This is a genomic window from Croceibacter sp., assembly GCF_002716225.1.
GTDB classification, from domain to species: Bacteria; Bacteroidota; Bacteroidia; order Flavobacteriales; family Flavobacteriaceae; genus Croceibacter; species Croceibacter atlanticus.
Map to the genome: position 1 here is coordinate 115,344 of NZ_PAZX01000005.1, position 57,671 is coordinate 173,014.

Here is a 57,671-nt window from a genome sequence, read left to right on the forward strand (position 1 = left end):
TTGTCGTCTAATTCTCCTTCAAGCTTAATTTCTCTTTTAAAAGTATCTATCTTCATATCGTCGGCTTCACAGGTTTCACAATCTATAGCGTGATCTCGACTGTAACTTGTATGAACCTCTACGTTGCTTACATGCCATTTCTTTCTCTTGGCATACATTTGAATAGTCATAGCTGTGCAAGCAGAAAGTCCGCCAGAAACTAAATCATATGGTGTTGGTCCTAAATCTTTACCGCCTACAGTCTTTGGTTCGTCTGCTTGAGAGTAATGATTGCCTAGTTTTAATTGTGTTGTAAATCCAGACTCTGCATCTAATGAAGCTACTACTTGGTGTGTAGAGTTAACTACAAAGGTTTCCTGTTTAATATCTAAATACCTGCTAGACCAACCTGCAATAACTTTCCCAATGTAAGTAGATTCTTCTTTCTCCATTAACAAATGGTTGGCACCATCTAAAGTGATAAAACTTTTTGGGTGTTTGGCAGATTTGTATATTTCTTCAGCATTAATAATACCTACAGTAGTATCTTGAGGAGAATGTAATACTAATAGTGCCGCGTTTAATTTACTAACTATTTGTGGTAAAGACTTAGTTTCTAAATCATCTAAAAACTGTTTTTTTATTTTAAAATCTCGTCCTGCAAGATTTACTGTTGCTTCACCTTGTTCTTCAATTTCTTCAATATTACTTTTTAAAAGATTTTTTACGTGAGTTGGGTTAGAAGGTGCTGCAATTGTAACAACTGCTTTTACATTTGGCAATTGCTCTTTTGCAAAAATTACAGCTGCGCCACCTAAGCTATGACCAACCAATAGAGTAGGTGCTTGTTTATGGTCTCTTAACCAATTGGCTGCGCATACTAAATCTTCTACATACCCTGAGAAATTTGTGTTTTCAAAATCTCCTTCACTATCTCCTAAGCCTGTGAAATCGAATCGTAAAACTCCAAAACCTTCATTAGTTAATGCTCTGGAGATATTCTTGGTTGCAGAAAAATTCTTTGTACACGTAAAACAGTGCGCAAATAAAACGTAGTTATGAGGCTGTTTGTTTACAGGTAACTCTAACCTTCCTGATAACTCTTGACCATCTGCGTTTATAAACGTAATCTTTTCGAAATCCATAGTTGGGTAGTTTAAAGATGAGTCGATTTTATGGTGTAGTAATTACACTACCATAGGTATTAGGATATAGTTTCTATTTTTACTTCGTAATGTGTTATTCTATAACAACTAATTCTTTAATTATATAAATGTTTCTGTAAGTTTCTATCCTAGGATCATAAAATTGAGATGTCGTATAAGAAACCTCCACAGTTTTAGATTTTAAACTATTATAGTCTGCCTCTAAATCGTAATTTGAATTTATATAAGACATCCAATAAAAACGATTTGTTTTAGCTGAGTCGTCTTTTAAAGAAAATGTGATAAAATCTGAGGTGTTTATTTCAGTAATTTCACCCACAATGTATCTCATTTCTGGCTCATCAACTTCATCAGACATTAGGTTTGTTATTTTTAAAAGTGCGTCTGGGCATTGAGTTGCCATTCTTAAACCAACAACTTCACCTAATTTTTCGCCAGCCGAATCAAGATTATCAAAATCGATATCAAAATCTCTTTTTAGCTTTTTCATGTAAGGGTTAGATGCCTTAAGCATACACACACCAAGCTCTAGAGTTATTGCGTCTTCGCTCTTATCATCTGTATCTAGAGAGGTCATACAATTACAAGTTTCTAATGCAATGGTATCTAAATAATCTTGAGCTTTACTTTGCATAGAAAAGCAAACGAACAGACTTAGGAAAGCAAAGGTTTTAATTGAGTTCTTGAGCATTAATTTACTGTTTTAAAGGTGGTTGTGGTTTTAAAAGGATTTAGTTCTAAAGTTTCTAATTTAGATTTAAAATCACTCCATTCTTCAGAGAAAAACTTATTAGTCTCTATTAAAGCATCATTTAACTGTGCTTTTGCTTGAGAAATTAATTGCTCTTCTGTAGCCGTTAATCCTTGTTGGCTACCACTAACATATTGATTGGCTAAGCCTATGCGTTGCATAACTGTAACTTCAGGATTTCTGGTAATTCCTTGTCTTTTATCAACCTTACCTAAATAGAGCGCGATAAGACTGTCTATCTTTTTATTAATATCAGAAATCTCCTTAAGTGTTTCTTTGTACTTGTCCTTATCTAAATCTTTAAGTCGTTTCTGAAAGTCTTTTGCTGTATTCTTACTTTCAACCAATTGTCTTACAGCATTTGCTGCAGTTTCTGTATAACCTTCTAATTTTTTTGAAGCATTGTACACCTCATTTATATTAGCTTCTGAAACTTTTAATCTAGGATCTGACTTTACTGATATAGTTTGAGTTGATTTAGAATCACCATAAACCATCTCTAAAGTATAATTCCCAGGTTTCACAGTGGTGCCACTAGGTTCTCTTTTGGACTCTCTTATAGAACGAGAAGGTCTATCTACACCTTTTTCATCCATAAACCAGCGCATTTTATGTAACCCAGTTGAGTCTGGAGTTTTTTGCTTTAATGTTCTTATAAGCTTGTCTCCGTTATAAACATTTAAAATGATAGAATCCCAAACTACTTCTGGTTGTTCTTCTATATCTGAAGTTTCTTCCTGTTCTTCATCACCTTCAGAGTCATTGTCTTTGTCATCTTCTTTAGACGCTTTATCTTCTTCTTTTTTAGTAATGTAGTAAGACAAACGTGCTCCAAATGCTCTGTTGTCTCCGCTAAACATAGCATCTGCACCAAAGCGGCTTCCTGTAGCTTGTTGGTAAGCAGATTGGTAGGCTGTAGGTGGCTCAAATAATACCACACGCTCTTTAGTGAGATTGTTGTTTCTTGCCATTGCTCTTAATGGTCTAATATCATCTAAAATCCAGAAAGAACGTCCAAAGGTTCCTAATACCAAATCGTGTTCTCTAGGATGAATTACCATATCTTTTACAGGAACTGTAGGGAAACCATTTGTATATTTTGTCCAGTTGTTTCCAGCATCTATGCTTATATAAAGACCGTCATCTGTTCCTAAAAACAATAGGTTCCTTTCAATAGGATCTTCAACTATACTTAGAGTGTAGCTTTGTACATCTTCTGCATCTACAATACGTTTCCAAGTTTTACCATAGTTTGTTGTTCTAAACGCGTATGGTTCATAGTTAAATCTTCTGTAGTCATTAACAACCAATAAAGCTTCTCCTTTATTTTTATTACTTGCTTTAATTTGAACTATCCAAGAGTTTTCTGGAACGCCAGGAAGATTAGAAACTTCTGTCCAGTTATTACCTCCATCTTTGGTATAATGAATCCTACCATCATCTGTACCAGCCCAAAGCATATTTTTTTCGATAGGCGATGGCTCTATTACTAAAATTGTAGTATGATTTTCTGCACCAGTGGCATCTAAAGTTAAACCACCACTTTCGCTTTGTTTTTGTTTTTCTGGATTGTTAGTAGTTAGATCTGGTGATATAACTTTCCACGTTTCACCTTTGTCTGTAGATTTGTGTACAAATTGGCTACCAAAATACACCACATTACTATCAAAAGGATCTATGTTTATTGCAGAATTCCAATTAAAACGAAGTTGTACATTTGGATCTGGATGTGTTGGTCTTACACCATAATTATTTCCTGTTTTCCAGTCGTAACGGCTTACATAACCTTGTTGGCTCATTGTCCAGCCGTATTGGCTATTGTCTGGGTCTGGAATAACATCAAAACCATCTCCAAAAGAAATTTCTTGCCAGTATGAGTTACGTATACCTTGAGAACGCCACGTGTATGCAGGACCTCTCCAACTGCCATTGTCTTGCATACCTCCATATACGTTGTAAGGAAACTCATTATCTACATTTACGTGATAAAATTGTCCTACAGGAATATTATCTACAAATCGCCAAGTTTTACCGCCATCTTTGGTAATATTTAAGCCACCATCGTTACCATCTATCATGAAATTCCCATCTTCTGGATGAATCCACCAAGCGTGATGATCTGGATGCACACCATTACTCACACCATAAGCAGGCATGAGTTGCTCAAAATTTCTTCCGCCATCTTCAGATACATTTACATAAGTAAATACAGAATAAACACGATTTTCATTTTGAGGATCTACATAAATTTCTGAATAGTAAAATGGACGATTTCCTATGTCACTCTTATCATTAATTTTTCTCCATTTAAAACCACCGTCTTCAGATTTATAAAGGGCATTCTTTTTAGCTTCAACTAAAGCATATACAATATTTGGTTTATTTGGTGCAATTGCTACACCAATACGACCTAAGTCGCCTTTTGGAAAGCCATCTTCTTCGGTTACCTTTTTCCAGTTGTCTCCACCGTCATATGTTATATAAAGCCCAGAGCCTTCACCACCAGATTTAAAAAACCAAGGATCGCGTTTGTGTTCCCACATTGCAGCCATAAGTTTATTTGGATTGCTAGGATCCATAATTAAATCTGCAGCTCCAGTTTTATTATTTACAAAAAGAACTTTTTTCCAAGTCTTACCGCCATCTGTAGTTTTAAATACACCACGTTCAGGATGTTCTCCCCAAGGTGAACCTATAGCTCCAGCATAAACTATATTAGGGTTTGTAGGGTCTATAACCACACGATGAATGTGACGTGTGTTTTCTAATCCCATAGACAGCCAAGACTTTCCGCCATCTAAAGATTTATAGATGCCATAACCGCCATTTAGACTATTACGTGGATTACCTTCTCCAGTACCAACCCATATAACACTAGGATTAGACTGTTGTATTGCAACTGCACCTATTGAAGCTGTTGGCTGGTCTTCGAAAATTGGTTCCCATTTAACGCCTCCAGAAGTTGATTTCCAAAGACCTCCAGATGCAGAACCTGCATACATAATATCTGGATTGCTAGTAACAACATCTATAGCTGTAATACGACCAGACATACCACTTGGGCCAATTTCTCGAGGTTCTAAGTTTTTAACTAGTGATAAGTCTAGTTTTTGGGCGTTAATTTGAATTGTTAGTAATAGTATAAAACTGGTGATAAGGTATTTCATGAGGTAGAAATAGTTTTTTAATTTTAATTACTTCTTCGCTTTGTTAGCATCAACTTTATTTTGATAGCGTCTCCAAAGTTCAGTTTGATGGGTCTCTAAACTAATATCACGACCATTTATAAAAGCTTTAGTAAGAATGTTAGTTCTCATATCTAGAGCGTCACCTTCAGAAATAAATAGGGTAGCGCTTTTGCCAACTTCTAGAGTACCATAAGTGTCATCTATTCCTAAAATTTTAGCAGCATTTAGCGTAATTAGTTTAAGAGCATCTTCTTTATCTAAGCCAAATTGTGCCACTTGTCCTGCTTGAAACGGTAAGTTTCTTGCATTGGCACGCTCCATAGATCCTGCATTCTGTATCGCTACTAATACACCAGCATCCATTAATAATTTAGGTAGTTTGTATGGCATATCATAATCATCATCTGCGGCATCTGGTAGACTATGTGTGCGTCCTGTTAACACAGCGATGTTATTTGTTTTTAACTCTTTAGCAAGGTTATGACTTTGGTAGCCTCCAACCAATACCATTTTTTCGATATTGAATTTATTCTTGAATGAAATTGCATCTATAATTTGTTTTTCATCATTTGCATGAACATATAATGTTTGGCTACCATCAAAAAGACCACGCATAGCTTTAAAAGGTAAATTTACTTGCGTATCCTTACCGTTATAGGCTTTGGCATTTGAAACAAATGTCTCTAACGTTGTAATATCGCTTTCGTAATTTTTATTGGGTTTTGCTGCTGGATCTTCACCTAACCACCAACGGCCAGTAGAAAATGGGTTTGGCCAATTTAAATGAATACCATCATCTGTCTTTACACTGGCATCTTCCCAGTTCCAAGCATCAAATTGTACAATAGACGATGTTCCTGAAATACGACCTCCACGAGGTGTGATTTGTCCTAAAAGTACACCGTTAGGTCTCATACTTTCGACAATTTTACTTTCTGCATTATAAGCTATAAGGCTTCTTATGTGAGGCAACATTGTACCAATGTCATCTTCATCATCTGTAGCTCTTACAGCATCTATCTCTACAAGACCTAATGAAGTATTTGGTGCAATAAAACCTGGATAGATATGTTTTCCGGAAGCATCTATAACAGTACCTTCTTGTGCTAGTTTTACAACCTTAGCATCTGCCACAACAGATAGTTTACCATCTTTAATAACAATAGCACTATTTTTAATAACCTCGCCATTTCCTAAATGGGCTGTACCATTCATAATCATTATGGTTTCAGTTTGTTTAGGTGCTGGTGTTTGTTGTGCAAAACTTGCAACACTTATACAGGTGGCAAGTATTAAATTTATATATGTTTTCATGTAATTAGTTTTAACTGTAATAAAAGATTTAGACATTAGATTACATTAATCTTCAAATACTTCAAGAGTATCACAATGCATATGTTGTTCTTCTTTTTTCTTTACAGGTTGTGTTTTAAGGCCCTTGTTTTTAGCTTGAAGCATTTGTGTGGTAATGACATTGCGCAAACGTTGGTTTTCTTTACGTAAGGCTTTATCTTCTTCAATATCAAAGTAAACTTTACCTTCTATAATTGTTTTTTCAGCTTTAGAATAAATAGACATTGGGTGTCCAGACCAAAGTACAACGTCTGCATCTTTACCCACTTTAATACTTCCGACGCGATCATCTATATGAAGCATTTTAGCAGGATTTAAAGTCACAAATTTCCACGCTTCTTCTTCACTCATGCCACCATATTTTACAGTTTTGGCAGCCTCTTGATTTAAACGACGGCTCATTTCGCCATCATCACTATTAATAGCTACAAGCACACCAGCATTATGCATAATAGATGCATTGTAAGGTATAGCATCATTTACTTCATATTTATATGCCCACCAATCACTAAATGTAGAACCAGCAACACCATGTTCTGCCATTTTATCTGCTACTTTATAACCTTCTAGAATGTGTGTGAACGTATTAATGTTAAAGTCAAACTGCTCTGCTACTTTCATAAGCATATTTATTTCACTCTGAACATAAGAGTGACAGCTAATAAAACGCTCTCCATTTAAGATCTCTAAAATGGTTTCCATCTCTAAATCTTTTCTGTAATTTCCAGATGCTTTATCTTTTTCGTATTGTTTAGCTCTTGTAAAATAATCTACAAACACTTGCTCAACACCCATACGTGTTTGTGGAAAACGAGAACGGCTACCCCAATTACTTTGCTTAACATTTTCTCCTAAAGCAAATTTTATGAATTTTGGAGAATTGTCATAAATCATAGCATCTGGAGTTTCTCCCCATTTTAATTTTAAAATTGCAGAACGCCCACCAATTGGGTTTGCAGAACCGTGTAGTAACTGTATAGAAGTTACACCACCAGCAAGATTTCTGTAAATATCTATATCGCTTGGGTCTACAACATCTTCCATGTTAACCTCTGCTGTAGAGTTATGTCCAGCTTCATTTATAGCAGTTCCTGCAATATGTGAGTGCTCATCTATAATCCCAGATGTAAGGTGTTTACCAGTACCATCTACCTCAATAGCTCTACCTGCTGATAGGTTATTTCCTATTTTGGCAATTTTTCCATCTTTAATTAAAACATCGGTTTGTTCTAGAATACCTTGATCTTCATTTGTCCAAACAGTGACATTCTTAAATAATATATCCTGTTGCTTTGGTTGTTCACTAAACCCATATGCAGTGTTAGGATAGGTAAGTGGCATAACTGAAAACTCTTCTTCTTTAGAGTCTTCCTCATCATCTTTGTCATCTTCCTTTTCATCTTGAGATGTAGTAGCTGTTTTAGTAGCTGTAAATCGTGCTTCGCTACCGTCATACAATATTGCTTTACCACTAATTGAATTCGGGTTTCTTGGAACAGATGCAATTAGGCGCGTGTATTCTTTTTTGTTTTCATCTGGAGATGTTAATACAAGTGTCATCCAATCATTTGCAAATGTAAGTTTGGCACCTAGTTTTTTGTTTCCTGTTGTTACTTTAGCTTTTGGTTTTTCTGAAGTTCCACTAACAGTAAGTTTATAAGAAGTATTATCAATAGTTAAATTATAATCGCCATTAATATCATTAACCTGCATCTTGTTAACTACGTGTTTTTGTCCTTGCACCCAGTTTTCAAATATTTTTGTGTCTTCTTCAAATAATTCACCAGATGTTATTATAAAATTAGCGTGTGCACCTTGTTTAAGCTCACCTAATTTCCCTGATTGTCCCAACATTTGAGCTGGTATTGTCGTTAAAGCTTCTAGAGCTTTTTCTTTAGAAAGGCCTCTTTTAATAGCCATCATTAAGTTTTTATGAAACTCTTTAGGCGATTTTAAATCGTGCGTTGTGAAGGCAAACATCACGTTATTTTCTGCCAACCATTTTGGATTGCTTGGTTGTTGGTTCCATTCTTTCATAGACTCCAAATCTACCATTCCAGCTAAATAAGGATCTTCTACATCGTAAGCATCTTTAAAGTTAATAGGTAAGATATATTTAGCATTGGTGTTTTTAATAGCTTCAATACTTTTATATTCATCGCCGCCACCAACTATAATGTAGTTAACGCCAGATTCGTCACCAACTTTATCTGCTCTTAAATCATTTAAATAACCTTCTGCCAAGAAAATTTGTGGAAGATTTTTGTTTTTATTTAATGCTTCTAAAGCTAAATCTTTAGTAGTTGCATTTCCATTTTGATACCATTGAGCATCTAAATATACTTGGCGTAGTAGTGCCATAGCTCCCATAATAGATGTTGGGTAAGATTGTCTTGAGGTTACGCTTTTGTCAAAAGATAAGAACTGAGCAGATTTATCTACTAGCAATCTATCGTTTTGAGTGCCTTCGTCATTTAAAGCAACCAGCATACCAGTTCCTCTAATAATTGCATCTGGTACGTGAGTATTTACAACTCCAAATCCTGCATCCTGCAATTCTTTAGCGTCTTTAGTATTATACTTAAAATGCTCTACTGCATTAGTTTCAGGTCTAATATGATCATTCCAATAGTAACCTTCTCTAGAGGCATCATATTGAGGTTGGCTAGAGTTATTGCTTCCTCTTTTTGGCTTGTCTATACCAAAACTAGAATATGCATCTATAAATGACGCATAGATATGGTTACCTTCTGCATCAACCTGCACAGCATTTTGAGGAATGTTTACAGATTTGCCAACAGAAACAATTTTGCCATCTTTAACGAGTAGCATTCCGTTTTTTAGTGTTGTTGAAGGATTTGTGTGAATTACTGCATTTTTAATAACAGTATAATTGGTGTTCTTGTCAGATTTTACACCGTCATTTTTTGGGAAATAATCTTGTGCTGAGATGGTTACAGATACTAACAGCATAAGACTACAAAGGAAAGGTAGCTTCATTAGGTAATTTAATTTAGTTGAATTGCAATAAAGATAGAAGATACACTTTCGATTATCGAAACGTTAAGATTTTTTTAACAAGCGTTAAGAAGTTCTATAAAAGATATTTTTCGTCAGAATAATAGTTCACCAATAATGCAACAACGTAGCTATAGCTAGCCATACCTCTTGGTTGGTTATTTGCTTTTAGATATCCGTCATAAAATAGAGCAAAAAGTGGCTCTAATTGATTTTCGTAGGAGAGCCAAAAATTTCTAACCTCATTATAATTAGCCATAATCCCACAATTTACTTTAAATAGCAAGTCTACACCAACAGCAGGATCTCTCCTAAAAATTTCATTTAAACAATATCTTAGAGCAAATGTATACCCAGAATATCGCATATAAATATCATTGTGGTTTAAAGTATTTAGACAGGCAATGAAATTGGCTTCATTTTCTTTAGCGTACCCTAATTGGTGTCCTATTTCATGGCTTATTGTAGTAGGTAGTTTATAGGGTAAAACATTGCTGTTTATTTGAGACTCATTTGTAAGTGGATTTAAATATCCATTAAAGCCCATGTAACTTAACGGTACACTAAATAGTGAAGTTTTTACACTTGGCGCATTATACTTAAGCTCTGGATAACTCTCTTTTAAGTCTGAATATCCAGAAATTGCCAAATCGTATATTGTATCTTTTGAATAGTTAAAAGCTACGGCTGTCGAATCGTTTTTAGCAAGTTTTAGCTGAAGCTCATTAGAGCGTTCAATTAAAATATTGGTAAGCGTAATAAGCTGTTCGTCTGTATAATTATCCTCAATACCTAAGCTAATATGTAAGGGTTCTCTGTAGTAATTAAATCCCCAAAACAATTGAAACATAAAGTAAATAACAGAAAGTGTAGCTACAGCATCTATAAACCACACTTTTATATGTTTAAACTTTGTCTTAATTCTCAGATAAAACCAGCGTAGTAATAGTATTATAAAAAGAGCATAAATAAGATCTCCAAAAGAAAACGGAAGAAGACCAAAAACACTACGCTCTAAATACGACAAGTACTGATAAAGACCTAAACTATACCATTGCTCTACTCTGTTAGGAAACTTACTAAGTATAAATATACCTAGTATTTGTATAGGTAAAAATAGGGCTAATATTAATTTGGGATGACGTTTCATAACTTTTCAAAGTAACGTAATATTAACCGAATTCTTATAAAGTAACTTGTACTTTAAAAGACCAAACTACCCTTAATTTTAAAGTGAGTATGATCTCTTTTATCTTATAACCTATACCTTTGCAAAAAATTAAGACAGAAAACCATGAGTGATATTATAAGAAACTTAGATCCTAAGCCAGTTTGGAAAAACTTTGCATTCCTAAATGCTGTTCCAAGACCTTCTAAAAAGGAGGAACGCGTTATTAAATTTATGAAGGATTTTGGAGAACGCTTAGGCTTAGAAACCTTAGAAGATGAAGTGGGAAATGTAATAATTAGAAAGCCAGCTTCTAAAGGAATGGAAGATCGTAAAATGGTAGTGATGCAAAGCCACTTGGATATGGTGCATCAAAAAAATAATGATACAGACTTTAATTTCGATACTCAAGGTATCGAAATGTATGTAGATGGAGATTGGGTAAGAGCAAAGGGCACAACATTAGGCGCGGATAATGGTTTAGGAGTTGCTACAATTATGGCGATCTTAGAAAGTGAAACAATTGCACATCCACCAATTGAAGCACTGTTTACTATAGATGAAGAAACAGGAATGACAGGTGCACAAGGATTAAAGCCAGGTGTATTGCAAGGTGAAATACTGTTAAACTTAGATACTGAAGAAGATGATGAAATAGGCGTAGGTTGTGCTGGCGGTGTAGATGTTACAGCAACACGCACTTATAGTGAAGAACAAACTCCAGAGCATATGTCTGGATTTAAGATTACCGTAAAAGGATTACAAGGTGGCCATAGCGGTATGGATATTATAAAAGGGCTTGGAAATGCTAATAAGTTTATGAACAGACTCTTGTTTGATGCTTATGAAAATGTAGGCTTGAGAATACATAGTATTAATGGCGGTAGTCTTAGAAATGCTATACCAAGAGAAAGCGTTGCAGAAGTAGCTGTTGAGAATATACATAAAGATGCGTTTGAACATGAACTAAATGTATTAGCAACCACCATAAAAACTGAGTATAAAACTCTTGAGCCAGAATTAGAAGTTGTTATCGAAGCTATTGAAACTCCTGAGACAATTATGGATCTAGGTGTGCAAGAAGGATTTTTAAGAAGTATCTACACCGCACATAATGGTGTTTATAGAATGAGTCCAGATATTGAAAACCTTGTTGAAACTTCTAATAATATAGCAAGGATAACCTTAGGAAACGGTGAAGTAGAAGTGCTTTGCCTTACAAGATCTTCTGTGGAGTCATCAAAAACAGATTTGGCTAATGCACTAAGAGCGTCATTCGAGCTATCAGGATTTGTAGTTGAGTTTTCTGGAGAATATCCAGGATGGCAACCAAATATGGATTCAGATATCTTAAAAGTGCTTGATAAAACATACAAGTCTTTAAATAATGGAGAGCAAGCACATATTGCAGCTTGTCATGCTGGATTAGAATGTGGTATTTTAGGACAGCACTACCCAGAGATGGAAATGATTTCTTTTGGGCCTACCATTAGAGGTGCACACAGCCCAGATGAACGCGCTAGTATTTCTTCAACAAAGAAATATTGGGAATTGGTATTACAAGTTTTAAAAGAAATACCTGTAAAATAAGTTCTTGAGACATTATAGGTTAAGCCCGATACTAAGTTTATAAATATAGTATCGGGCTTTTTTCTGCCATAATTTCAGCTAAATATGGCACTTAATTAATTATGTGCCATTATAGCAATTCTGCAATATAATTTAACACTTCTTTATCATTTGTCCTTAGCAGTAGCTATATATAGTCTAAGCGTGAGTCATAATTTGATAACCTCCTATTAATGGTGGTTTTGGCATCCTCGCACAGTCATTGCACCCTATATACTGAACTTTTAAAAATAGATATGAAAGTATTAGTAATAGGCGCAGGAAATATGGGATTAACCTACGCAGAGGGCATGGCAAAATCGCCATACCTTAACCGAAGAAATTTAATGATTCATGATGTTTCAACAGAAAAAATGTTAGAGCTAAGTGAATTTCCACATTTTGACACCTATAACAACCTAGAAGATTGCCTACCACAAGCAGATGCAGTATTTATTGCTGTAAAGCCTTACCATAGTGAAGAGCTTTTTGAAAAAATGAAAGACAAGGTGAATAATGACCAAATCTTTATCTCTCTAATGGCAGGTATTACTATTGATAGTATACAAGAAAACTTAGGTATAAAGAAAGTAGTAAGAGCTATGCCTAACCTGCCAGCTAAAGTTGGTTTGGGTATGACCTCTTTTACAGAAGCCAAAGAGGTAAGTAGAATTGAGTTGCTAATGGTAAGAAACCTTTTAGATACAACTGGTGAAGCTATACATGTAGAAAATGAACGTTTCATAAATGCTTCAACAGGTATTTCTGGTAGTGGTCCAGCATATGTATTTTATTTTATGCAATCTATGATGGAAGCTGCTTTAAAAATGGGCTTTACCACAAACGATTCTAAAGTATTAGTAGCACAAACTTTTGAAGGCGCTGTAAAATTATTTAATGAATCAGATCTTTCTCCAAATTCTTGGATGGAACGCGTAGCATCTAAAGGCGGTACAACACGTGCAGCTTTAGACTCAATGGAAGATAATAACGTAAAAGAATTAATTAAGGAAGCTGCTTATGCAGCATTCGATCGAGCAACAGAACTCGGAAAATAAACATGAAAACTCAAAAAAACACCATGGATAATAAGAGAGTAGTTATAAAAGTAGGAACCAACGTGATGACCAATAAAGACAATCGCATATTAGGTCCTGTATTAAACGAACTCGTAAGACAAATAGCAGAATTATATGAGAATAATATTTCACCAATATTAGTGTCATCTGGATCTGCCATTGCAGGAATGGAAGTGTTAGGAGATTGTAAAGCAACAGACCCATCAACAAGAAGACAAATATTTTCTTCTGTTGGTCAACCTCGTATGATGCGCCATTACTATAGTTTATTTCATGATTACGGTATGCGCTGTGCACAAGTATTAGCTACCAAGCGAGATTTTGCACCAGGTAAGCATAGAGAAAATATGATAAACTGTTACGAAGGATTAATTAATGAAGGTATTGTTCCTATTGCAAATGAAGATGACGCAGTATCACTTAAAATGTCAATGTTTAGTGATAATGATGAATTGGCAAGTTTAGTAGCAGAGCTTACAAATGCAGATGCCTTAATCTTATTAACAGATACAGACGGACTTTATACAGGTCATCCAGATGATGATGATTCTGAAAAGTTAGATAAAGTAAATGTGGAAGAAAATGTAGAACAATATGTGCAAGCTTCAGAAAAATCTGAAGGCGAAGGACGTGGCGGAATGAAGTCTAAGCTAAAGATTGCAAAGGCTACTGCTAAGAAAAACATTCCAACATTTATAGCAAACGGAAAGCGTAAAAATGTAATAGTAGAGCTGTTGGAAGGAAAAGATATCGGAACCAAGTTTTACGCATAAACAAGGAAAATTTAATTAGAAAGAACGACTATGAAATTGATAAACACAGAATTAAAGAATAACGTTTTAGGATCTATGATGAGAATCTTAGATGAAAGACGCGAGGATATACTAACTGCAAATAAGAAAGACCTTGATGCTTTTAATAAAGACGATCAAGCCTTATATGACAGGCTAGTTGTTAATGACAAAAAGATTGATGGGATGATACAGGCAATAGCCGAAGTAAAGTCTCAAGATGATCCTGTGAGTAATGAAATCTCTAATACAACGTTAGACAATGGTTTAAACATTGTAAATAAAACAGCACCATTTGGTACCATCATGATCATTTATGAATCTAGGCCAGATGTAACTATAGAGGCTGCAGTACTTGCATTTAAAGCCAATAATAAGATATTACTTAAAGGTGGTAAAGAAGCACATGAAAGTAATGTTGTCTTGGTTGAGTGCTGGCACCAAGCATTACAAGAAAACAAATTACCAAAAGATTGGATTAAAATGTTGGTAATGAATCGCACAGAAACTCAGGAGTTCTTGAAAAATCCAACAGAACCATTAGACCTTATAGTACCAAGAGGTGGTGAACGCCTAATTGCATTTGTAAAAGAACATGCTAAATGTGCTGTATTGGTAAGTGGTAGAGGTAACAACTTCTTATATGTAGATAAAGATGCAGACTGGAAAAAAACTCTGGAAGTTATTATTAATGCTAAGACAGATAAAATTTCAGGATGTAATGCTTTAGATAAAGTTTTAGTAGATAAGAATATTGAAGACTACGAGTCTAAATTAAAAGATTTAGATAAAACATTATCTAGCTTAGGTGTTGAGATAATTGTAGATAAAAATGTAAACACTATCTTATCTGAGCGCGATTTAATCTCTAAAGATGAGGTGTGGTTTGAAGAGTTTTTAGCTATGAAAATTGCTATAGGAGAAGCTGATGGAATTGAAGATGCAATTTCAAAAATAAACACCTATAGTGGTGGACACTCAAGTGCAATACTAACTGAAGATAAAGCCGTTGCTACGCACTTTATGGAAAATATTGATACCGCTGCAGTATACCATAACGCGTCAACCAGATTTACAGATGGCGGCCAAATGGGTGTAGGAGCAGAGCTCGCAATAAGTACAGACAAGTTGCACCACAGAGGACCACTAGGTCTTAAACAATTGGTAACCAATAAATACTATGTATTTGGAGATGGACAAGTAAGAGTTTAATCTCATTTAAAATTATGTATAAAAAGGCATCAAGATATTCTTGATGCCTTTTATTCTTTACAGTTATATTAAATCAGTTTTTTCTCGAAAAATGAATTAATCATTTACATTTGTTAAAAAAATTGTAAATTGAATTTATTAATGTTAAAAATTTCACATTATTTATTTTAATGTGCTGATTTTCAAATTGTTATAATTTAGTTTATTTTAACTGATAATCAAAGTCTTCCATTGAATAATATTCCAGATAATCATATACTTGTTGCTGTAGGTGCAAGTGCAGGTGGCTTAGAAGCTTTAAACAGCTTTTTTTATAATGTCCCAGAAGATAGTGACTATACGTACTTAATAGTGCAACATTTGTCTCCAGACCATAAAAGTCTTATGGCAGAGTTGTTAGCTAAAAAGACTAAAATACCAATTACAGAAATAAAGCATGATGCAGAGATAGAGCGAAATCATATTTATGTAATTCCGCCATCTAAGAATCTTGTAATTGAAAATAAACACCTTAAATTATTAGACAAACCAAAAGGGCAACAGCTTAACTTACCTATTGATATACTTTTTGAATCTTTAGCTAAAGAATACAGGCAAAATGCTGTAGGTGTAATATTAAGTGGTACTGGTAGTGATGGCTCTAGAGGAATTCGTTATATAAAAGAAGAAGGTGGCTTAGTCTTGGTACAACAGCCAGAACAAGCAAAATTTGATGGTATGCCTCAAAGTGCTATAAATACTGGATTTCCAGACTTTGTAGTGCCTGTGGAGGATATGAGTAATGAAATTATAAGCTATTTTGACAGTAGTAACATCTTAAGCATCACACAAGATTTCACTAATATAGATGACTCTGCACTAAGAGATATATTAAACTTACTTAAAAGCAAGACAGCGCTAGACTTCAATCTTTACAAAAGGCCAACATTATTACGCCGTATTATTAGGCGAATGAGAATGCTACAAATAGGATCATTAAGAGATTACTACAAGTATTTAAAGGACAGTAAAGATGAGGTAGATATTATTTATAAAGAATTTTTAATTGGAGTTACAAAGTTTTTCAGAGATGAAGAAATGTGGCGTCTTCTTGAAAATAATGTGATACCTAAATTAGTAGCAGATAAACAAGATAATGATATTCTCAAAATTTGGGATGTAGCATGTAGTACTGGAGAAGAAACTTATTCTTTGGCAATCTTGTTTTTAGAAGAAATTGCTAAACAGAAAAAACGCATAGAGCTTAAAATATTTGCAACAGATATTTCTCAATTTCATTTAGATATTGCCAGTAAAGGCGAATATAGCAAAAGCACTCTGGTAGATGTAGATCCAGAATATCTAGCCAGATATTTTAAAAAGGATGATGATACCTTTAAAATAGCAGAATCTGTAAGGCGCACCGCAATATTTTCAAATCATAACATTCTAAAAGATCCACCTTTTAATAAGGTAGATATGGTAATGTGCAGAAACCTATTAATTTATTTTCAGAATGATGTACAGCAAAAAGTGTTTAAAGTATTGCACTTTAGCTTAAAACTAGAAGGTTATTTAGTTTTAGGATCTAGCGAAAGTTTAGGTAATGAAGGCGATAACTTTGACACTATTAGTAGAAAGTGGAAAATTTTCAAAAACCTAAAAGTTTCCAGAGGCTTAAGAACAGAAACTTTACATTCTTCTAGTGACAGAAAGTTTAGAAACAAAAGAAGAACAAACCCAGATATCGTTGCTAATTCTAATATGAAGCAACGAAAAATAGAAGAACTATTAAGCTCATCTATTTTAGAACAGTTTAATGCTACGAGTATTTATATAGATGAAGATTATAACATCTTAGAAGCACGTGGTAACTTTAGGAAATTTGCAAATCTACCTAACTCAGGTTTTACAACTAACCTGCTTAAAATGCTTCCTGAAGAATTTAAAATACCACTAACAACTAGTGTAAAACGATCTAAACGCCTTAAGGATAAGCATGTCATTTCAGAGCGAATCATTTTTGTAAATGATGATGGTCAAACAGCTGTAGATCTAAGAGTACTTCCAATATCAGATGATAATTCAAATAGAGTAACAGAGTTTGTGGTATCACTAATGGATCAAAACATTGAGAGTGTTAATGAAACTGTTATTGAGCGCACAAGTATTAGTGAAAGTGCCTCATTACGAATAAAAGATCTCGAGGAAGAAATAGATCATGTTCAAGATGAATTAAATAAAGCTATAGAGGAAACAGAGACGAGTAACGAGGAGTTACAAGCTACTAATGAAGAGTTATTGGCTAGTAATGAAGAGTTGCAAAGTACAAATGAAGAGCTACAAAGTGTAAATGAAGAATTGCATACCGTAAATGCAGAGCATATTCAAAAACTTGACGAATTAGGTGCTCTAAACGAGGATATTAATAACTTACTAACAAGTACCAATTTAGGCGTAATTTTCTTAGACTCTAAGTTAAGAATACGAAAGTTTACGCCAGCTATTAAAGAACATTTTGATTTATACCAAGCAGATGTAGGAAGGCACATAGATAATTTTGTTGTAAGTTTTGGAGAGAACAACACAAACAATATTGTAACTAATGCAGAACGTGTTATTAATACAGGAAAAGTATTTGAAAAGAAAATAATAAGCAAAGGCAAACGTCACTTTTTACAACGCATATCTCCATTTATTACAACCGCTGGAGAAGCTAATGGTGCAGTAATCACATTTATAGATATAGAGAGTATTCATAAATCTCAAGAAGAACTAAGAAGAAGTCAATCTAAGTTTAAAGATTTTTATGAAAATGATCCTGTAATGCATGCTAGCATAAGTCCAGATAGCGGAAACATTGTGGATTGCAATAAAATATTTTATAAAACTTTAGGGTTTAAAAACAAAAAAGAGATTTTAAACAAATCTATCTTTCAATTTTATAATGATCAATCTAAAATAAAGGCAAGCGATTTAATTACTGAAATAAAAAACACAGGTGAGGTTCAAAATGAAGACATGACCTTGGTTTCTATGGATGGCAGAGAAATACACGTGTTACTAAACTCCAAGCTTACAAAAAATATTCACGGAGAAACAATAACTATGGGAACACTCTTAGATATTACAGCTCTTAAAGAAACAGCAGATAAGTTAGCCAAGAGACAATTAGATTTAGAGATGGCTAACAATGAGTTAGAGCAATTTGTGTCTATTTGTTCTCACGATTTAAAAGAACCACTAGCAACTATTCGATTTGGAAGTGAAATGCTGGACAAAAACTTTAGCCACCAACTCGAATCAAAAGGTAAAGAATACATAAGGTATATTCATGAAGCTGCCGGACGTTTGGCAAATCAAATAAATGCTCTACTTGAGCATAGTAGAATAGGGCAAAACAGTGAAAAGCAAGATGTAGATTTAAAACAAGTGTTAGATACTGTTGTTATGGATCTTGCTAAAAGTATAAATGACTGTAAAGCAAAAATTTCTATCGGTAAACTCCCAACTATTAAAGGGTATGAGGTAGAGTTGAGGTTACTATTCCAAAACTTACTTTCTAATGCTTTAAAGTATTNCAANAAAGGTGTTACTCCAGATATTAGAATATCNTATTTTAAAGATAATGATCATTATATCTTTTCTGTGAATGATAATGGTATTGGTATTGAAGAAATAGATCTAGAAAACATATTTAAAATNTTCAATAAAATACATAGAAANGATAATATTGAAGGTACAGGAATAGGCTTAGCCCATTGTGACAAGATTGTAAAACTGCACGATGGTAAAATTTGGGTAGATTCTCAACCTGGCGTAGGAAGNACTTTCCATTTTAAGCTTAAGGCTTAATAAATAATCTTAGTTTTGCGTAAAACTTAAGCAATGATCAAGGCAATTTTATTTGATATGGATGGTGTTATTGTAGATACNGAACCTCTACATAAAAAAGCCTATTNCAAGATGTTTGAAGATTTTAGCCTACCCGTTTCTAAANCACTTTATGAGTCGTTTACAGGGCAATCTACCCTAAATATCTGTAAGCGATTGGTAGATGAATTTAAAGTAGATCACGCTCCAGAAGAATTAGTTGCTAAAAAACGCCTTCATTTTAAGTATNTATTTGANAATGATGAGAGCCTTCANCTTATTTCTGGTGTNGAAGACTTAATTAAAGATTATTANGCTAACGGTCTNACNTTAGTATTAGCTTCTTCAGCATCTATGCCTAATATTAACAGGATTTTCGAAAGGTTNAATTTAAATCAATATTTTGTAGCCAAGTTAAGTGGTGCAGACCTTAAAGAGTCTAAACCCAATCCTGAGATATTTGTAAAGGCAGCCGAGGCATCTGGACAACCCAAAGAAAATTGCTTAGTAATCGAAGACTCAACTAACGGTATTAAAGCAGCAAAAGGTGCTGGTATTTATTGCGTAGGTTACGATAGCAAACACTCTACAAACCAAGACTACAGTTTAGCAGACAAAGTGATTTCAGATTNTAANGAAATTTCTTTTGCNAACTTAATGAGGTAACTTAGTCCTTAATACACCATAAAGAAGAGTTCCCAATAACGCCCCAACAATTACAATTAGAATAGGCCAATATCCTGCGCCTATAAGAACATACATTGGTCCTGGACACGCGCCAACCAAAGCCCAACCTAAACCAAAAAAGATACCACCAACCAAATATCTTGTAACGCTAAATTCTTTAGGCGTTGGGTTTATTGCTGCTCCATTAAGAGCTTTAATTTCTTTCTTCTTTATTAAATAAAGGCCAGCAACACCAAGTATAACTGCAGATGCAATTATGCCATACATATGAAATGATCCTAATTGAAACATTTCATAGATTCTAAACCAAGACGCAGCTTCAGACTTGTAAAGAACTATTCCAAAAAGAATACCTATACCTAAAAATGAAATAAATCTCATAACTTAAAATATTAATGGAAATAGTAAATGAATCATAAGTAAACCACCAATAAAAAACCCTATTACAGCTATTAGAGATGGTGTTTGTAAGTTACTTAACCCAGAGATAGCATGTCCAGANGTACAACCACCAGCATACCTTGCNCCAAACCCAACNAATAAACCACCAATTAATAAAATTAGGATGTTAAATGGATTGTCTAAAGCTTCAGCAGAAAAAATCTCTTTTGGTAAGTAAGAACTGTTTACACTATTAAAGTTGTAATCTTCTTGCAGTTGNGTAGCAATTACAGGGTTTATGGTAACTACATTATTCGAGAAAAATGTTGACGCCAAAAANCCACCAATTACAACTCCTAGGACGACAGTAAGATTCCAAATATTTGCTTTCCAATTAAACTTAAAAAAGTCTGCAAATTTTTCGGCACCCATAGCAGAACACATTGTTCTTAAATTAGAAGACATCCCAAAAGATTTACCNGCAAATAGTAATAAAAACATCACCAATGCTATAAGAGGCCCAGAAACATACCAAGGCCAAGTGTCATATATAAAATCCATATTAACTAAAATCTTTTACTGCATCACTAAGATCATACACAGCTATTTCATCTGTATCTAACTCAGCTAAAATNATGCTACTTCCTGCAGCGCTACGATAACCACCAGCACAATGAACTATAATTGGACTTATAGTTGGAATAGCCTTAATATTCTCTCTTAATTCATGTAATGGAATATTAATAGCCTGAGGAAATAATTTTTGATTTGCGACTTCGCTTTTATTTCTGATATCAACAATAGTATACGTGTCTGGATANTTTTTAAAATGCTTTAAATCTAATTTTTTAGACGTAGAGAAGTCTTCTTTAGCTAGGGTTATAAAGCCTTTAATTTGCTTTTCATATCCAATTTTGGTTACACGTTCGTAAATTGAAGCTGCTTGATTAGAATTTTCTAAAACAATATAAAACTCTTCATCAGGATTAACTATNGAGCCTAACCAAGTTTCAAATTTAGAAGTNGGTGACATAGCCATGATGTTATAACTTCCCTTTAAATGNTTGTCTTTAAAGTTTTTCTCATCGCGTATATCTATTATTAGAGCATCTGTTGGAGCAACTTTAGTTTTATAATACTCTATAACACCCTTAAAGTTTTCATCATAATTTGATGCACCATCTTTATTAATAGAAACCGCCTTATTAAAATACTTTGGTATAAATGGTTGATCGTCTAATAATTCAGACATAAANTCACCTTCGTTTTTTACATTAAAGGCCCAGTTGCTTAACCTTTCNTTTCCTAATGTAGAAGAAGTAGAGTTGGAGCTCATCCCTTTTCCGCAAAGTGAACCTGCACCATGAGCAGGATATACTAAGGCGTGNTCTGGCAGTTCTGCATATACCTTGTTAATAGTCTTGTACATGCTTTTAGCCATTGCNTTTCGTGTAGCTTTTAAATGGCCAGAACCTTCTCGAAGATCTGGTCTCCCAACATCGCCTACAAAAAGTGTGTCTCCTGTAAATAAAGCAACATCTTCACCTTGTGTAGCAATTACTGTAATACTATCTGGAGAATGGCCAGGAGAGTTTACTGCAGAAAATTCAATATCACCAATTGTAACGGTATCTCCAGAATCAAAAGTCTTATGTGGGTAATCTGCGTTTACCTTTTCACTGGTATAAATTGTAGCNCCAGTTTCTTTATGAATTTGCAAATGAGAGCTCACAAAATCTGCATGTGGATGAGTTTCAAAAACAGCCACAATTTTAGCATTATGCTTTTTTGCTAAGGCGTAATATTGGTATGGGTTTCTTTCTGGATCTANAATGGCAATTTCATCATTGCTTATAATTGCGTAGGAAAAATGAGAAAGCGGTTTGTATGTAAATTGTATAATATTCATGCAAGAGATTTTATGCAAAAATACAGTTCATATCTTGACATTTTTGTAACTTTTGTTACAGAGAACTTAGATTTATTTGAATATAGATTCTTTTAGAATTATATATATTCCCATAACTAGAACAAACCAACCAAATCCCTTTTTTAATTTTTTGCCATCTATAAAATTATTTAGCCAAATGCCTATAAAAATACCAGCGACAGATAAGCTNGAAAATAGGATAAGGAAACTCCATTCGATATCTAAATTTTGAATGTCTCCAATAAATCCTATTAAAGACTTTATGGCTATTATGAGTAATGANGTAGCTACGGCCTTCTTCATTGGCAATTTAGCAAACAACACTAATGCTGGAATAATTAAAAAACCGCCACCAGCACCAACTATTCCTGTAAGCACTCCAACTACAGCACCTTCAATTAAAATAAGAGGATAATTAAATTTAATTTTTTCGTCTTGTGCTGTTGTTTTCTTTTTATCCCTAATCATAGTTATTGCCGCAATGAGCATGATTAGAGCAAAGAATATCATTATAGCTATATTCTTAGTCACTATAAAATCACCTAAACTAAATAATGTGTCTGGAATNGCTGGTACTAAATACTTTCTAGTTAAATACACTGCTATAAAAGCAGGAATAGAAAANACAATAGCTGTTTTAATATCTATTAACCCTTTTTTNAAGTTTTTAATAGCGCCAACTAATGCTGTNGTNCCNACNACAAATAAAGAGTAAGCAGTAGCTGTTACNGGNTTAATATAAAGTAAATAAACAAGTATAGGAACAGTTAAAATTGAGCCACCACCACCAATAAGACCTAANACAATNCCTATAAGCAATGCACTTAAGTAACCTAATATNTGTAANACATCCATAGTAGCAATTTAAAGTTGCAAAACTAAAGGTTTAATTTAAAGATGTAAGTAACATTAGTTACTTAGGTGAATTATTTACTTAAAATATAAATTTTATTGCGTTCTAACTTAATTTCACCTTCTTGCTCTAGAGTTTTTAAAAGTCTAGAAATTACAACTCTAGAGGTATTAAGATCAAAAGCAATTTCTTGATGAGTAATTTTAATGGTGTTAGATTTATTTACTTCCGCCTTGTTGCTCAAGTAATGTAACAATCTTTCGCTTGTATTAGAAAATGCAATAGTGTCAATGGTATCTAATAGTTCAATAAATCTTTCGTGATAGTTTTCAAATACAAACTTTCGCCAAGATTTATACTTTGAGATCCAAATTTCAATTTGATCTACTGGTAATAATACCATTGAGGTTTCGGTTTCTGAAACCGCCTTAATTTCACTCTTATGATGCCCAATAAAATAAGACAATGTCATAGCGCAACTTTGTCCTCGTTTTAAAAAATAAAGAAACAACTCATCATTATTTTTATCTATACGTGAGATTTTTATTGCACCATCAATTATTAAAGGCATATGGCGCATATATTCGCCAAAGTCCATAAGTAACGTATCTTTAGGATAGGTTTTAATTTCACCTATTTTTATAATTTCCTCCAGAAGGTCGGCTTCAAATATAGTTTGATAATGTTTGGTAATTATGTCTCTCATATACTGTAAAGATACTCCTACAAATGCACAAATGTTAAATTTTTATTTAAAAGATATCAAGAGAATTGAAAATTTAAAGTCTATGCTTTGTGCTCAAAACGTTTCAATAGCTATTTAATTTATATTTGCAGTAATTATGAGCAGACTCGTACAAATTCAATTAGCTCCAGAAAAGCAAGACGATCATAACTATATTTTAGAATTAGCTTTAGAAAAAGCTAAGCTACAAATGAGTAAAGTTTGTGATTGGCGTATAAGAAAACGATCTATAGATGCAAGAAGAGCACCTGTAAAGTTAAATCTTCAGATAGAATTCTGGCTAAAAGGTGAAGTTAAAGAAAAGATTACTTCATTTACTCCTAAAGCAGTTTCAGATGCTGTTGAGGTTATTATAATAGGCGCTGGCCCTGCAGGATTGTATGCTGGTCTTAGAGCTGTTGAAGCAGGTTTAAAACCAATTATCTTCGAACGAGGAAAAGATGTAAGAGAGCGCAGACGTGATCTAGCTAAAATCAACAAAGAGCACCTTGTAAATCCAGAAAGTAATTACTGCTTTGGAGAAGGTGGTGCAGGAACCTATTCAGATGGTAAATTGTACACGCGCTCAAAAAAACGAGGTAATGTTCTTAAAGCATTAGAGTGGTTTGTACATTTTGGAGCAGATGAAGATATTTTGGTAGATGCGCACCCACATATAGGAACCAATAAGCTTCCAAAGATTATCACAGCTATGCGAGAAGCTATTGTAGATGCTGGAGGTGAAGTTCATTTTAACTCTAAACTAACCGATGTTTTAATTGAAGATAAAGCAATAAAATCTGTCGAGATTAATAATGATACTTGGTTTAATGCAGCTCATGTTATACTTGCAACTGGACATTCAGCCAGAGACATTTTCTACTTACTACACGATAAACAAATAACTATTGAAGCAAAACCATTTGCTATTGGAGTACGTGTAGAGCATCAACAGGAATTAATAGATACGATACAATATCATGGAGATCAAGATAACCCGTATTTACCACCAGCATCTTACGCCTTAGTAGAGCAAATAGACGGTATGGGCGTTTACTCTTTTTGTATGTGTCCTGGTGGCATTATAGCGCCTTGCGCAACAGAACCTGGTGAAGTTGTGACTAATGGTTGGAGTCCTAGCAAGCGTAATAATCCCTATGCAAATTCTGGTATCGTTGTAAGTGTTACGCCTAAAGATCTTCCAAACTATTCCAAAGACAACCCGTTTGTATGTTTGGAGTTTCAACAAGAGGTTGAAAAAGCTTGTTGGGAAGCTGCAGGAAAAACACAGCAAGTACCTGCACAACGTATGGTAGATTTTGTTGAAGGTAGAGTGTCTAAAGATTTGCCTAAAACGTCTTACCAACCTGGATTAACATCTTTAGATCTTAATACAGTATTGCCAGATTTATTATCTGTACGACTACAAAAAGCGTTTAAGGCATTTGGCAAAAAGATGAAAGGATATTATACAAATACAGCTGTATTACACGCACCAGAAAGTAGAACATCTTCACCGGTTTCAATTCCTCGAGATACGGAAACGTTGGAGCATATTGAAATAAGCGGTTTATATCCTTGTGGCGAAGGAGCAGGATATGCAGGTGGCATTATTTCTGCAGCTATTGATGGAATTAATTGTGTTGATGCAATTGCAAAACTCTATAAACTATAATATTGTTTAGTCTTTTTAGTTAATGACTAAACAAAACTGTATCTTTACTAAAAGATACGTTATGTTTGGATTATTTAAGAAATCGACTGAGAAAGAGAAGCTTCAAGCTAAATATGCAAAGCTAATGGAGCAAGCACACAAGCTATCTAAATCTAATAGAAGGGCAAGTGATGCAAAAGTTGCTGAAGCTGAAGAACTTTTACATAAAATGGAAAATTTAGAATAAGCTAAAGGATGTCTAAAAAAAAGAAACCAGATAACGTTGTATTTAATGAAGCAGATCAAAAATATGATGCCAGCTTAAAAACCTATGCAACAAATCTTGGTGCTCCGCAAATAACTTCACTCGATACCACAGCTTGGAAAAACAGGAGCATAAATAAAGTTAACCATAAGATTAAGACAAAATTCTCTGAGTTGCAGAATGCTTACGAAGCTATGCTTAAGGAATATGAGTACAATCAATTAATTTACCAATCTAAGTTTTCTTTTGAACCTGTAGTTGGCGAAACGTACCACTTATACAGACGTAAAAACTCAGAAACTTTTTTATCTATCATTGCGCCACACCAATGTAATTTTGATTTTGTGGGAAGTTTTAAATTAAATGCAGACTCTATTTGGGAACGTGTTGAAAATAAAGATGATAAATAGTTGTAATATATAAAATGTTAAGTTAGCTTTACGTAAAGTAAACTTTACAAAATATTACTATGTTCAAATTGTTATCACACCGCTATAAAAAGATTGGTTTAATAATAGCGCCTATTGGTTTATGCCTTTGGATTTTTATGCAATTGGGGTTTGTTTCAAAACTTTCACAGTTATTAGGAATAACAGACGCCACTATTTTAAATATGAGTGTTGCTATTCTTGGTTTTTTTACCTTCTTATTTGGAACTTATGCTTTAGCATTTTCAAAAGAAAAAGTAGAAGATGAAATGATTAAGAATGTAAGGTTAGAGTCTTTTCAGTTTGCTGCCTTACTACAAATGATAGCTTTAGTATTGGGTATTATGGTTATTGGTTTTATGAACAACCCACCAAAAGATGCTGGTGTAATGCTATTTCTTAGTATTGCAATCCTCTTTTTTTGGATTACTTATATACTTCGTTTTAACTACATTATTCATTTTAGAATCTTTAGGTATGAAAAATAATGTAAAGGAGGTAAGAAAAACAAAAAAGGTAACTCAAGTAGATTTGGCTGAGTATCTTAATGTTTCACGACAAACTATTATTTCAATAGAGTCTGGTCGTTATGTGCCTTCAACTGTTTTATCACTTAAAATTGCCAAGTGTTTTGAGACTACGGTCGAATCGTTATTTGTATTAGAAGACAGTGATTTTTAAATGAAGTTTGGTACTATTATTATGTTGTGCTATTCTTCTTTAGCGCTTTTAATTATTGCTTTTAAACGTGCTTTACGAGCATCTTCCTTCTCACGTTTCTTATCCTTTTTCTGCTTTAGGAGTTTGGTGTGAAGAGCTTTATTTTTCCCGTTCTTAATTTTACCTTTTTTAGACATGTTGTAAAATTAACTATTTTAATGTTGAGATTATATTTAAACTAAAAAAGCCCAGATAAAATACCTGAGCTTTCTAATATAATTGTAAAGGTAAATTACTTAATCTCTACTAATTCAAGATCAAATACTAAATCTTTACCAGCAAGTGGGTGATTTGCATCTACAACAATATGATCATCGTTTACCTCTGCAACTCTTAGTTGTCTTTCAGAACCATCAGGGTTCTTAGAAACTAATCCCATTCCTACTTCTGGCTTAATTTCCTGTGGAAGTTGGTCTTTAGGAACTGCCTGAAATAATTCTTTCTGAATATCTCCATAAGCTTCATCTTTAGGAATATTTATTGTCTTTTTTTCTTCAACCTTCATGTCAATGATTCCTTTTTCAAAACCAGGAATAAGCATACCTTGACCTAAAGTGAATTCTAAAGGCTCTCTGTCTACAGAGCTATCAAAAACTTGTCCGTCTTGAAGCTTTCCTGTGTAATGTACTTTTACAGTATCATTTTCTTTTACTTGACTCATGTCGTTTGTTTTATCGTTTATAAGTTGTGCAAAGCTAAGGGCTTAATTTCTAATAGAAAGTATTTAGCCAATAATCTTGAGGAATTGGGTAAAACTTAACTAATTAAAGTCCTTTTTTTAACAAGTAAGTAATAAATGAAGGTAAAAACTATCTTTTATACAATAATAGCCTACTTTCCGATGCAGAAATTTGCAAATATATTACCTAGCAATTCGTCATTGGTAACTTGTCCTGTAATTTCTCCAAAGTGAAATAATGCTTGACGAATATCAATAGCCATAAGATCACTTGGTAAATTAGCATTTAAGCCATCTTGAACCTTGTTTATTTCTTCTAAAGCTTTTAATAAAGCGTCGTAATGGCGTGAATTGGTTATTATGGTATCATTGTTTTTTAATGCTCCAGTATTCACAAAATCTAACAGTGTTGTTTGTAACTCTTCAATACCTTGTCCTGTTTTAGCAGATATAGGAAGTAGGTGCGTAGTATGCGGTTTTAAATTGTCTATTAAATTTTGAATTTCGCTATCTTGTAAAGCATCAATTTTATTGGCAATGACTAAAAGTGGTTTCTGCGGAAATCTATTTTTTATCTTTTCAACTTCAACTTTAAGATTTTTAATCCTTATAGCGTCATTTTTAATTAAACTCGCATCGAACAAATAGACGGTTACTTGACTTTTTTCAATTTTCTCGAAGGTTTTTTTAATACCTAAACCTTCAATCACATCTTTTGTTTCACGTATACCAGCAGTATCAATAAACCTGAAACCAATACCACCAATGCTTATTTCATCTTCAATAGTATCTCTGGTCGTTCCAGCGATATCACTAACAATAGCGCGTTCTTCATTTAAAAGTGCATTAAGTAATGTAGATTTTCCTACGTTTGGTTCTCCAACAATTGCGATAGGAATCCCGTTTTTTATAACGTTTCCAGTTGCAAAAGAGTCTATAAGACGTTTTAAAACGGTCTGTATTCTTGTTACCAAATTTTGAAATTCGTCTCGATTAGCAAACTCTACATCTTCTTCAGCAAAATCTAATTCAAGTTCTATTAATGAGGCGAAATTTAATAATTCTTCTCTTAGCTTAGCAATTTCGGTTGAAAAGCCACCTCGCATTTGTTGTAATGCCAATTGGTGAGACGCTTCATTATCACTTGCAATAAGATCTGCTACAGCTTCTGCTTGGCTAAGGTCCATCTTGCCATTAATAAATGCACGCAAGGTAAACTCACCAGGATTAGCTGCACGACAACCTTTTCTTAATAACAGTTGAATAATTTCCTGTTGAATATAATGACTACCATGACAAGAAATTTCAACAGTAGGTTCTCCAGTATAAGATTTGGTTCCTTTAAAGACAGAAACCAAGGCCTCATCAATAATTTTTGCGTTGTCTTTAACATCACCTAAATGTATTGTATGAGAGTTTACATCTTTTAGTTGCTTCCCACTTTTAGCAGAAAATAACGGGTTTACAATTTCTATGGCATCTTTACCTGAAACTCTTATAATGGCAATTGCACCTGCGCCAGATGCTGTTGCTAATGCTACAATGGTGTCATTAATTTTCATCTAGCAAAAGTACTAAATTAGAAGTCAAGATAAAGTGTAACAAAATAGAGATTAGTACGTCATATAAGTACATCAATCAATTAAAATCAACTATCATGAGAGAAGACAAATCATTACTCGTTATTACGCATTTAAGTCAATTATTAACCTATATTACTGGTATTGGCGGTTTAATTGTACCACTTATTATCTGGGCTTTTAAGAAAGATGAAGTATTTGCTTTAGACCAACAGGGAAAAGACATAGTAAACTTTCAAATAAGTATTATTATTTACAGTATTATATGTATTCCACTTATTCTGTTATTTGGTTTAGGTATTTTAGGTCTTATAGGAATAGGTTTAATCGCCCTAATTTTTCCTATACTTAATGCAATTAGGGTTAGTAATGGCGAAGAGGTAAAGTACCCATTAACTATACAAATTCTTAAATAAGTTAAAAATTATAGTTTAAAGATAAACTAGCAAAATAATGGCGAGGCAAACCTGGATAGTAGTATCTAGGTAGGCTATTTCCAAAAGAAGAGGCGTTAATTAATATTGAAGATGCATAAGCTGTATCTGTCACGTTATTAACGCCTCCTTTTACTTCTAGACTTAATTTTTCATTAAAAGACTGTTTGTAACCACCACTTAATCTTAGTGTTGTATAATCTTCGGCATAAAGTGTATTAGCATCTGTTATTGGTTGTTCTCCAATATATTGTAACTGTGAAGAGAAGAAAAAACCACTTGTATGTTGTAAAGAAATACCAGCATTTATTTTTTCTGATGGTACTCCTGTTAAATCGTTTCCAGAAAAGTCTGAGTCTCCATCTACAAAGTCTATAAATTTATGGGCGTTAAACTCCGCATTTACAAAGGTTTTAAATTGAAGCTGTTCAACTATATTTTGCTTGTAGTCTATTGATATTTCTATGCCTTTATGGTCTGTTTGTCCTGCATTTCTGCCAATAAATTGATCGTTACCCACACGTTCTGCAACCAGTAAGTCGTTTACTGATAGGAGGTAAGCAGCAGCATTAATGTGTAAGCGTTGTTTAAGTAAAGACAATGTTGTGCCTACTTCATAATTCCAGCCAATTTCCGGACCTATATCTGTATTTATAATACCATCTGGTGTAAGAGTTTCCTCCAAACTTGGGTAATTAAATCCTCTACTAATGTTTAAATACGTAGTTACAGTATTATTAAGCTTGTAAAGCAAACTAAGATTTGGAGCAACAATAATATCAAATTCTCTGTCTGCACTTGTGTTAGCTTCAGCTTCATTAAAATTGTCATCTAAGTTGTAAGAAGCTTTATTTAAATGCAAACCTATTTCTGCCGTTAGTTTTTCTGTAATTGGTAAAGTACTTGTTCCAAACAGTTGAAGCTGTGATCTAATCTCTGTATTATCACTTAATAAACTACCTTCTAAGCTTCCATTACCATTATTGTCTTCATATAAATTTTCAGTTGTAGTCACTACATAGTGGTCTTGGTTAAACTCTGCTCCAAAACTTAAATTTGCACTTTTCTTGTTAAGGTTAAATGTATTTGCAAAAACTGTTCGAACGCCATAAGTATTTGTAATTTCTGCAAGTATATTAAAAGGTCTAGGCTCATAATGATCTAAATAACTATAATATACATTAGTGGCATTACTCCAAGAATCTGAAATATTAGAGGAAAGGCCGAGTCCTACTAATGTTTGCCTATTGTCTTCAAAACCTTGAGATTGTGCCCATGTAAATGCAGCTTGCGTCGGGGCTTCATTAAAATCTGTAAGATTTAGAGAACTAGGAATTTGGGCAAAGTTATTTATATGTTGCACCAAACCATTTATGGTAAATGTTTTATTTAAAGTGTATGACGTGTTTATAAATAATGCATTCCTATTATAACGATTGTTTTCTCTATAGCCTTCATGTTCTTGGTGATCTGCATTTAAATGTAATGAAAGTTTGTCTTCCTTCAAGTTTAAGGATAAACTCTCTTTAAACAACTCGAATGAGCCAATGGTTACCGTATTTTTTAAAGCTAAACCTTCCTTTTTGGGGTCTTTAGAGTTTAACAATAATGTACCTCCAAGATTAGCACCATATTGGGTAGCTTTTGGCCCTTTAATAATTTCTATACTAGCAATATCTTGCGTGTTAAAAATATCGATAGCTGTTTCGCCTACACCATTAGTAATGGGAAACCCATTAAAGTAGGCTCTAATCTTATTGGTGCCAAATAATGTTCTGGAACCAATACCACGAATAGTGATTCTATTTGTGTTAATTGCTCCGCGCTGAATATAAACACCACTTGTTTCGTTTATGGCATCTACTAAATCTATTGGTGAGCCTTGGGCAATACTTTCTGTGGTAACAGATGTTGTAGGTATTAAAACCTTACTTTCTTTTTGATAGGTAGATGCGAGAATTACTGTATTAAGCTCCTCTTCAGCTTTTGAAAGAACTACAGTATATTTAAATGTATTGGGTGAAATTTTAAGGCTTACAGGTTTAAAGTCTTTTAAAGTTAATCTTAAAATAAACTCTTCAGTAGACGGATTTTTAAAAGAAAGAATGCCTTTATCGTTGGAGGTGGCTATTACATTAGAAGATTTATAGGCTATTACATCTTCGAGAGCTATGTTATCTTCAGAAACTATAAGAATTTCAGTATTGTTGATTTGGGCGTAAGTGGTAGCTATTGCAAAAAAGCTAAGCACTACTAAAAGGTGGCGCATCATTAAGCAGTTTTTTTAATAAAGATAAGGTCTTAAACCAAAAGAATCTGCTAAAAGCAGATTCTTTATACTATGATAATGTGAGTTAGGTTAGCTGTTAAGCATAACAGGCATAACAAGCATTGTAACTAATTCGCCTTCATCTAATCCATCAACTGGAGTTAGGATACCTGCGCGATTAGGTAAGCTCATTTCTAACTGAACTTCGTTAGCATTAAGATTGTTTAGCATTTCACTTAAGAAACGGCTATTAAAACCAATTTGCATATCATCTCCTTGATAAGCACAAGTTAAACGCTCTTCTGCTTTATTAGAGTAATCTATATCTTCTGCAGAAATATTTAACTCGCTACCAGCAATTTTTAAACGTACTTGGTGAGTGGTCTTGTTAGAGAAAATAGACACACGTTTTACAGAGTTTAAAAATTGAGATCGGTCTATAGTTAATTTGTTTGGGTTCTCTTTTGGTATTACAGCTTCGTAATTTGGATACTTACCGTCTATTAAACGACAGATAAGCTCTACATTATCAAAAGTGAAGCGTGCATTACTTTCATTATACTCAACAGTAACATCACTATCACTTCCTGCTAAAATTCCTTTTAATAAAGTTAAAGGTTTTTTAGGCATAATGAATTCAGCTTCATTTGTAGCAGAAACATCTGTGCGAGAATATTTAACAAGCTTGTGAGCATCTGTAGCTACAAACGTTAAGCCGTCTTTAGCAAATTGAAAAAAGACACCGCTCATTACTGGTCTTAAATCGTCATTACCAGATGCAAAGATAGTTTTGCTTATTGCTGTTGCTAGTACATCTCCATTTAGTACTGTTTGGCTAGGGTCTTCTAGAGCAACTGCATTAGGAAACTCTTCACCATCTGCATAGGCAACCGCGTATTTACCGTGGTTAGAGCTTATTTCAATAGTATTATTATCTTCTTTAACGAAGGTAAGTGGCTGTTCTGGAAACGTTTTTAATGTATCTAAAAGTAAACGAGCAGGAACGGCAATACTTCCTTGGCTATCACTTTCTACATCTATAGTAGAAACCATAGTGGTTTCAAGGTCTGATGCAGATATCTTTAATGAGTTGTTGTCTAACTCAAAAAGAAAGTTATCTAGGATAGGTAAAGTATTACTAGTATTAATAACGCCGCCTAAAACTTGAAGTTGTTTCAATAAATAGGTACTGGAAACGATAAATTTCATGTGCTTAATGTAGAAAATTAAATGTTAACAAATATATCTTTTCTGTATGTAAAACAGAATGTAATCAACATAGAGTTATTAACACAAAATAACAGCATTTGTTACTAAATACCATAGGTAATTATAAGGCTTTTAAGTAATAGGAATTGCAGTAGAATCTTTTACAGTGTTCATAACAAAACTACTTTTAGTGCTCCCTAAATATTTAAGAGATGTTAATTTCTTAACCATGAACTGTCTAAAGGCTTTCATATTGGGAACTAAAACCTTAATTAAGTAATCATTATCACCACTAACGTGAAAGCAAGATACCACTTCAGGAAATTTAAGGATGTCTGTTTCAAAAGCTTTTACAATATCTTCTGTATGTTGCACTAAACTCACTTGGCAAAATACTGTAAGCTTTGCATTTAATAATTCTGGATCTACTAATGCTACATAGTCTGTAATAATTCCTTCTCTTTCCAGTTTTTTAATTCGCTCATAAATTGCAGTTACCGAGAGATTTAGTTTAAGAGACAACGCTTTTGTAGTTTGTTTACTATCCTCTTGTAAAAGTTGTAGTATTTTTTTGTCTGTAGCATCTAGCGTCATAATGAAATTTTTATTGAAAAGTAATCGTATTTAGTAGTAAAATTAGATTAAAAGTTTGATTATTATTATATATGTAGAAAAAACATCTATAATTAATTGATATGATTGATTTATATTCATAAGCCATTTAGATTTGAAGCTTATTTTTTAATTTATTATAGTTATGGATTTCAACCCAGCAGACCGCATACAAGATTTACAATATTTTGGAGAATTTGGAGGAGTTAACCCATCAATTTCAGATTCATCTACTTACACCTTTCTATCAGCAAAGACGATGTTCGATACTTTTGAAGGCAATGCAGAAGGCTGTTATTTATATTCTCGACACTCAACACCATCTAATTTATATTTAGGTGAAGCTCTTGCGGCTATGGAAGGAACAGAGACTGCTAATGTTGCTGCTACTGGAATGGGAGCAATAACACCTGTGTTACTTCAGCTTTGTAAACAAGGTGATCACGTGGTTTCAAGTAGAACTATATATGGAGGAACATATGCATTTTTAAAAAACTTTACACCTAGGTTGGGTATTGAAACGTCTTTTGTAGACATTACAAAACTAGATCTTGTAGAAGCTGCAATTACAGAAGACACCAAAGTGTTGTATTGCGAATCTGTAAGTAATCCTTTACTTGAAGTGGCAGACATAAAAGGATTGGCAGCATTAGCTAAAAAATACAATTTAAAACTTGTGGTGGATAATACATTTTCACCTTTAAATATTTCTCCAGCAAAACTAGGTGCAGATTATGTTATACATAGTCTTACTAAATTTATAAATGGAAGTAGCGATACTATGGGTGGCGTAGTTTGCGGAGACCTTGAGTTTATAAATACACTAAGAAATGTAAATGATGGCGCGAGTATGCTTTTAGGAGCGGCTATGGACAGTTTAAGAGCGTCTTCTATTTTAAAGAATTTAAGAACACTTCATATTAGAGTGAAACAACACAGTAAAAATGCATTGTATCTAGCTCAAAAGTTTGAAAACGATGGCCTAAAAACTGTATATCCAGGATTGCAATCTCATCCTAGTCATGATTTGTTTAAAAGTATGATGAATGAAGAGTATGGTTACGGAGGAATGCTAACCGTTGATGCTGGAACCTTAGATAAAGCAAATACGTTGATGGAGCTTATGCAGGAGAAAAATTTAGGCTATCTAGCGGTATCATTGGGGTTTTATAAAACATTATTTAGCGCACCAGGAAGTTCAACCTCTTCTGAGATTCCAGAAGAAGAGCAAAAGGAAATGGGACTAAGTGATGGTTTAATTCGTTTTTCAATAGGTTTGGATAATAATATTGAAAGAACTTATGAGATGATGGTGAGCTGTATGAAGCAAGTAGGCGTTTTGTAAATCTACCTTGCATACCTCTTAACAAAATCGTAACATTGGTTGCTTAAAAATCTAACGCTATGGACAGCCAATCTAAAGACGCAAATAATCAAAATATTGTAGATAATAATCAATTAAATATATGGGAAGCTTTAATACCTGTATTTGCATTAGTTGGAATGTTATTTTATAATGTATTATTTGCTTTTGGAGATGATGCTTTAAGTGGTTCTAATCAATTTATTCTTTTATTAGGTGCTGCTGTTGCTGCAATTGTAGGATATTTTAATAAAGTTGGCTACGAGACTATGGTCGAGGAAGTGGCACAGAATATTAAATCTACAACAGGAGCTTTGCTTATTTTACTAATGGTAGGTTCCTTGGCTGGTACTTGGATGATTAGTGGTATTATACCCACTATGATTTATTATGGTATGCAGATTTTAAATCCTACAATTTTCTTGGCAGCTTGTGTAATAATCTGTGCAATTATATCAATAGCTACGGGAAGTAGTTGGACAACGTCTGCAACAGTTGGTATAGCGTTAATTGGTATTGCAGAAGCACTAGGAATATCTTTAGGAATGACAGCTGGTGCAGTATTATCTGGAGCCTATTTTGGTGATAAACTGTCGCCTTTAAGTGATACCACAAATTTAGCACCTGCTATGGCTGGGACAGATTTGTTCACGCATATTCGATATATGACGCTTACTACAGTGCCAACGATTATTGTAACACTTATTGTATTTATAATTATAGGATTAAATTTAGAGACTACAGGTACAACAGATACAGAAGGCATATTAACTTCTATTGATGCCGCCTTCAACATTTCACCTTGGTTATTTGCAGTGCCAATTATAGTTATTGCGTTAATTATAAAGAAAACCTCTCCGTTAATTGCATTGCTGTTGGGAACACTTTTAGGAGGTGCAGCAGCGTTAATCTTCCAGCCAGAAATTGTAACAGCTGTTGGTGGTGGCGATAGTCTAACTTTTGAAACCGCTTATAAAGGCGTTATGAATGCTATAACAGTAGATACTGCTGTTGCTACAGATAATGAAGCTTTAAATGAGTTATTCTCTGCTGGAGGTATGAGTGGAATGCTAGGTACTATTTGGTTAATAATTTGTGCAATGGTATTTGGAGGTGTTATGGATGCAATTGGAGCACTTGCAACAATTAGTAAGGCATTATTAAAATTATTCCACACAACTTTTGGTTTGTTTGCTAGTACTGTAGCAAGTTGTCTAGCTATAAATGTAACAGCGAGTGACCAATACTTAGCTATAGTTGTTCCAGGAAAAATGTATAGTAAAGCCTTTGCAGATAAAGGTTTAGCTCCAGAAAATTTATCAAGAACATTGGAGGATAGTGGTACTGTAACGTCTGTTTTAATTCCTTGGAATACTTGTGGAGCCTATCAAAGTGGTGTTTTAGGGGTTTCTGTGGCAGACTATTTTGTATATGCAATATTTAACTGGTTAAGTCCATTTATGACATTGTTATTTGCAGCTTTTAATATTAAGATTAGACAATTAACAGGAAAAGATAAAACAGGAAAGAAGACTGTAAGTATCTAATAATTTTTTCTAAATAAAGAATACAAAAAAAGGGATCTAATTAAAGATCCCTTTTTGTCTTAAGACTAGCCTAAAGCCCCAATTTTCGACTAACTTAATTATATGTAAACTTAAAAGTTATGTTTATGCCAAAACATACCCATTAACGGGTATATTTTAAAAATCATACTTTTTTTCCAATGCATATCTCAACAATTCTCCTTTTCCACTTAAGTTAAGTTTTCTAATCATATTCTTTCTGTGTTTCTCAACAGTAGAAACAGATGTGAACCTAAGCTGTGCAATCTCTAAAGATGACTTTCCTTGACCTACCATTTTAAGAATTTGTCGTTCACTTTTAGAGAGTAATAGTTTTTTGTTTGAAGATTCTGCATCTTTTATGCTTTCTAAGTTAATAGAGTTATCGTAAAAATCCTTACCGCTAGCTACAGTTCTAATTGCATTTAAAATTTCTTCTAAAGGAGAATGTTTTAAGATGTATCCAGAAGCTCCAGCGTTTATCATTTGTTTTACAGCATCTTCTTGGTCAAACATGGTAAATGCAATTACCTTTATATGCGGAAACTCTTTTTTAATTACTCTTGTAGCTTCTATGCCATCTAGTTTTGGCATCCTAATATCCATAATGATAACTTTAGGTTGTTTTAAGCGTACAATCTTTAAAAGCTCTTCACCATTATTGGCCGAGCCTACAAGTGAAATATCTTCTTCTGCCTTAATTAACAACTCAATACCGTCAATTAAAGATTGGTGATCTTCTGCTATTGCTATTGTTATCATGATGCATTAGTTTTTAGTGGAATATCTATAATTATAGTGGTTCCTTTTCCTACTGTGGAATCTATGTTAATGTCTCCGTGAAGAAAATTAACACGTTTCTCAATGCTAGATAAACCTAAGCCTTGCTTGTCTATAGCACTAAGGTTAAACCCTTTTCCATTGTCTTCAACTATAATATTTAAATCATCATCATGTTGCGTTAATGTAATTGATGCTTCAGATGCATTGGCGTGTTTGATAATATTAGTGACTAGTTCTTGTATGATTCTAAAAATACTTATCTCTAAGTTATTGTCTAAACGATCTTCTAACCCATAATGGTTTACTTCAACTTGTAAACTCGTAGAAACAGATGCGTTTTTTGCTAAGTTTTCAATAGCTGGCACAAGACTTTTCTTAGCTAAGACACCACTGTTTTTAAGATGAGACATATTTCTTATCTCGTGGTAGGCTTGTGATAGTAACTCTTCTGTGTTACTAAATATATCATCTAAATTATCAAGATTATTTTTATGCTTTTTAAGATGGCTAAATTGTAGCCTAGCAGTAGCAAGTGTTGCACCAACACTATCGTGAAGATCTCCCGCAAGCTTTTGTCGTTCTTTTTCCTGACCTTCTATTATAGCATCAATTGTTGTTAGTTCCTGCTCTTTTAAGAAAGTTTGTAATTTTTGCTTCTCCAGTTCACTTTGTTGTTCTGCAATTTTTTTCTTTCTATTAGTGTTTTTGTAAACTAATAATCCAATAATAGAAACGGCAATTAAAAATCCACCAAATATTATGGCTAAGTTTTTATTTTTTGTTTTTTGCTGTTGCTCTAAAAGAATTTGTTTGTCTTTCTGTACAGTTTGGTATTTGGTAAGGTTTACAAATTGATCTGCTATATTAACACTGTCTCTATAATTAATGTGTTTTTTAAGGTACTCTAAAGACGTTTTATAGTTTTCTTGATCTTCATAATCATTAGCTAATAAGCTGTACAAAAACTTTAAGTTACTCTTTTTGTATAGGTTATGTTTTAGGGTTTCTGCTTGCTTTAAAAGGTTTATAGTTTCCTTATAGTCACCTCTTAACCGTGTAATTGCTGCCTTATTAATTAATGTGTAATAAGTTTTATAAGGAATATTAAAGCGCTTCTCTATAACATCTGCTTTCTCTATATAATAATCTGCAGAATCTAATTCCTGAGTTATTTGTGCATAATACACACTCTTTATTGCAAAAATTCTTGCACGTTCTAGTGCATAGTTATCGTCTTTTAAATACTCGAGAGCAAGGTCAAGATTTTGCATGACCTCTTTTTTATTGTCGTAATTAAAGTTGAGTAATGCAATTTGAATATAATAATCTGCAACTTGATCATTCCATTCATTCTCTATTGCTTGTTCTCCAAAAAGTTCAAGAAGTTGATCTGGTTCATAGTTATAGTATTCCTGATCTGCAAAGAGATTATAAAGTGTAAGGTTAAAAGCATTTGCATCATAAAGCTCTTTTACTTTTAAATACTGTTCTTTTGCTCTTATACTATATAGGTAACCTTTATCTATATCATCATCTGCTATATGTGTTTTACCCAAGTAATCTAAATACCTAGCCTTATTAATTGGTGATAGTGAGAGTGTATCTACATTAAATAAATTAATGAAAGCAGAATCTAATTGATTGGTAAACACATAATATTGTGCATTATCTAATAATTTCTCAGAAGAATCTTTATAAGATGTTTTTGAAATTATAGCTCTTGCTCCGTCTATGTTATAGTCGTTTAACAAACTATCTATAACCTTATACTGTTGTGCTTTAATAGTAAAGCACAACAGTAATCCTAGTAGTAATGGTAATTTTTTAATCAATGGAATTAGCAGCTTACTTTTGGAGGAATTACACCAGTTCCAACTGTTCTTGGTTGTGTTAAAGATGATTTAGAGCTTAAATGCTGATCTAAAATTTCTTCAACCTCTACAATAGTTAAGGGTTGGCTATTGCTTAATTCTGTTATAATACTTTGAATGGTAGCAGGACTTAAACTTAAAAAATCTTCATCGTGAACCGTAAAAACTGTAACGTCATTTTCGTCACTAGGCTTAAAGTTTGAAATAACCTGATTTAGATCATTGTTTGGCGGATTTATTAAATTGTAATCATTACTAATAACAGGTCCAACATAATCCTCATTATGTGTTACTATTTGTAACATTGAAGATACATTGTTTCCAGAGATATCATAACTGGCAGCAACTTTAAAAGTTAATTCCACTGGCTTGCCATTAATGGTAACAGTTTTTTTAGGTACAGCTATATCTTGTTTAAATAATCCCGTTGAAGGACTATAACACGTATTATACGAATTAAAGGGAGCATATTGAGTTGTAGAGTTTTCTTGCATGAGTTGTGTTTTGAGTTAATTAGAGTTGAGTTAGTTTATTATTAGGAGCAAACAACTGTAAATGCATAGAAAACACATAACAGTAGTAGGTTTGTTTTATAGATCATTAAGTAGATTTGGTTTTAATTTAATCAAAATAAGAGGATTTTACCTTACTAAGATATACCCATTAGTGGGTATTTTAAAACTATTCAATTATTTATTTGCAATTGTGTTGATGTATTGTTGATTATCTTTGAAAAAAATAAAAAATGAAGTTAGACATATTAGCAATAGGAGCACACCCAGATGATGTAGAATTAAGTTGTTCTGGAACTCTTGCTAAGGAAATAGCTAAAGGAAAAATTGTAGGCATCTTAGACCTTACACGAGGTGAATTAGGTACTAGAGGATCAGCTGAAATTAGAGATGTTGAAGCTGCAAATGCTGCTCGTATTTTAGGAGTTGCAGTAAGAAAGAACCTAAAGTTTAAAGATGGATTCTTTAAAAATGACGAAGCACACCAAAAAGCGATAATAAAAATCATAAGAAAATATAAACCAGAAGTTGTGCTTTGCAATGCTGTTGATGATAGGCATATTGATCATGGTAAAGGTAGCAAGCTAGCTAGTGACGCTTGTTTTCTTAGTGGTTTAAGGCGAATAGAAACTAAATTAGATGATGAGCCTCAAGAAGCTTGGAGACCTAAACACGTGTATCATTACATACAATGGAAAAATCTAACACCAGATGTCGTGGTAGATATCTCAGGGTATTTAGATAAAAAGATAGCTTCTGTAAAGGCGTATGAAAGTCAGTTTTTTAATTTAAAAAGTGATGAGCCACAAACACCAATTTCTTCAAATAATTTTCTTCAAAGTATTACGTACAGAGCTCAAGATTTAGGAAGATTAATAAATGTAGAGCACGCAGAAGGTTTTACTTCAGAACGTTATGTAGCTGTAGATTCAATTTTTGATTTAATTTAAAAATTATCTTGCTCAAAATAAGACAATATCTTATCTTTGCCGTCCGATTACAAATGGTGGTTGTAGCTCAGCTGGTTAGAGCGCTGGTTTGTGGTACCAGAAGTCGCCGGTTCGAACCCGGTCTTCCACCCAAAATAAAAGCCTTATCTTATGATGAGGCTTTTTTTGTGGATTAAATTCAACGGAACAATACTTTTCAAATAAACTATATTTATAAAAAAACCTCCAAAGTTAATTTGGAGGTTTTTTTTATATGAATTGGATGGAACTGTTAGTCTTCACTCTCATCCATAGTATGATATACATTTTGTACATCATCATCGTCGTCTAATTTCTCTAAAAGCTTCTCAACATCTTCTTGTTGTTCTGGAGTTAGCTTTTTAGTAACTTGTGGTATACGCTCAAAGCCAGAAGAAATAATCCCAATATTATTAGCTTCTAAATATCCTTGAATGTTTCCGAAACTTTCAAAAGGGGCATAAATCATTATCACTTTTTGAGTTTCGCCTTGCTCATTTTCATCTGTGTCTTCAAAAATTTCTTCAACACCAAAATCAATTAATTCTAATTCAAGTTCTTCAAGGTCTAAGTTATCGCCTTTAATTTTAAAGTTGCAGGTATGATCAAACATAAAGACAACAGAGCCAGAAGTACCTAGATTTCCGTCTGTTTTATTAAAAGCAGCTCTTACATTGGCAACAGTTCTTGTATTGTTATCTGTAGCAGTTTCAATTAAAACAGCGATACCATGTTGAGCATAGCCTTCAAAGATTACTTCTTTATAATCACCTTGAGACTTATCACTCGCACGTTTAATAGCACGTTCTACATTGTCTTTAGGCATATTTACAGACTTGGCATTCTGTATAACTGCACGTAGCCTAGAGTTTGAGTCTGGATCTGGTCCACCTTCTTTAACAGCCATTACAATATCTTTACCAATACGCGTAAAGGCTTTAGACATTGCAGACCATCGCTTCATCTTACGCGCTTTCCTAAATTCAAATGCTCTTCCCATAAATTATTTTTGTTAAAGCGTAAAAATAGGAATTTCACCTATAATTATCAATGTGTAAAATTATGAAGTTTAATTGTTTTGTTTGCTAAAACATGAGTTTACGTTTACGCACCAATAGCCAAATTACAACAGGTGCTCCTACTAAAGAGGTGATAGCATTAATTGGTAATGTAAATTCACTATTTGGTAATTGTGCAATAGCATCGCAGATAAGCATTAAAATGGCACCAAAGCAAAGTACCGCAGGCATTAATATGAGATGATTAGTTGTTTTTATTACCAATCTTACCAAATGAGGTACGGCTAAACCTATAAACGCTATTGGTCCTGCAAAAGCTGTAATACTTCCAGCTAATAAACTAGTTGCTACAATTATTAAAAACCTATTTTTTTTAATATTTACACCAAGGCTTTTAGCATAATGTTCACCCAAAAGCAAGGCATTTAAATTTTTTAAACAGAAAATGCTAACTATAACTCCTATACCAACTGTGACACCTAAAATACTAAGCTCTTGCCACCCTAAATTACCTAGACTACCAAAAGACCAAAACATATATTGTTGCAATTGTGCAGCAGAACTAAAGTAAGCTAACACACTAACAACAGAAGCTGTTAAACTAGCAAACATTAACCCTATAATGAGAATTGCCATGGTGTCTCTTAATCTTGCCGAAGCTACTACTACAGCTAATAATACTAAAAAACTACCCAAGCTTGAAGCAACGGCTATGCTGTAACCAGAATTTAAATAGCTTGCAAATACACCACCAAACATACTTGCTCCCATAATAATTATAGCAACACCTAAACTGGCTCCGCTACTAATACCTAAGACGTATGGACCAGCTAACGGATTCCTGAATAATGTTTGCATTAATAAACCACTTAACGCTAATCCACTACCAACAAAAATGGCAGTTAATGCTTTAGGTAACCTGTAATCTGTTATTATATAGCGCCAAGATTCTTTATCTACATCTCCACCAAAAAGTGCGGCAAGCACATCGTCTAAAGGAATGCTTACAGAACCTAAACTAATATTAGTTAGAAAAGCTATTAATAGCAATACTATTCCTAGTAGAAGATATGTGCTTTGCTTAGGCATTTAATTTAGTGGTTTAAAGAATGTAGGCGTATAGTCTTTAAGTAATTCTGGATGTAAAATAGATACCATATCTTTTAGTACTAAGTCTGGTCTGTTAGGACCAAGTTCATAGTATAATACACCACCAGTTTCTCCAGTAGTACTTGCAAAACTAAATATGGTCTTGTCTTGAAAAGCTTTAAATTGATTGTAGTGAGAAGAGGCTTTTAACATAGCATCGTAAGAAGAAAAACTTCCAGGTGCCAACCAATATTCTGAGTTTTCAGCTTTATCTAATACTTTTTCAAAAGCTAAAGAAATACTGCCTTTTCCGTTGGTGTATCCGTACACATATTTCGCATTAGCATCACTTATAAACTTTGCCTGCCAACTATTGCCATAAGGAAGATACCATACATCTTTATACATAGCACCACACAAAACGGTAGGCTTTTTATTTACAGATTTGGCAAGTTTTTTGGTCTCTTCATATGAGGTTGCTATCTCGTTAAATAATTGAGTTGCTTCATCGGTTTTATTAAAAAGTACACCAAAGAATTTTAACCATTCTGCTTTTCCTAATGGATGTGTTTCAAGCCAATCTGCATTAAAAATAACTGGAGTACCATTCTTTTGAATGGTATTAAAAGTTTTGTTTTCGTTATCTATAGCAAAACCTATTACAACATCAGGCTGTAGCTCTAATAGGATTTCTGTATTTATAGATTCGTTGGCTCCTAACTCTTTAACTTTATTGTTGTTAATGAGTTGTCGGGTTTTTTTAGAAGAGATATAATCTAAATTTGGAAACCCAACCAATGCATGCTCTTCACCTAGTGCTTCTAAAGATGGTATGTGAGTGGTAGAAGTTACGACAAGTTGCTCTATAGGTAAATTTACTTTTTGATCGTACTCTAGTCCTTCAGGAAGTGTATTGCCCTCATTAACTAAGGCATAAATAAAATCTTTTTCTGCATTTGGCCAAGGACTTTTAACAGTCATTAGTTTAAAACCGTCATAAGAAACCACTTCAAAACCTTTGGCATATTCAATCTTAAGCGTATCACCTTTGCTTAATAAAGATTTTAGCTCTTTGTCATGATTCTTGCAAGACGTAAATAGTATAGATAAGAGTAAAAGTGAAGCTAAATATTTCAAAAGATAGTTATGTATTAGTAGGTTAATTAAAAAGCGTAAGAATATTCAAAACTAAGTATTTTTTAAAACTCATTGTGCGGTTATTTAAAAAAGCTACTTTTGCACTGAATTTTGGTGGAAATACGTATTACAAACGTATGACCTTAAAATGGGAATGCCGTTAAAATCGGCAACTGTACCCGCAACTGTAAGTCACTCATTTATTTGAGCTTGTACAATCTTAAAACCACTGTAGCAATATGGGAAGGTATGTACATTAAAGACAAGTCAGGAGACCTGCCAAGTTCTTAATCATCTTAATGATGCTCGGGAAAAGCATCTCAAGACTTATGAGATATATCGTTTTCATCTTATTGATGTGGATTTTTTCTACAACTGCACACTCGCAATTGGATAGCCTCCAACAATTGCCTGAGGTTATCATTAGTGATGTAAGCTTGACAGATTTTTCTACTGGTACTACAACCACAACATTAAGAGATAGTGTTTTTTACAATCAAGCAACACCTTTACAGCAAACTTTACTATATAACAGTTTAATATATTTTAAGGAAAATGGTCCTGGTGGTGTGTCTTCTCCATCATTTAGAGGAACAAATGCCTCTCAAACTGCTGTGCTTTGGAATGGTATTTCAATAAATTCTCAGTTAAATGGGCAAACCGATTTTAATACCATAAGTACTCGAAACTATGATAATCTTGTAGTAAGACATGGTGGCGGAAGCATTCCTTACGGCAGTGGTGCTGTTGGTGGTAGTATACATTTAAATAACACCACTAAATACAACACTGGTTTTAAAACAAAATTATTAGAAAGCTATGGAAGCTTTGAAACCTATGCAGCCCAAGCTAAATTAAGTTATGGTACTAAAAAGTTTTATATAGAAACGGCATTAGATGGTTTGCAAAGTGAAAACGATTTTAAATATTTAGATACTAACCTTAGGAATGATAATGGTGCTTATAAAACTATAAATGGAAATTTAAATTTTGGATTTAAATTGAATAAGCACCATCAATTAAATGTTTATCATAATACATTTTTAAGTGATAGAGAATTTAGTAGAACACTAACTGCTGTTACTTTTGATGGTTATGAAGATGAAAATACAAGAACCCTATTAGCTTGGACAGCAAAAGGTAAAGCATTTAAAAGTGTAACCAGGTTAGCTCATGTCTTTGAGTCTTATAAATACTTTCCAGACAAAAATGTAGACGATTTTTATTTTTATGGAAAAGCGATTAGGTATGTTTTTAACAACGAGTTTAAATATCAATTTAATACTAAGACAAGTTTAAAAACTATTGCAGACCTTAATACTACAAGTGCAGAAGGATCTAACATAGAAGAAAGTAATAGAGATGTAATTTCTGGCACTGCATTGTTAGAGCATAAGTTGAGTAAATTTATTACTGGTACACTTCAACTAAAACAGGAGTTTTCTAATGATTATGAAAGCCCATTATTATACGGTATTTCTGCAGACTATCTTTCGGCTTTTCAAAAGGAAAACAGTATTCGCCAATTTGGTATTGGCTTTAATGCATCCAAAAATTTTAGAGCACCAACGTTTAACGACTTAAATTGGAACGGTGCCGGCGCTATCGGAAATCCAGATTTATTGCCAGAAATAACATATCAAGGAGAACTAAACCAAACATTAAAATTTTCTTTCGGAACATTTAAGCTAGCTGAATTTATTAGTTACTCAGAAAATTTGATTCAATGGCTACCCAACCAACAAGGGTTGTTTATGCCAAACAATATTAAGGACTCTAGAAACTTCGGTATAGAGGCGCAATTTCAGGCTTATTATAATTTTGGCTCACATAAGTTTACTACTACAACAGGTTACACGTATGTTGAGGCCAAAGATTTATCAACCAATGCACAATTTATATATGTGCCTAAACATAAATTTATTGGAAGTTTAGGTTACAACTATAAATCATTCAACCTTCTGTATCAGTTTTTATACAATGGTGAGGTCTTTACAAAGACAGACAATTCTGAAACTCTTGGAGGTTATGCAGTATCTAATGTTAACCTTTCGTTTAAGCCAAAATCTAAAGGGTTAAACTGGTTTACAATACAATTATCTGTAAATAATATCTTCAATAAAAATTATCAAAATATAGCGTTTAGGCCAAATCCTGGACGCCACTATTCAATTTTACTAACTCAATCCTTCTAAATTTTAAATAATGAAGACACTTAAATTATTAATGCTTTTGGTTTTAACTGCTGTTTTTACGGTTAGTTGTGAATCTGATGATGACGGTATGAATACCGATAACAGCAATGGTAGCATAACTATCTCTGCAAATGCCACAACAGTATCTGAAGATGCTGGTGAGCTATTGTTTACAGTTACAACTACAGATGCTGTACTGGTAGATACTACTTATGAAATTGCCCTTATGGGTACAGCTTTAGAAACGGAAGACTATACCGTAAACAGTACAAATTTCACAATAAGTGAAGGTGAAACTACAGCAGTTATAACGGTTAATATTATAGATGATACAACTGTTGAAGAGGCTGAAACAATCGAGATTTCTGTAATTTCTGAAAATGGTGAGTCGCTAACAAATCCAATTTCTGAAACTGTGACCATTACAGATAATGATAGTTTTGCTTTTGAAGCAGGAATATTAATTTCTAATGAAGGACCATTTGGAAGTGGTTTTGGGACAGTATCTTATATTGATGCAAATTTCACTGCGGTAGATAATGATATTTATCAAGATGTAAATAATGACAACTTAGGTAACATAGTACAGTCAATCGGGTTTTCTGAAACAAATGCCTATGTAGTAGCAAACGTTGGTAATAAAATAACTGTAGTAAATCGTTTTTCTTTTGAAGAAATTACGAAAATAGAAACAGGTTTAATGAATCCTCGTTTTATGATTACTGCTAACAACAAAGGTTATGTTACCAATTGGGGTAGTGGTAGTGATGCTACAGATGATTATATTGCAGTTATAGATTTAGATACAAATACTATTACAACAACAATACCTGTAAGCGAAGGTCCAGAAGAGTTGTTATTTGATGGTACAAATATTTATGTAGCACATCAAGGTGGTTTTGGTGTTAACAATGAAATAAGTGTTATAAGTCCTGTAACAGATGCTGTTACTAGTACAATAACAGTTGGTAAGGCACCAAACAGTTTGCAGTTAGATGCCAGCGGTAATCTTTGGGTTTTAAGTTCTGGACAATTTTCTTATCAAGGAGATGAAGAAGGTGGAAGTATTTCTGTAATTAACACTTCTAGCAATGCAGTTACTACTACATACACATTTAATCAAACAGAGCACCCAAGTTATTTAAATATAGATAATAATGCAGTTTACTATGGCTTAAACGGGAATGTTTATAAAGGAGCAACGTCATCTTTTACAATTCCTACAGATGCAGAATTAACGGGTCTTAATTTATATGGAATGGTTGTAAATGATAATACACTATACGCTTGTGATCCTAATGACTTTTCTAGTAATGGTTCGGTTCATATTTATGACTTAACCGATAATAGCTTAACAACTAGTTTTACAGTAGGCGTGTTACCTAATAATGTTTACTTTAATAACTAACACGTTTTAAGGAAACTGTTATATACTAAAAAAGGCTTCCATAAATTGGAAGCCTTTTTCTATTCTATAAAAGAAAAAGATTAGTTAGCAGCGTTATCGTCTGTTGCATCTTCTTTCATCTCTTCGTTCATTTCTTCATTCATTTCAGCTTCAACTTCTTCGCCAGCTTCGTTCATTTCAGCTTCAACTTCTTCAGCACCAGCTTCAATAGCATCACCAGCTTCTTCAGCGTTAGCTTCGATATCTTCACCCATTGCTTCGATAGCATCTTCAGTTTTCTCTTCAGTAGTTTCTCTACAAGAAGTTCCTAAAAGAAGACCTAAAGCCATTACAGATAATATTACTTTTTTCATTTTAATAAATTTTATAAGGTTAGTAAGGCACAAATATAATAATATCTTGAAGTTGTAAGAATAATTAAGACTTAAAAGGCTCCTAAAATTAGGAGCCTTTGTTTTATAAGTGTTAATAGTGTAACTAATTAGTTGTCATCTGTTTCACCGTCAAACTCTTCTTTTACATCTTTAGCAGCGCCTTCTATTTCTTCGCCTGCTCTTTTAATTCCGTCTTCAGTTTCATCTGCAGCTCTCTCTAATGTGCTCTCAGCTTCATCCATATCATCGCTAACATCATCACTCACATCTTCCATAACATCTTCTGCTTTGTCTTCTGTAGTTTCTCTACAAGATGTAGTAGCCATAAACATACCTACAGCCATAATTGATAAAAATACCTTTTTCATAATTTATTTTTTTAAATGATTAGTTACACAAATGTATTAAAATAACAGAACTACTTCTTATTATTGAAAATTATAGGTTGTACTATCTATACATTTATTTTTATCTCTACTTTTATTATATGGTTTTTGGAAAATTTCTTGCAATAGCAATCATTCTTATTATTATTTACTACTTAGTAAAATCTGCCGAAACACTTTATGTGATAAAGTTTAAAAAGCCTATATATACTCACTTTTATCTGTTTAAAAAGAAGTTACCAGAATCTTCAATCACTATACTAGAAAACCAGTTTGAATTTTATGGTTTACTTAATACTTCTCAGAAAACATTCTTTCAACATAGGTTGGCCACATTTTTAGCAGATAAAGAATTTTTTGGACGCGAAGATTTAGAGGTTACCGAGGAAATGAAAGTTTTAATTGGTGCTACAGCAATTATGCTAACTTTTGGGATGCGTAATTATTACTTAGGTATTTTAGATCGCGTTATAATTTATCCTAATACGTATTACTCTAACATTACTGCTGCATATCATAAAGGTGAGTTTAATCCAAGGTTAAAGGCATTGGTTATTTCTTGGAAAGATTTTAAGGAAGGATATGCAGATACTACAGATAATTTAAACTTAGGCATACACGAGTTTACACATATTTTGCAGTTAAATAGTAAAAAATTTAGAGATGTAAGTGCTTCAATCTTTAGTGATGGCTATACTGAAATAGAACAAATTTTAAAAGATGATTTATACCGTAATAATTTAATGGCATCAGACTACTTCAGGAATTATGCTTATACCAACAAATACGAGTTTTTAGCTGTTCTCATTGAAAATTTTATTGAAACACCTAAAGATTTTAAAATGAACTTTCCTCAGTTATATAGTAAGGTTAGACAAATGCTTAATTATAATTTTGCAGGCTATTAATCTTATTTTTTAATAATATCTTCTACAATCATCTTTGCATGTATACGTGAGTTTTCTATAAACCATTTATGAGTTTCCATACCACCACAGATAACTCCTGCAAGATAAACGCCTTTTACATTTGTTTCCATAGTTTCTGGATTATGTTCAGGAATGCGTCTTTTATCATTAGATAAATTAATACCTACATCTTTCAGAAACTTAAAGTTTGGTTGGTAACCAGTTAGTGCTAACACAAAATCATTGTTTAATGTTTTATGAGTACCGTTGTGGTTTATATCAACTTCTGTTTCTCGTATCTCAGTAAGTTCTGCATTAAAATACGCAGTAATGCTTCCTTCTTCTATTCTGTTTTCTATATCTGGTTTCACCCAATATTTTACACGGTCGCCAATACTGTCTCCTCTAACAATCATAGTAACGTCTCCACCTTTTCTGTAAATCTCTAGCGCTGCATCTACAGAAGAGTTGCTGGCACCTACAACAACAGTATTTGTTGCTGCATAAAAATGTGGGTTTCCATAATAGTGAGAAACTTTATTTAAGTCTTCACCAGGAATATTAAGAGGATTTGGGATATCATAAAAACCAGTTGCTATAATTACATGCTTAGTAATATATGTTGCCTTTGTAGTTTCTACAGAATGTAATTTGCCTGAAGTAATATTTGTGACCCTTTCAAAAAGATTTATAGTTAACTCTTTTGAAGTTGCAATGCGCCTGTAATATTCTAAGGCTTCTTCTTTGGTAGGTTTTGCATTAGCACTTATAAATGGAATGTTATGTAGCTCAAGCTTTTCAGACGTTGAGAAAAATGTCATATTAGTAGGGTAGTGGTAAAGAGAGTTTACCAAGGGTCCTTTTTCTAATATACAATACGACAGTCCCTTTTCTTTGGCCTGTAAACCACAAGCAATACCAATGGGACCACCACCAACAATTATAATGTCATATGTGTCTTGCAAAATTATAAGTTTTTTATAAAAGTATTAATAGCGTTAAAATAAGCTGTCTTAGCATCTAACCAACCATAATGTTTGCAATTCTCTAAAATTACTAGTTCAGAATTTGGTATAAGATTATGGGCATGCTCAGGTATAGATAGTCCTACAACATCATCCTTACCATGCAGTATTAACACTGGTTTTTTAAATGTTTTAAAAAATGAAGCTGTACTAAATTCAATACGCCTTAAATCTTGCCAGACCAAACTGTTTATTGCTCTATTACCTTGTGTTAGTCTCTTAGCTACAATAGGTATGTAAGTTGAATTATATACATATGCTGGTGCTAAAAATTTACCTCTGTTATATGTTGTTGCATAAGACGCATCGCCATTAGAAATCTTACGGGTATAATAATCTAACGAATCTCTTTGTGTTTGGGAAAGACTTCCTCTTATATCTAAACGCTCTATTATAGTGAGATCTAATCCTCCAGATGAAGATTGTATTAATGCAGAAACGTGTTCAGGATATTTTGCTGTATAATAATATGCCAGCATACCACCAAAGGAATGTCCCAATACTGTCCATTGGTCAATATTTAAATGACAGCGTAATACCTCAATATCTTCAGCCATAGCATTTATGGTTATGGTTTCTGAATTTATGTCGTGTAAGGTAGATAAGCCAGTACCTCTTTGATCGTAAAGGATAACAGAATTGGTTTTGGAAAGTTCTTCAGCTAAAGGTTTAAATCCTTGTGAATTCATTCCTGGTCCTCCGTTAATTATTAAAATTGGAGAACCTTCACCATAAATTTGATAATGTAGTTTGCCAGAGTTAACATCTAAAATAACATCTGTATGTTGAGAATGTAGCATACCTACATTACCAAAAACCATCATAGCAATAATGATTATAGATAATCTAGGTATGTTAACCATTGTTTTAATTTACCTGAGCTTTTAAATCTTTAATAGTTTTTAAAGGGTCTGAAGATCCAAATACATAGCTTCCTGCCACAAGTACATCTGCGCCTGCATTTACCAATTCTTTGGCATTTTTATTAGTAACGCCACCATCAATCTCTATAAGAGTTTCGGCATTATTATTAAGGATAATTTCTTTTAACCTTGTTACCTTCTTGTAAGTGTTTTCAATAAAGCTTTGTCCTCCAAAACCTGGATTTACACTCATAATACAAACAACATCTATATCGTTTATAATATCTTCTAATAAATCTACAGGAGTATGTGGGTTAATTGCAACACCAGCTTTCATGCCTTCGGCTTTAATGGCTTGTAGTGTTCTGTGCAAATGGGTACAAGCTTCGTAATGCACTGTAAGTACATTGCTACCAAGTTCTGCAAATGTTTTAATATAGCGATCTGGATCTACAATCATTAAATGCACATCAATAGTTTTATTGGCGTGTTTATTAATTGCTTTTAAAACGGGCATACCAAATGATATGTTTGGGACAAAAACACCATCCATAATATCTATATGAAACCAATCTGCATCTGAGTTGTTTACAAGTTCTATATCACGTTGAAGGTTAGCAAAATCTGCAGCTAAAATTGAAGGAGCAATACGTTTTTGAGACATGTTATAAGTTTTTTGCAAAGGTAACCAATAATATAAATGTTGAAGCTGTTGTGAGTTTAAGAATACTCTTAAAATGAGAAAACCTCCGGTAATCAGCCGGAGGTCATTCATCAATCAAAAAACGAACAGTATGTTATTGTAGAAACAATAAACTGAATACTGTCGTATCGTTAAATATTTTAGATTTAGCGAAGATAAGGAATTTAGCCTAAATAGGTTTTTAAGATCTTACTTCTAGATGTATGCTTTAAACGTCTTGTGGCTTTTTCCTTTATTTGGCGAACACGCTCTCTAGTAAGCTCGAAGGTTTCTCCAATCTCCTCAAGTGTTAGCGGTTGCTGTTGTCCTAAACCAAAATACAGTCTTATAACATCTGCCTCTCTAGGTGTAAGTGTTTCTAATGCTCTATCTATTTCAGTTTGTAATGACTCAACTAAAAGGTCTTTTTCTGGGTTTGGTGATTCTCCAAATTTTAAGACATCATAAAGGTTAGAGTCTTCACCATCTACTAAAGGCGCATCCATTGAAAGGTGGCGACCAGAGTTTTTAAGAGATTCTTTTACTTCAGAAATCGTCATTTCTAATTCTTGTGCAATTTCTTCTGGAGTAGGTGGTCTTTGGTTAGACTGCTCCAAATACGCATACATCTTGTTAATCTTATTAATAGATCCAATTTTGTTAAGAGGTAATCTTACAATACGAGATTGTTCTGCTAATGCTTGTAGGATAGATTGACGAATCCACCATACGGCATACGAGATAAATTTAAAACCACGTGTTTCGTCAAAGCGTTTTGCAGCTTTTATTAGTCCTAAATTACCTTCATTAATAAGGTCTGGTAATGTTAGTCCTTGGTTTTGATATTGTTTAGATACAGACACCACAAACCTTAAATTGGCTTTTGTTAGTTTTTCTAATGCACGATTGTCGCCAGCTCTAATACGCTGTGCTAACTCTACCTCTTCTTCGGCAGTGATTAAGTCTACCTTTCCAATTTCTTGTAAATACTTGTCTAATGAAGCGGTTTCACGATTGGTAACCTGCTTTGTAATCTTTAGTTGTCTCATGTAATTTTTTTAGATGATTGATGACATCTTGTTGTACAGGTTATACGTAAGAATAGAAAAAAAGGTTACAAAAAAGATTAATTTTTTTTGCATAAAAAAAAACCGCTTCCAAAATTGAAAGCGGTTTTAAATATGTTAAGTGTTTTGCTTATAGGTGTATAACCTCATCATAAGCAGCAGCAGTGGCTTCCATTACAGCTTCACTCATAGTTGGGTGAGGATGCACTGCTTTTAAAACTTCGTGTCCTGTAGTTTCTAGTTTACGTCCTAAAACAGCCTCTGCAATCATATCTGTTACACCAGCACCAATCATATGGCAACCTAACCACTCACCGTACTTAGCATCGTAAATTACCTTTACGAAGCCATCTTTTGTTCCGGCAGCACTAGCTTTACCAGAAGCAGAGAATGGAAATTTCCCTATTTTAAGTTCGTAACCAGCTTCTTTAGCTTGCTTTTCGGTCATTCCAACACTTGCAATTTCTGGAGTAGCATATGTACAACCAGGAATGTTACCGTAGTCTAATGCTTCAACTTTCATTCCTGCAATTTTTTCTACACAGATAATACCTTCTGCAGAAGCAACGTGAGCCAATGCTGGACCTGGCGTTACATCTCCAATAGCATAATATCCAGGAATGTTGGTTTGGTACCAGTCATTAACTAAGATCTTATCTTTGTCTGTCTTAATGCCTACAGCTTCAAGACCAATATTTTCAATATTTGTTTTAATACCAACAGCAGATAGTACAATTTCTGCTTCTAAGGTTTCTTCGCCTTTTTTAGTTTTTACTTTAGCCTTAACACCATCTCCAGAAGTATCTACACTTTCTACAGAAGAGTTGGTCATTACTTTTATACCAGCTTTCTTAAAGCTTTTCTCAAATTGCTTAGACACATCTTCATCTTCAACAGGAACTAAGTTTGGTAAAAACTCTACTATTGTTACTTCTGTACCCATTGCATTGTAAAAGTGAGCAAACTCAACACCAATAGCTCCGGAACCTACAATTATCATAGATTTTGGTTGCTTAGGCAAGTTCATTGCTTGGCGGTATCCTATAATTTTCTCACCATCTTGTTTTAAGTTTGGTAATTCTCTAGAACGAGCTCCAGTTGCAACAATTATATGATTAGCTTCATAGTCTTTCTTGCCATCTTTACCTTCAACAGAAATTTTCTTTCCAGTTTTTAATGTGCCAAAGCCATCTATTACATCAATCTTATTTTTCTTCATTAAGAATTGAACACCTTTGCTCATTCCTTCTGCCACATTACGACTACGTTTTACAACTTTAGTGAAGTCTTTATCTGGATTCTCAACACTAAGACCATAATCTTCTGCGTGCTTTAAATAGTCAAAAACTTGAGCACTCTTTAACAATGCTTTTGTAGGGATACAACCCCAGTTTAAACATACACCTCCAAGATTTTCTTTTTCTATTACAGCAGTTTTTAAGCCTAATTGTGAGGCGCGTATTGCAGCAACATAACCGCCAGGACCGCTTCCTAATACAATAACATCGTACTTACTCATATTTTCTGATTTTTTAGTCTGATTTTAAGGCTACGAATTTACGCAATATTAAGAGAAACAAAAAGCGATGCTCTGTAAGTTAGAGCATCGCTTTTTAATATAATAGATGTTTTTAGAAATTAGTTTTCTAAACCTTCTGTTGTATTGTTTCTGTCGTTTAAAGCATTCATTACAGCATTGTAATCTGTAACATCTACTGTTAATGCAAAGTCTGAAGGGACTACAACAAATCTAAAAATTTGATCGTCTGTATAACCGAAATCTAAGTTACTTAGGTCATAATTACCATCTATAAACAATTCTACATCTATAAATGTGTGAGCAGATACGTATTGTATTGTACCTTCATCTGTAAAAAAGTTTTGAGGTATAAGACTCCATAAATCTGCAGTAGACCCATCATTTAACCCAACTTGACCATCAAAACGGTACACTAAAATAGCGTCGCTTTCAAAGACTTCAATGTCTGAAGGGATATCGATAATTGTAGACCACAAGTTTGCATTTGCATCATAGGAGTAATTAATATTTTCTATTTCAAAAGTTTGACCTAGAATATTAACACCTGGTTCTCCAGATGGTCCTGGAGGTCCTGGATCTCCTTCGCAACTTGTAAATAAAACGGCTGTAAATGCTAATAAAGCTAATATTTTTTTCATCTCTAAGGTTTTGTGTTAGTTAAATTGAAATCAAATTCAATGCCAAAACTATTATTAGAAAAAGATAGCGCTACCCAAAGACTCGTTAAATTATTACTTATTAAAGTTTATACTAGCAGAATTTACACAGTAACGTTGTCCAGTTTCTGTAGGGCCATCATCAAAAACGTGCCCAATATGACCTCCACAGTTAGCGCATAAAATTTCGGTTCTAATCATACCAAGAGTTTTATCTTGTTTGTACTCAATAGCGCCATCAATAGCATTATCAAAGCTTGGCCATCCACAACCGCTTTCAAATTTGCTGTCACTATCAAATAATTTAGTGTTACAAGCAGCGCAATGGTATTCACCATCTTCAAAATGCATATTGTATTTACCTGTATGTGGTCGTTCTGTTCCTGCTTCTCTAAGAACATGGTATTGCTCTGGAGACAACTCTTTTCTCCATTCTTCTTCTGTCTTATTTATATTATAGTTAGTAGACATATAATTTTTTATTTAGTTGAAGGAATAAAATCTAAAGCATCACCATTTATACAATGGCGTTTGCCTGTAGTGTTTTTTGGACCATCATTAAAAACGTGTCCTAAGTGACCACCACAAACCGCACAATGTTCTTCTACACGTGTATAGCCAATTTTATTGTCTGTAGAGAAAGCAACATTACCATCTATTTCTCTATCAAAACTTGGCCATCCTGTACCGCTATCAAACTTATGTTCACTTTTAAAAACTGGTGTTTTACAAGCTGCACACACATAAGTACCTTCTTCTTTAATGTCTAATAGCTCTGAAGAAAAAGGACGTTCTGTTCCTGCTTCTCGTAGTATATGATATTCTTCTGAAGATAAAACTTCTTTCCATTCTGCGTTGGTTTTAGAAACCTCGTAAGTGTTTTCTGTTTTAGCAGTATCTTTTTTTTGTGCATTGCCACAACTCATTATAAATAGAGAAAGCGCAACTAATGATAAATATTTCATAGTATTTATTTTGTTTTTAAGTGTTGTATGATAAGTCGTGAAATGACTATGATACTTACGTTTTAAGTATTATCATTCAATAACTATTCCGTTATAAACGATGTAATTTCTTCAATGGTTTCAGGATGACCTAAAATACGTCTGTGTCCTAATTTTTCAGTAAGATGCAAACTGCCTTTATCTAAAACCGAATTAATTTCTTGTGCAGAAGAATAGTGTACATCTACATCGTCTTTATCATGAACTACCAAAGTAGGAATGTTTACATTTTTAGCTGAAACAGCTCCAGAATAATTATCTAAGTCTTCACCAAATTTACCATCCATATAAGACTTTAAATGAGTAGCAACTTCAGGTTTTAACCTCATATTTCTCACAAAATCTTTGGTTATATGTGTAATGCTGTTAGCTGTGCCAATAATGCTGAGTCTATCTAAAGGCAAGCCGTCACTTACNGCTTTAAGTAGAGACATNCCTCCAAGTGAGTGTCCTATNGCAAGTTGAAAAGGATACTTTTCATGAAGGTATTTTACAGACTCAATAAAAAATGGCATCATACTTATTTTTCCAGGTGCACGACCGTGAGCTGGAGCATCAAAACTAATAGTTGAATATCCTTTTTTTTCTAAAGACTCTGCAATTTTAGCTAATTGAGTACCACTTCCAGACCAGCCGTGGCACAATAATACTTTTTTAGGAGAGGTTCCATAATGAAAAACTACAATTTCACGATTAATTGAAGGTACAGTAAGTCGCTCAATCCTAGAATTATTATACATGTGTTTTTCTCGCTCAGGCATTGGATATTTAAATGGCGTGAGAAATAATTTAGCTGCAAANCTGCTTGCTAATTTNGGAGAAAAAAANTGTATTNNTTTTCCTATAGCTATAAACTGTTTTGGCATGAGTAATGCTTGAACAGGAACNGCGTCTTTNTTTGTTGTGGTCATGGATATACTTTATCCTAACAAATTTACTTATTTGCNTTGTGACCAAGTCTTAAATTTATCTTATTCAATAGTTATATTTANCTTTTTCTGTAAACCAACTTCAACTAATTNNCTGTATTTTGAAAGTGTAATATCTACTAAGCCTAGTTCAATCTTTGAAATAAGTTCTAGTTTGGTATTAGTTCTTTCTGCAATATCTTCTTTGCTTATTTTTTCTTTTTTTCTAGTAGTATTAAAAAGGACTCCGAGTTTAAATTTTAAAGATTTCTTGTCAANCTCATCTCGCTTAGGTGTTCCTTNTCTACCAAATCTATCTTCTATATGTTGTTTGTAAGATGTAGGTGTTTTTAAAGGGTTCATAATATTTTGATTTTATAAGTGTCTTTAATTTAATAAAATAGGCAGTGACTCTCAAATTTTAGCCTACTATTTGTCGATACGCTCTGTATTTCGNCGGTTTTAAGGTCTTTTATGACTTTTTATGATTTTCTTACAAAGTGTTATTGGTATCGTTTTTGTAATTTTAAGCCTATAAAAAATCAACTATGAAAACTAAAACAACTTTAATATTATTAGGAGCTGTAGGATTATTTCTTGCGTGTACNACTAATCCTTTTACTGGCAAAAAAACATTAGCGCTTGTGCCTAATTCACAAATTTTACCAATGGCATTTCAGCAATATGATGCTTTCTTGTCTGAAAACAATGTTGTGACAAATACAAGTGAGGCATTAATGGTTAAGAGAGTAGGAGAG

At 33.5% G+C, this 57,671-nt stretch carries 53 protein-coding genes, 1 tRNA gene and 1 riboswitch (2 of these 55 cut by a window edge); of the genes, 20 read left to right on the forward strand and 34 right to left on the reverse strand.

Annotation, left to right across the window (positions count from 1 at the left end):
- From CL818_RS02485 to CL818_RS02510, 6 genes are all read right to left on the reverse strand, one after another.
- On the reverse strand, positions 1–1,124 hold the 5' portion of the coding sequence (locus tag CL818_RS02485; RefSeq protein ID WP_272974006.1) for a bifunctional alpha/beta hydrolase/OsmC family protein. It extends 94 nt beyond the left edge of the window; 1,124 of the gene's 1,218 nt are visible here — the first part of the coding sequence; its start codon is at positions 1,122–1,124; the stop codon falls past the left edge of the window.
- 94 nt (positions 1,125–1,218) lie between these two features.
- On the reverse strand, positions 1,219–1,836 hold the full coding sequence (locus tag CL818_RS02490) for a hypothetical protein (protein ID WP_286971389.1): 618 nt from the start codon (positions 1,834–1,836) through the stop codon (positions 1,219–1,221).
- Complete coding sequence (locus CL818_RS02495; RefSeq protein WP_286971391.1) at positions 1,836–5,063, reverse strand: VPS10 domain-containing protein; 3,228 nt, start codon at positions 5,061–5,063, stop codon at positions 1,836–1,838. The genes CL818_RS02490 and CL818_RS02495 overlap by 1 nt, the downstream gene beginning before the upstream one ends.
- A 27-nt stretch (positions 5,064–5,090) precedes the next feature.
- The gene (locus CL818_RS02500) at positions 5,091–6,398 is read right to left on the reverse strand and encodes an amidohydrolase family protein (RefSeq protein ID WP_272974003.1); all 1,308 of its coding nucleotides are present in this window, start codon (positions 6,396–6,398) and stop codon (positions 5,091–5,093) included.
- Between the two features lie 45 nt (positions 6,399–6,443).
- A complete protein-coding gene (locus CL818_RS02505) occupies positions 6,444–9,437 on the reverse strand; it encodes an amidohydrolase family protein (protein ID WP_272974002.1) in 2,994 nt (997 codons plus the stop codon).
- Positions 9,438–9,531: 94 nt separating this feature from the next.
- On the reverse strand, positions 9,532–10,605 hold the full coding sequence (locus tag CL818_RS02510) for a DUF3810 domain-containing protein (RefSeq protein ID WP_272974001.1): 1,074 nt from the start codon (positions 10,603–10,605) through the stop codon (positions 9,532–9,534).
- 144 nt (positions 10,606–10,749) lie between these two features.
- On the opposite strand from CL818_RS02510, the gene CL818_RS02515 reads away from it, so the two are divergent.
- From CL818_RS02515 to CL818_RS02540, 6 genes are all read left to right on the forward strand, one after another.
- Positions 10,750–12,213 carry an aminoacyl-histidine dipeptidase gene (locus tag CL818_RS02515; protein WP_283642052.1) on the forward strand — a complete coding sequence of 488 codons (1,464 nt, stop codon included), beginning with the start codon at positions 10,750–10,752 and terminating at the stop codon, positions 12,211–12,213.
- Between the two features lie 275 nt (positions 12,214–12,488).
- The gene (gene proC / locus CL818_RS02520; protein ID WP_272973998.1) at positions 12,489–13,289 is read left to right on the forward strand and encodes a pyrroline-5-carboxylate reductase; all 801 of its coding nucleotides are present in this window, start codon (positions 12,489–12,491) and stop codon (positions 13,287–13,289) included.
- A gap of 2 nt (positions 13,290–13,291) precedes the next feature.
- Positions 13,292–14,083, forward strand: coding sequence for a glutamate 5-kinase (gene proB, locus CL818_RS02525; RefSeq protein WP_013188271.1), 792 nt, complete (start codon positions 13,292–13,294; stop codon positions 14,081–14,083).
- 30 nt (positions 14,084–14,113) lie between these two features.
- Positions 14,114–15,313, forward strand: coding sequence for a glutamate-5-semialdehyde dehydrogenase (locus tag CL818_RS02530; protein ID WP_272973997.1), 1,200 nt, complete (start codon positions 14,114–14,116; stop codon positions 15,311–15,313).
- Between the two features lie 231 nt (positions 15,314–15,544).
- A complete protein-coding gene (locus CL818_RS02535) occupies positions 15,545–19,147 on the forward strand; it encodes a chemotaxis protein CheB (RefSeq protein ID WP_286971395.1) in 3,603 nt (1,200 codons plus the stop codon).
- A 33-nt stretch (positions 19,148–19,180) separates the two neighbouring features.
- Positions 19,181–19,831 carry an HAD family hydrolase gene (locus tag CL818_RS02540; RefSeq protein ID WP_286971396.1) on the forward strand — a complete coding sequence of 217 codons (651 nt, stop codon included), beginning with the start codon at positions 19,181–19,183 and terminating at the stop codon, positions 19,829–19,831.
- Here CL818_RS02540 and CL818_RS02545 read toward each other — a convergent pair.
- From CL818_RS02545 to CL818_RS02565, 5 genes are all read right to left on the reverse strand, one after another.
- Positions 19,820–20,233, reverse strand: a complete 414-nt coding sequence (locus CL818_RS02545) for a DUF6691 family protein (protein ID WP_272973992.1) — start codon at positions 20,231–20,233, stop codon at positions 19,820–19,822. The two genes, CL818_RS02540 and CL818_RS02545, sit on opposite strands and share 12 nt — an antisense overlap.
- A gap of 3 nt (positions 20,234–20,236) precedes the next feature.
- Positions 20,237–20,794 (reverse strand): YeeE/YedE family protein, encoded by a 558-nt coding sequence (locus CL818_RS02550; RefSeq protein WP_286971399.1) that lies wholly within the window; start codon positions 20,792–20,794, stop codon positions 20,237–20,239.
- Position 20,795: 1 nt separating this feature from the next.
- On the reverse strand, positions 20,796–22,142 hold the full coding sequence (locus CL818_RS02555) for an MBL fold metallo-hydrolase (protein ID WP_286971401.1): 1,347 nt from the start codon (positions 22,140–22,142) through the stop codon (positions 20,796–20,798).
- A gap of 72 nt (positions 22,143–22,214) precedes the next feature.
- Positions 22,215–23,018, reverse strand: coding sequence for a sulfite exporter TauE/SafE family protein (locus CL818_RS02560; protein ID WP_286971404.1), 804 nt, complete (start codon positions 23,016–23,018; stop codon positions 22,215–22,217).
- 71 nt (positions 23,019–23,089) lie between these two features.
- Positions 23,090–23,722: a Crp/Fnr family transcriptional regulator gene (locus CL818_RS02565; RefSeq protein WP_272973989.1), complete on the reverse strand. Its 633-nt coding sequence runs from the start codon at positions 23,720–23,722 to the stop codon at positions 23,090–23,092.
- Between the two features lie 136 nt (positions 23,723–23,858).
- Here CL818_RS02565 and CL818_RS02570 point away from each other — a divergent pair, with 136 nt between their 5' ends.
- The 5 genes from CL818_RS02570 (at position 23,859) to CL818_RS02590 (ending at position 26,768) form a co-directional block, all read left to right on the forward strand.
- Positions 23,859–25,415, forward strand: coding sequence for an NAD(P)/FAD-dependent oxidoreductase (locus CL818_RS02570; RefSeq protein ID WP_286971406.1), 1,557 nt, complete (start codon positions 23,859–23,861; stop codon positions 25,413–25,415).
- A 61-nt stretch (positions 25,416–25,476) separates the two neighbouring features.
- Positions 25,477–25,641: a Lacal_2735 family protein gene (locus tag CL818_RS02575; protein WP_272973987.1), complete on the forward strand. Its 165-nt coding sequence runs from the start codon at positions 25,477–25,479 to the stop codon at positions 25,639–25,641.
- A gap of 8 nt (positions 25,642–25,649) precedes the next feature.
- Positions 25,650–26,069 (forward strand): DUF2452 domain-containing protein, encoded by a 420-nt coding sequence (locus CL818_RS02580; protein ID WP_272973986.1) that lies wholly within the window; start codon positions 25,650–25,652, stop codon positions 26,067–26,069.
- A 59-nt stretch (positions 26,070–26,128) separates the two neighbouring features.
- A complete protein-coding gene (locus CL818_RS02585) occupies positions 26,129–26,575 on the forward strand; it encodes a hypothetical protein (RefSeq protein ID WP_272973985.1) in 447 nt (148 codons plus the stop codon).
- Entirely contained in the window at positions 26,565–26,768 is a 204-nt protein-coding gene (locus CL818_RS02590; RefSeq protein WP_272973984.1) for a helix-turn-helix transcriptional regulator, read from the forward strand. Before CL818_RS02585 ends, CL818_RS02590 begins: the two co-directional genes overlap by 11 nt.
- A gap of 29 nt (positions 26,769–26,797) precedes the next feature.
- Here CL818_RS02590 and CL818_RS02595 read toward each other — a convergent pair whose 3' ends face one another.
- The 3 genes from CL818_RS02595 to mnmE all read right to left on the reverse strand — a co-directional run bounded on the left by CL818_RS02595 (position 26,798) and on the right by mnmE (position 29,048).
- Positions 26,798–26,944 (reverse strand): hypothetical protein, encoded by a 147-nt coding sequence (locus tag CL818_RS02595; RefSeq protein WP_013188257.1) that lies wholly within the window; start codon positions 26,942–26,944, stop codon positions 26,798–26,800.
- A gap of 95 nt (positions 26,945–27,039) precedes the next feature.
- Positions 27,040–27,468: an FKBP-type peptidyl-prolyl cis-trans isomerase gene (locus CL818_RS02600; protein WP_286971412.1), complete on the reverse strand. Its 429-nt coding sequence runs from the start codon at positions 27,466–27,468 to the stop codon at positions 27,040–27,042.
- 170 nt (positions 27,469–27,638) lie between these two features.
- Positions 27,639–29,048 (reverse strand): tRNA uridine-5-carboxymethylaminomethyl(34) synthesis GTPase MnmE, encoded by a 1,410-nt coding sequence (gene mnmE / locus CL818_RS02605; RefSeq protein ID WP_272973983.1) that lies wholly within the window; start codon positions 29,046–29,048, stop codon positions 27,639–27,641.
- 95 nt (positions 29,049–29,143) lie between these two features.
- Between mnmE and CL818_RS02610 the strand changes: the two genes are divergently transcribed.
- Complete coding sequence (locus CL818_RS02610; RefSeq protein ID WP_013188254.1) at positions 29,144–29,482, forward strand: DUF4870 domain-containing protein; 339 nt, start codon at positions 29,144–29,146, stop codon at positions 29,480–29,482.
- Position 29,483: 1 nt separating this feature from the next.
- Here CL818_RS02610 and CL818_RS02615 read toward each other — a convergent pair whose 3' ends face one another.
- The 3 genes from CL818_RS02615 to CL818_RS02625 form a co-directional block, all read right to left on the reverse strand.
- Positions 29,484–31,772, reverse strand: a complete 2,289-nt coding sequence (locus CL818_RS02615) for a TonB-dependent receptor family protein (protein WP_272973982.1) — start codon at positions 31,770–31,772, stop codon at positions 29,484–29,486.
- 87 nt (positions 31,773–31,859) lie between these two features.
- Entirely contained in the window at positions 31,860–32,978 is a 1,119-nt protein-coding gene (dnaN, locus tag CL818_RS02620) for a DNA polymerase III subunit beta (RefSeq protein WP_041241024.1), read from the reverse strand.
- A 132-nt stretch (positions 32,979–33,110) separates the two neighbouring features.
- Positions 33,111–33,572 carry an Lrp/AsnC family transcriptional regulator gene (locus CL818_RS02625; RefSeq protein ID WP_219360059.1) on the reverse strand — a complete coding sequence of 154 codons (462 nt, stop codon included), beginning with the start codon at positions 33,570–33,572 and terminating at the stop codon, positions 33,111–33,113.
- Between the two features lie 163 nt (positions 33,573–33,735).
- Here CL818_RS02625 and CL818_RS02630 point away from each other — a divergent pair, with 163 nt between their 5' ends.
- Positions 33,736–34,935 carry an aminotransferase class I/II-fold pyridoxal phosphate-dependent enzyme gene (locus CL818_RS02630; protein WP_272973981.1) on the forward strand — a complete coding sequence of 400 codons (1,200 nt, stop codon included), beginning with the start codon at positions 33,736–33,738 and terminating at the stop codon, positions 34,933–34,935.
- Positions 34,936–34,994: 59 nt separating this feature from the next.
- Complete coding sequence (gene nhaC, locus CL818_RS02635; RefSeq protein ID WP_013188249.1) at positions 34,995–36,500, forward strand: Na+/H+ antiporter NhaC; 1,506 nt, start codon at positions 34,995–34,997, stop codon at positions 36,498–36,500.
- A gap of 156 nt (positions 36,501–36,656) precedes the next feature.
- Here nhaC and CL818_RS02640 read toward each other — a convergent pair whose 3' ends face one another.
- Genes CL818_RS02640 through CL818_RS02650 form a run of 3 tightly spaced genes read right to left on the reverse strand, consistent with a single transcriptional unit; the run spans position 36,657 to position 39,666 of the window.
- A complete protein-coding gene (locus CL818_RS02640; RefSeq protein WP_013188248.1) occupies positions 36,657–37,280 on the reverse strand; it encodes a response regulator transcription factor in 624 nt (207 codons plus the stop codon).
- Positions 37,277–39,133: a sensor histidine kinase gene (locus CL818_RS02645; protein ID WP_286971418.1), complete on the reverse strand. Its 1,857-nt coding sequence runs from the start codon at positions 39,131–39,133 to the stop codon at positions 37,277–37,279. The genes CL818_RS02640 and CL818_RS02645 overlap by 4 nt, the downstream gene beginning before the upstream one ends.
- Positions 39,134–39,138: 5 nt before the next feature.
- Positions 39,139–39,666, reverse strand: a complete 528-nt coding sequence (locus tag CL818_RS02650) for a hypothetical protein (RefSeq protein WP_272973978.1) — start codon at positions 39,664–39,666, stop codon at positions 39,139–39,141.
- Positions 39,667–39,917: 251 nt separating this feature from the next.
- Between CL818_RS02650 and bshB1 the strand changes: the two genes are divergently transcribed.
- Entirely contained in the window at positions 39,918–40,634 is a 717-nt protein-coding gene (gene bshB1, locus CL818_RS02655; protein WP_272973977.1) for a bacillithiol biosynthesis deacetylase BshB1, read from the forward strand.
- Positions 40,635–40,689: 55 nt separating this feature from the next.
- Positions 40,690–40,765, forward strand: a tRNA-His gene (locus CL818_RS02660).
- Between the two features lie 140 nt (positions 40,766–40,905).
- On the opposite strand, the gene CL818_RS02665 is transcribed toward CL818_RS02660, so the two are convergent.
- The 3 genes from CL818_RS02665 to CL818_RS02675 form a co-directional block, all read right to left on the reverse strand.
- The gene (locus tag CL818_RS02665) at positions 40,906–41,652 is read right to left on the reverse strand and encodes a YebC/PmpR family DNA-binding transcriptional regulator (RefSeq protein ID WP_272973976.1); all 747 of its coding nucleotides are present in this window, start codon (positions 41,650–41,652) and stop codon (positions 40,906–40,908) included.
- An 85-nt stretch (positions 41,653–41,737) separates the two neighbouring features.
- On the reverse strand, positions 41,738–42,760 hold the full coding sequence (locus tag CL818_RS02670) for a FecCD family ABC transporter permease (RefSeq protein WP_272973975.1): 1,023 nt from the start codon (positions 42,758–42,760) through the stop codon (positions 41,738–41,740).
- Positions 42,761–43,897, reverse strand: coding sequence for an ABC transporter substrate-binding protein (locus CL818_RS02675; RefSeq protein WP_272973974.1), 1,137 nt, complete (start codon positions 43,895–43,897; stop codon positions 42,761–42,763).
- 95 nt (positions 43,898–43,992) lie between these two features.
- A riboswitch (cobalamin riboswitch) is annotated at positions 43,993–44,195 on the forward strand.
- A 31-nt stretch (positions 44,196–44,226) separates the two neighbouring features.
- On the opposite strand from CL818_RS02675, the gene CL818_RS02680 reads away from it, so the two are divergent.
- The gene (locus CL818_RS02680; protein WP_272973973.1) at positions 44,227–46,092 is read left to right on the forward strand and encodes a TonB-dependent receptor domain-containing protein; all 1,866 of its coding nucleotides are present in this window, start codon (positions 44,227–44,229) and stop codon (positions 46,090–46,092) included.
- Positions 46,093–46,102: 10 nt separating this feature from the next.
- The gene (locus tag CL818_RS02685; protein WP_272973972.1) at positions 46,103–47,500 is read left to right on the forward strand and encodes a DUF5074 domain-containing protein; all 1,398 of its coding nucleotides are present in this window, start codon (positions 46,103–46,105) and stop codon (positions 47,498–47,500) included.
- A gap of 80 nt (positions 47,501–47,580) precedes the next feature.
- On the opposite strand, the gene CL818_RS02690 is transcribed toward CL818_RS02685, so the two are convergent.
- Entirely contained in the window at positions 47,581–47,853 is a 273-nt protein-coding gene (locus CL818_RS02690) for a hypothetical protein (protein ID WP_013188239.1), read from the reverse strand.
- A 128-nt stretch (positions 47,854–47,981) separates the two neighbouring features.
- Complete coding sequence (locus tag CL818_RS02695) at positions 47,982–48,242, reverse strand: hypothetical protein (protein WP_272973971.1); 261 nt, start codon at positions 48,240–48,242, stop codon at positions 47,982–47,984.
- A 119-nt stretch (positions 48,243–48,361) separates the two neighbouring features.
- Here CL818_RS02695 and CL818_RS02700 point away from each other — a divergent pair, with 119 nt between their 5' ends.
- A complete protein-coding gene (locus CL818_RS02700; protein WP_013188237.1) occupies positions 48,362–49,168 on the forward strand; it encodes a zinc-dependent peptidase in 807 nt (268 codons plus the stop codon).
- 2 nt (positions 49,169–49,170) lie between these two features.
- Here the strand turns inward: CL818_RS02700 and CL818_RS02705 are convergent, their stop codons facing one another.
- The 9 genes from CL818_RS02705 to CL818_RS02745 form a co-directional block, all read right to left on the reverse strand.
- Positions 49,171–50,133 carry a YpdA family putative bacillithiol disulfide reductase gene (locus tag CL818_RS02705; protein WP_272973970.1) on the reverse strand — a complete coding sequence of 321 codons (963 nt, stop codon included), beginning with the start codon at positions 50,131–50,133 and terminating at the stop codon, positions 49,171–49,173.
- Positions 50,134–50,135: 2 nt separating this feature from the next.
- Positions 50,136–51,056, reverse strand: a complete 921-nt coding sequence (locus tag CL818_RS02710; RefSeq protein WP_272973969.1) for an alpha/beta fold hydrolase — start codon at positions 51,054–51,056, stop codon at positions 50,136–50,138.
- Between the two features lie 4 nt (positions 51,057–51,060).
- The gene (rpe, locus tag CL818_RS02715; RefSeq protein ID WP_013188234.1) at positions 51,061–51,720 is read right to left on the reverse strand and encodes a ribulose-phosphate 3-epimerase; all 660 of its coding nucleotides are present in this window, start codon (positions 51,718–51,720) and stop codon (positions 51,061–51,063) included.
- A 203-nt stretch (positions 51,721–51,923) separates the two neighbouring features.
- Entirely contained in the window at positions 51,924–52,787 is an 864-nt protein-coding gene (locus CL818_RS02720) for a sigma-70 family RNA polymerase sigma factor (RefSeq protein WP_013188233.1), read from the reverse strand.
- A 148-nt stretch (positions 52,788–52,935) separates the two neighbouring features.
- Positions 52,936–54,324, reverse strand: coding sequence for a dihydrolipoyl dehydrogenase (lpdA, locus tag CL818_RS02725; RefSeq protein WP_013188232.1), 1,389 nt, complete (start codon positions 54,322–54,324; stop codon positions 52,936–52,938).
- Between the two features lie 119 nt (positions 54,325–54,443).
- Positions 54,444–54,983: a collagen-like protein gene (locus CL818_RS02730; protein ID WP_219360060.1), complete on the reverse strand. Its 540-nt coding sequence runs from the start codon at positions 54,981–54,983 to the stop codon at positions 54,444–54,446.
- 93 nt (positions 54,984–55,076) lie between these two features.
- A complete protein-coding gene (gene msrB, locus CL818_RS02735; RefSeq protein WP_219360061.1) occupies positions 55,077–55,472 on the reverse strand; it encodes a peptide-methionine (R)-S-oxide reductase MsrB in 396 nt (131 codons plus the stop codon).
- 8 nt (positions 55,473–55,480) lie between these two features.
- Positions 55,481–55,966 (reverse strand): peptide-methionine (R)-S-oxide reductase MsrB, encoded by a 486-nt coding sequence (gene msrB, locus CL818_RS02740; RefSeq protein WP_219360062.1) that lies wholly within the window; start codon positions 55,964–55,966, stop codon positions 55,481–55,483.
- A gap of 83 nt (positions 55,967–56,049) precedes the next feature.
- Positions 56,050–56,916: an alpha/beta hydrolase gene (locus tag CL818_RS02745; RefSeq protein ID WP_286971429.1), complete on the reverse strand. Its 867-nt coding sequence runs from the start codon at positions 56,914–56,916 to the stop codon at positions 56,050–56,052.
- A gap of 545 nt (positions 56,917–57,461) precedes the next feature.
- Between CL818_RS02745 and CL818_RS02750 the strand changes: the two genes are divergently transcribed.
- A protein-coding gene (locus CL818_RS02750) for a M48 family metallopeptidase (RefSeq protein WP_286971431.1) crosses the window boundary here: on the forward strand, positions 57,462–57,671 show its 5' end (the start). It continues 615 nt past the right edge of the window; 210 of the gene's 825 nt are visible here — the first part of the coding sequence; it begins with the start codon at positions 57,462–57,464; its stop codon lies beyond the right edge, outside the window.

Bases quoted from the DNA above. Each gene is read 5' to 3' on its own strand.
- CL818_RS02490 (WP_286971389.1), bottom strand. From the start codon at position 1,836: ATGCTCAAGAACTCAATTAAAACCTTTGCTTTCCTAAGTCTGTTCGTT.
- CL818_RS02495 (WP_286971391.1), bottom strand. From the start codon at position 5,063: ATGAAATACCTTATCACCAGTTTTATACTATTACTAACAATTCAAATT.
- CL818_RS02500 (WP_272974003.1), bottom strand. From the start codon at position 6,398: ATGAAAACATATATAAATTTAATACTTGCCACCTGTATAAGTGTTGCA.
- CL818_RS02505 (WP_272974002.1), bottom strand. From the start codon at position 9,437: ATGAAGCTACCTTTCCTTTGTAGTCTTATGCTGTTAGTATCTGTAACC.
- CL818_RS02510 (WP_272974001.1), bottom strand. From the start codon at position 10,605: ATGAAACGTCATCCCAAATTAATATTAGCCCTATTTTTACCTATACAA.
- CL818_RS02515 (WP_283642052.1), top strand. From the start codon at position 10,750: ATGAGTGATATTATAAGAAACTTAGATCCTAAGCCAGTTTGGAAAAAC.
- proC (WP_272973998.1), top strand. From the start codon at position 12,489: ATGAAAGTATTAGTAATAGGCGCAGGAAATATGGGATTAACCTACGCA.
- proB (WP_013188271.1), top strand. From the start codon at position 13,292: ATGAAAACTCAAAAAAACACCATGGATAATAAGAGAGTAGTTATAAAA.
- CL818_RS02530 (WP_272973997.1), top strand. From the start codon at position 14,114: ATGAAATTGATAAACACAGAATTAAAGAATAACGTTTTAGGATCTATG.
- CL818_RS02545 (WP_272973992.1), bottom strand. From the start codon at position 20,233: ATGAGATTTATTTCATTTTTAGGTATAGGTATTCTTTTTGGAATAGTT.
- CL818_RS02565 (WP_272973989.1), bottom strand. From the start codon at position 23,722: ATGAGAGACATAATTACCAAACATTATCAAACTATATTTGAAGCCGAC.
- CL818_RS02570 (WP_286971406.1), top strand. From the start codon at position 23,859: ATGAGCAGACTCGTACAAATTCAATTAGCTCCAGAAAAGCAAGACGAT.
- CL818_RS02575 (WP_272973987.1), top strand. From the start codon at position 25,477: ATGTTTGGATTATTTAAGAAATCGACTGAGAAAGAGAAGCTTCAAGCT.
- CL818_RS02580 (WP_272973986.1), top strand. From the start codon at position 25,650: ATGTCTAAAAAAAAGAAACCAGATAACGTTGTATTTAATGAAGCAGAT.
- CL818_RS02585 (WP_272973985.1), top strand. From the start codon at position 26,129: ATGTTCAAATTGTTATCACACCGCTATAAAAAGATTGGTTTAATAATA.
- CL818_RS02590 (WP_272973984.1), top strand. From the start codon at position 26,565: ATGAAAAATAATGTAAAGGAGGTAAGAAAAACAAAAAAGGTAACTCAA.
- CL818_RS02595 (WP_013188257.1), bottom strand. From the start codon at position 26,944: ATGTCTAAAAAAGGTAAAATTAAGAACGGGAAAAATAAAGCTCTTCAC.
- CL818_RS02600 (WP_286971412.1), bottom strand. From the start codon at position 27,468: ATGAGTCAAGTAAAAGAAAATGATACTGTAAAAGTACATTACACAGGA.
- mnmE (WP_272973983.1), bottom strand. From the start codon at position 29,048: ATGAAAATTAATGACACCATTGTAGCATTAGCAACAGCATCTGGCGCA.
- CL818_RS02610 (WP_013188254.1), top strand. From the start codon at position 29,144: ATGAGAGAAGACAAATCATTACTCGTTATTACGCATTTAAGTCAATTA.
- CL818_RS02615 (WP_272973982.1), bottom strand. From the start codon at position 31,772: ATGATGCGCCACCTTTTAGTAGTGCTTAGCTTTTTTGCAATAGCTACC.
- dnaN (WP_041241024.1), bottom strand. From the start codon at position 32,978: ATGAAATTTATCGTTTCCAGTACCTATTTATTGAAACAACTTCAAGTT.
- CL818_RS02625 (WP_219360059.1), bottom strand. From the start codon at position 33,572: ATGACGCTAGATGCTACAGACAAAAAAATACTACAACTTTTACAAGAG.
- CL818_RS02630 (WP_272973981.1), top strand. From the start codon at position 33,736: ATGGATTTCAACCCAGCAGACCGCATACAAGATTTACAATATTTTGGA.
- nhaC (WP_013188249.1), top strand. From the start codon at position 34,995: ATGGACAGCCAATCTAAAGACGCAAATAATCAAAATATTGTAGATAAT.
- CL818_RS02640 (WP_013188248.1), bottom strand. From the start codon at position 37,280: ATGATAACAATAGCAATAGCAGAAGATCACCAATCTTTAATTGACGGT.
- CL818_RS02650 (WP_272973978.1), bottom strand. From the start codon at position 39,666: ATGCAAGAAAACTCTACAACTCAATATGCTCCCTTTAATTCGTATAAT.
- bshB1 (WP_272973977.1), top strand. From the start codon at position 39,918: ATGAAGTTAGACATATTAGCAATAGGAGCACACCCAGATGATGTAGAA.
- CL818_RS02665 (WP_272973976.1), bottom strand. From the start codon at position 41,652: ATGGGAAGAGCATTTGAATTTAGGAAAGCGCGTAAGATGAAGCGATGG.
- CL818_RS02670 (WP_272973975.1), bottom strand. From the start codon at position 42,760: ATGCCTAAGCAAAGCACATATCTTCTACTAGGAATAGTATTGCTATTA.
- CL818_RS02680 (WP_272973973.1), top strand. From the start codon at position 44,227: ATGAGATATATCGTTTTCATCTTATTGATGTGGATTTTTTCTACAACT.
- CL818_RS02685 (WP_272973972.1), top strand. From the start codon at position 46,103: ATGAAGACACTTAAATTATTAATGCTTTTGGTTTTAACTGCTGTTTTT.
- CL818_RS02690 (WP_013188239.1), bottom strand. From the start codon at position 47,853: ATGAAAAAAGTAATATTATCTGTAATGGCTTTAGGTCTTCTTTTAGGA.
- CL818_RS02695 (WP_272973971.1), bottom strand. From the start codon at position 48,242: ATGAAAAAGGTATTTTTATCAATTATGGCTGTAGGTATGTTTATGGCT.
- CL818_RS02700 (WP_013188237.1), top strand. From the start codon at position 48,362: ATGGTTTTTGGAAAATTTCTTGCAATAGCAATCATTCTTATTATTATT.
- CL818_RS02710 (WP_272973969.1), bottom strand. From the start codon at position 51,056: ATGGTTAACATACCTAGATTATCTATAATCATTATTGCTATGATGGTT.
- rpe (WP_013188234.1), bottom strand. From the start codon at position 51,720: ATGTCTCAAAAACGTATTGCTCCTTCAATTTTAGCTGCAGATTTTGCT.
- CL818_RS02720 (WP_013188233.1), bottom strand. From the start codon at position 52,787: ATGAGACAACTAAAGATTACAAAGCAGGTTACCAATCGTGAAACCGCT.
- lpdA (WP_013188232.1), bottom strand. From the start codon at position 54,324: ATGAGTAAGTACGATGTTATTGTATTAGGAAGCGGTCCTGGCGGTTAT.
- CL818_RS02730 (WP_219360060.1), bottom strand. From the start codon at position 54,983: ATGAAAAAAATATTAGCTTTATTAGCATTTACAGCCGTTTTATTTACA.
- msrB (WP_219360061.1), bottom strand. From the start codon at position 55,472: ATGTCTACTAACTATAATATAAATAAGACAGAAGAAGAATGGAGAAAA.
- msrB (WP_219360062.1), bottom strand. From the start codon at position 55,966: ATGAAATATTTATCATTAGTTGCGCTTTCTCTATTTATAATGAGTTGT.